Genomic DNA, 55,854 nt, shown 5'->3' on the forward strand with positions numbered 1-55,854 from the left:
AGCGTGGGCGGCGTCCATCGGCGTGTAAAGCAGGGTGACCCGCTTGCGGTCGACGTCCGGGTGCGGCGCCAGCAGGTCGGCCAGCACGGAGGAGTACACCTCGCCGCGGGGTGCGGCCGTCATCGACCACGTCACCGACACCGCACCGTCGTGGCGGTACCAGCCCCACCCGGCCTCGGCGGCGACCGGACCGACGTCGGACCAGCGCAGCTCGGGGATGTCGCCGACGGCGTGCGCCTCGTCGAGGTGCGGAGCCGCCGACGGGTCGTAGGCCACCCGGACGATCTCGCACAGCTCTTCGGCGGTCACCGGCCGGACCGCGCCGGCCCCGGTGGCGCCGAGCCCGGCGACGAGGGAGGGCAGCCGCGACCCGATGTCCCGCGCGACGTCCGCCGGCTCACGGTTCCGGCCGCGGGCACGACCGGCCGTCGAGAAGGTGAGGCTGACGAAGGCGGTGACCGTGGCCGACCCCGCCGGGTGGTCGCGGACCACCTCCTCCAGCATCGCGAGGGCGACCGCCGGCGCGTCCGGGTCGAGGTGGGTGCCGATCTCCCGGCGCAGCCGGTGCCCGTAGTCCGGAGCGGTCTCCACGGTCACCGCGGCGGCCACCAGCCCCGGTTCGTGCCCGAGGGCCGCCAGCCACGCGCCCCAGTGGGCGACCCACACGTCGACCTGCTCCTGGTCCACCAGCGAGGCGCCGTCCGGCTCGGCAGCAACGACGACGGTGACGTGGCGGGTGGCGGGGTGCTCGACCAGGGCGAAGGCCCGCCCGGTCGGGTCCTGCCACTCCGAGAGCCGGGTGCCTGCGGCCAGGCCCGGGAGCTGGCACGTCCGGCCCGGCGTCCGCCCGAGCACCCCGGACCGGTAGAGGTGGGACCCGGAGCGCCGCGCGCGCGCCCAGCCGAGACGGCTCGACAGCCGCTCGACGCCGGACCTGTGGTGCCGGTCCCGGACGACGAGGAGCGCCATCAGGAGGGCGAGGACCGCCGCGACCGCGAGGGCCCACAGCAGTCCACCGACGGCCACGGCCACGATCGTCGCCACCAGCCCGACCAGCAGCACCCCCGTGCCGAGGAGACCGAGGCCGCCCAGACCGGGGCTGGACGGGCGCCGCCAGTTGCCGTACGTCCGCGGCGCGGGGAGGGGGCCGGTCGTCGTCACGGCAGGTCCTCCCCGTCGGGCCGCGACCGGGGCAGCGGACGGGCCTCGTCGGCCGGTGCGTCGACCGACCGGCCGGGCGAGGTCTCGCCCTGGATCTCGAGCACCCGCCGACCGCGGGCGCCCTGCCCGAGCCGGCCGGCGCCCTCGATGGCCACGCGGTCGCCGGTCCTGCGGGGTGGGGCCTGCAGCGCCGAGCGACCGGCGGGGCGCACCGGGGTGGCGACGGCGTGGGCCGGTCCCCCGGCGCGGAGCACCTGCGAGCTGACCGCCAGCGTCGCCGGGGCCACCGCCACGGCACCCGACGGCAGCCGGCCGGCCGCGTGCGCTCCTCCCCGGTCCACCGACGTCGCCGCGGTGACGACCGGGCGCAGCACCCGGAGCAGAGCCGGCAGTGCCGCGAGGGCGAGCACCAGGAAGGTCGTACCGGTGAGCGCCGCGACCAGCGGGGAGGCGTCGGGATCGGGCGCCACGAGGAAGGACGTCGCGTAGATCATCGCGGCCACGGGCTGGTAGAGGACGAAGGCGGCGACCCACGTCAGCGTCCGGACGAACACCGCCCGCCCGGTCTCGGTGCTCGTGGCCGAGGCCGACAGCGGCAGCAGCCCGGTCAGCACCACGAGGACGGCGCCGCGGGCGATGATCACCACGATCTGGAGGACGGCGCCCAGCATCACGGCGCTGCCCAGCAGGATGGTGAGGACGACGGGCATGCCGCCGGACTCGGGTAGCGCGAGCAGGCCGACGAAGCTGGCCTCGACGTCGTCGGTCGCCCGGTGCAGCACCCAGACGGAGAGGGCGTCGGCCGCCCCGACGACGAGCGTGACCGCGGTGACCCCGGCCGCGGTGACCAGCACCAGCGTGCCCAGACCACGCAGCAGATCGGCGATCGGCCGGGCGCGGCGGTGCCAGGCCATGCGCCCGGCCGCGAGCAGGACCGCGAGCACGGCGATCGCCGTCGTGTACCAGGACAGCGACGACTGCAGCACGCCGACCGCCGCGGACGGTTCCACGGCGCCGTCCGCGGCCCGCGTCCCGATCCCGGGCGAAGGAGGTGCGGCCCACAACCGCGCGACGGCCGCGAGCGCGTCCTGCGCGGCCTCGATCACCGCGGCCGCCAGGTCCTGGAGCGGATCACCGCCCACGTCGGCGGCGGTGGAGCTGGCGACAGGGATGGTGGGATCGCTGAACGCGGTCAGCCCCGAGGCACCCGTCCGGGACGCGCGCACCGGCACGTCGACCTCCGCCGCGACGCCCACGAAGGCGGCCGGGTCCAGCGCCGCCGACGGGACGTCCGCGAGTTCGGGCCCGGGCACGGGTGCGGCCGCGGCGGCGTCCGGCGGGAGCACGGTCACGTCCGGCGGTGCTGCGGGAACGTCCGGCGGGAGCCCAGCGACCCCGTCGGGCGCTGGGGGCAGCGGCTGGTCCACCGGCGGCGGAGCGGGGTCCACGGCCGGCGGCGGGACCGGCTCCGCGGCGGGCGGGGTCGCGGGCGGCTGCGCCGCGGGAGGAGGTGGAGGCGGCTCCGCCGCAGGTGGGGGCGGCTCCACGACGGGCGGCGGCGGTTCGACAGCGGGCGGAGGCGGCTCCACGGCGGGCGGGGGTGGCTCCGCGGCGGGCGGGGGCGGCTCCACAGCGGGCGGGAGCGGCTCCACGGGAGGTGGCGCCGGCGTGGGGACCGGCTCCGCCGACGGCGTCACCGGTGCCGGGGTGGGCACCGGCACCGGGCTCGGGAGAGCCGGGTCGACGGGCTCGCTCACAGGAGCGCCGCGATCAGCGCGGAGGCGGAGCTCACGAGGACCGCTCCCCCGAGCACGAGGACGAGCTCACCGGCGAACCCGGCGCCCTCACCGCGACGGTGCGCCAGCGCCATGCGCCCGCCGACCAGGATGACGCCCACGACGCACAGGGCCAGGACGGTCCAGGCGACCCACTCGACGATGGTCACGATGCCCTCGGCACCCGGCGGGGGCGTGCCCTCGCCGGGGTCCACCACGGCCAGCACTGTGGGAGCGGCGGCGAGCAGCGAGGTCATGGCTTCCTCCTCCTCCAGCGGATCCGCGCCGGCGGACGGCGCGGTGGACGAGGTCGGCACCCGCGCCGGTCTCCGGCTCGTGTCCACGCTCCGTCGGACGCGGACGCCGGGCAATGCCCGACATTGGGGGGTGTGCGCCGCCGGTGCCCCTGGCTGTACTCGAGCCGGTGCTCGGACCGACGGACGAGGGTGGGCGATGGACGGCGCGATGCGTCCGCGGGGAGGCCGCCGGTGGCGGGCCGCCCTCGCGGCGGTCGCCCTGGCCCTCGCCGCCGGCGGGTGCACGGGCGCCGACGACGTCGCCGGCTCCCGCACCCCCTCGCCGACCGCGGCGCCGCCCTCGGACGACGGCCACCGGACCGGGAGCTTCCCCGCGCCGCTCCCCCACCCCACGGACGACGCCGCGTCCGCCGCCTCCGCCCTGGCCCTCGGCACCGCCGCCGTCACCGCGTTCGCCCGACCCGACGTCGCACCGGCCCGGTGGTGGGCGGAGCTCGCCCCGCTGCTGAGCCCGGCCGCGACCCTGGCGTACGAGGGCACCGACCCCGTCGAGGTCCCGGCCCACCGGGTCACCGGGCCGGCGTGGTCCGGCGTCAGCCCCAGCAGCTTCCTCGCGACGGTCTTCGTGCCGACCGACGCCGGGGACTACGCGGTGCTGCTGGTCCGCGAGGGTGGCGGTGCGCCGTGGCTGGTGGAGCGCATCACCCTGGTGCCCGCGGACTACGTGCCGCCGGCCCCGGCGACCCCCTCCCCGCCGGCGGGTTCGTGATGCGCCGGGCCCTGGCCCTCCTCCTGGCGCCCGTCGCGGTGGCCGGGGGTCTGGTGGCCGGGGTCCTGGTCATGAGCGAGCCCGAGGCCCGGGTGCAGGCCGCCGCCTGCGCCGGGGGGCCCGGATCGCTGACCGTGACCGGCGTGCCCGGCGGGACCGTCGCCGGGTACACCGGCGAGCAGCTGGCCAACGCGGCCGCGATCGTCCGGACCGGCCAGGCCCTCGGTGTCGACGCCCGCGGCCAGGCCATCGGCGTGATGACGGCGATGGGCGAGTCCTCGCTGGTGGCCGTCGACCACGGCGACGCCGCCGGGCCCGACAGCCGCGGGCTGTTCCAGCAGCGCGCCAACGGCCTGTGGGGCAGCTACGCCGACCGGATGGACGCCGTCGCGTCCGCCACCAGCTTCTTCCACGCCCTGCTCGCGGTGCCGGGCTGGGAGACGCTGCCGCCCACGATCGCCGCGCACCGCGTGCAGCACAACGCCGACCCCTACCACTACGCCCGCTGGTGGGATCCCGCGCTCGAGGTCCTCGCCGCGCTCGCCGGGGCGCCCGTCGCCGGGCTCGCCCCCGGCACGGGGTCCCTGCCCTGCACCGGGGTGTCCCCGCTCGGACCGGTCGTCGGGGGGTGGACGCTCCCGGCCGACGGTCGCCTCAGCAGCGGCTTCGGACGCCGCGGCAACCCGACCGGCGAGGGCGAGCAGCTGCACGCCGGTCTCGATCTGGCCGCCGCGTGCGACACGGCGATCGTGGCCGCGGGGGCAGGGATCGTGGTGCAGGCCGGCGCCGCGTCGGGCTACGGCAACCTGGTGGCCGTCGACCACGGCTCGGGCGTGGTCACGCGGTACGCGCACATGGAGGCCGAGGACCTCACGGTGGTCGTCGGTCAGAGCGTCGCCACGGGGCAGCAGCTCGCGCGGGTGGGCTCCGCCGGCGACTCGACCGGCTGCCACCTGCACTTCGAGGTGCTGCTCGACGGCGTCGCCAGTGATCCCCTGCCGTTCCTCGCCGAGCGGGGCATCGACCCCCGATAGCGGTTCCGCCCGCCGGGAGCGGCGGCGTCAGGCACCGGCCGGCCACTCCGGGTGACGCAACACCACGCGGCGTCGACGGACCCCCCACATTGTGGGGACGACGGTCCCCCCTGTGACGGCTGGGACGGGAGGGACCGACGGCCCACGCTTTCGGTGTTCCGCTCGAACCTCTGGTGCCAACGGGAGCCTGACCATGGAACTACCGTCCCTCGACCGTCGGGACATGCTGAAGGTGTGGCTGCTGGGCGCGGCCGCGGTGGCCCTCCCCTTCCAGGCATCGCTCACGGCGAAGAGCGCCTCCCGCATCTCCAGCCGCAAGCTGCCCAAGCCGTACACGCTGCCGTTCGCGGTCCCGCCCGTCCTCCCGAAGGCGTACGAGGACGCGACGACGGACTACTACGTCGTGCGGCAGCAGGCGTTCGTGGGCCGGATCCTGCCCGGCGTCGACACGCCGCTGTTCGGCTACAACGGCACGGTCCCGGGGCCCACGATCAAGGCCACCCACGGCCGCCGCACGGTGGTCCGGCAGATCAACGAGCTGCCCGACCAGCACCCGAGCCTCGGCTACGTGCCCTGGACCTCCACCCACCTGCACGGCATGCCGTCCGAGCCGCAGTACGACGGCTACGCCGGGGACAACTCCCAGCCGGGGCAGTGGAAGGACTACCACTACCCGAACAACTGCGAGGCGCGCACGCTCTGGTACCACGACCACGGCGTCCACCACACCGCCGAGAACGTGTACATGGGCCTGGCGGCCCAGTACCACCTCACGGACGCCGTCGAGCAGGCCCTGCCCATCCCGAAGGGCCAGTACGACGTCCCGCTCATGCTCGGTGACGCCAGCTTCGCCGAGAGCGGCGCGCTGCTGTGGGACGACCACAGCCACTCGGGGCACTACGGCGACGTCATCCTGGTCAACGGCGTGCCGTGGCCCACCATGAAGGTCACCCAGCGCAAGTACCGCTTCCGCGTCCTCAACGCGTCGGTGGCCCGCGGCTACAAGCTCAAGCTGAGCAACGGCCAGCCCTTCCAGGTGATCGCCACCGACGGGGGGCTCATGTCCGCACCCCAGAGCGTCACCCAGATCACCGTGGGCATGGCCGAGCGCTACGAGATCGTCATCGACTTCGCGGCGATCAAGCCGGGCCAGAAGATCCAGCTGGTCAACCTCGGCGTCAAGAACGCGATCGACTACGACCACACCGGCAAGATCATGCAGTTCGAGGTCACCGCCGACCCGTTCGACCCGGACAACAACCTCGTCCCGGCCGCCCTCGCGCCCGCCCACTCCGCGATGCTGCTCACGCCCGCCCAGGCGAAGGTCAAGCGCTACATGCGCGTGGAGCGCACGAACGGCCTCTGGACGATCAACGGGCAGACGTGGGACGACGTCGAGAAGGGCGACTTCAACCCGATCTTCGCCAATCCGCAGCCCGGCGACGTGGAGATGTGGGAGATCGAGAACAAGTCCGGTGGCTGGTTCCACCCGGTGCACATCCACTTCGTCGACTTCCAGGTCGTCAGTCGCAACGGCAAGCCGCCGCGTCCCGAGGAGAAGGGCCCGAAGGACGTCGTCTACGTGGGCGAGGGCGAGAAGGTCCGCGTGCTCATGCGGTTCTCCAAGCCGGGCGGCTACCACGGCCGCTACATGATCCACTGCCACAACCTGTCGCACGAGGACCACGACATGATGACGCAGTTTCAGATCGGCGCGCACGACGTCGACTGCGACCCGGTCAAGACGGCACCGCCGAAGTACGGCAACCCGCCGGTGTGGTCCTGAGCCATGACCGCGACCGACACCACGCCCTCGGCCGGCTCGGCACTCCCGGACAGCCCGTCGCGGGGACGCCGCGCCTGGCCCTGGGCCGCAGCCGTCTCCGCCGCGGCGGCCGGCGGGCTGCACATGCGCGCGGCGTTCGACCACGTGGGCGCCCACGACGTCGTCGTCGGCTTCTTCCTGGTCGTGGCCTTCGCCCAGCTCGCCCTGGGCGTCTGGCTCGCCATGGGCGTCGTGGCCGGCCTCCGGCCCGACGTCCGGCTGATCGGGCTCGCACTGCTCGCCACCGTGGCCCTCGTGGGCCTCTACGTGGTGGCGCACACGACGGACCTGCTGGCCGCGTTCCAGGTGCACGACACCGCGGCGCACCACGGAGCCGGCACGGTGGGCACCGAGGCGCACTCGACCGAGACGACGGGTCCCGTCGCCCTCGGCCTGGAGCCGGTCACCACGCGGGAGCCGGCAACGCTGCTGGGCGCCGGCACGGTGGCGCTCGAGATGGTGACCGTGCTGTCCCTCACCGCCCTGCTGCCGGCCCGGTGGCGCGGTGGTGCGGCGAACGCGCTGCTGCTCCTCGGCGCCGCCACCTGGCTGCTGTGGCTCACCGGCGTGCTTGCGTGACCCGTCCGGCCCCGGCGGCCGGCACCGCCCTCCCCGGCGCCGCCCGGACCACCGGGCGGCGCCGGCGGCGCCGCTGGCCGACCGTCCTGGCCGTCGCCGTCGCGCTCGCGCTCGTGTCGTCGGTGACCGGCATCCTGCCCGTCCGCGTCATGCGCGTCGGGTCGGACAGCATGTCCCCGACCATCGAGGCGGGCGACCTCGTGCTGGTCACGCGCAGCGGCGGTGCCGTCGAGCGGAGGGACGTCGTCGTCGTCGACCACCCGGACACCGGCGCCCTGCTCGTCAAGCGCGCGGTGGCACTGGGCGGCGACCGCCTCGGCATCGAGGACGGCGTGCTCGTGGTGAACGGCGAAGCCGTGTGCGAACCGGACATCGACCCGGCGCGACTGGACGGCGTCTGGTTCGGCCCGGTGACCGTGCCCGAGGGCGAGGTGTTCCTGCTCGGCGACGACCGGGCCTCCTCGATCGACTCCCGCGCCTTCGGGACCGTGCCGACCGGTGAGGTCACCGGTGTCGTGGACAGCCTCCTGTGGCCGTCACCGGGCGGACTTCCCGACGAGCTCTGCTGACCGCACACCCAAGCATTGGGGGTACGGCATCCCCCTCGTGGTGGCTGCCCACCCGCTCCGCCCGCGGGAACAGTCGGAGCCGGAAGTCCGGACACCCGCTCGGTGCCGGAAGACCCCGACAGCGGAGATCGTCATGCACCAATCCACCAGCCCGCCCGTGGGCCGCCCGGCAGGACGCCGCCCGGCCCATTCCTCCGACCCCGCACTGACGCGACGGCGATCCACGGCACGCACCCGGTGGGGGGCGCTGGCCTGCGCCCTCACCGTCGCGTCCACCGCGGGTTCCGTGGTCCTCGCCTCGCCGGCGAGCGCTGCCGTCCCCGTGTTCCCCGACAACATCGTGGTCTTCCCGAACCGCGACATGGTCTCCCTCGAGGGGTTCGAGGCGGCCTCGGGCAAGCAGGTCACGATCGAGGTCCGCCGTGGCGGGAGCGTCATCGGAGCTGCGACCGGCACCGGCGCGAGCCCCGCCGCGATCGCGGCCGGCGAGCCCACCGTCGAGGTCAACCACCCCGGAGGCATCTGCTGGGGAGCCGGCGGCGGTCCGCAGGTCACCCCGAACATCCAGGCCGGCGACGTCATCGTCGTCCGGTACGACAACGTCTCGTACGACACGACCGTGCAGGACGTGGAGGTGACCGGCTCGCAGCTCGACGGCGGCAGGCTCGTCGTCTCCGGCCGGGCGGGCGCGGGTGTCGACACCGCGAAGATGGAGCAGCGGATCATCAACCCGTCGCTCAAGGACGACCCCGCGGTGGCCCGCCGGGACGTCCGCGCGGTCCCGCCGGCCGAGCTGCAGCAGTCCGCCAAGGGCGACTACCAGTCGGGGCTCGCCGTGACCGGCGGTCAGTTCACCGCCACCTACCAGTTCCCGACCGCCGCGACCGCCACGGCCGTCAGCGAGGGCCAGCTGCGCGTCATGGCCTGGCAGAACGAGGACGCCGACGGCAACCGCCAGGGCCTGACCATCAGCGAGTTCGGGGAGATCGACGGCCCGGGCTTCGGCGGCTGCCCCGCCGGTGCCGCCGGACAGGGCCCGAAGTCGCCGACCGGTGTGACCGCCACGCAGAGCGCGCCCGGCGAGATCACGGTCGGGTGGACGCCCGCGACCCAAAACCCGGGCACCGCGCCGGTGCAGGGCTTCACGGTGCGCGCGGTCTCGGTCGCCAGCACCGCCGGCGAGCAGACCGAGTTCGGCAAGCGCATCAGCAACCCGAACGCCACGTCGACCAAGCTGAGCGGCACGCTGGCCGGCAACCGCATCGAGGTGCGGACGGTCACCGACGCGGGTGAGTCCTGGCCGCCGGCCCTGGTCGGCAGCCCGGCGGACGGCGGAGCCGGAGGCAACACGGACACGACGGCGCCGACCGTGAGCGCAACGCCCGCGGGCGGCACGGTCACCGCCGACCCGACGATCACCCTCGCGACGTCGGCCGACGGTCAGATCTACTACACGCTCGACGGCACCAGCCCGCTGGACGGCGTGGACGCCGGGGCGGACGCCAACCTGTACACGGCTCCCTTCCCCCTCGGGCTGAGCGCGGCCAAGCCGTCGGTGACGCTCAAGTACGTCGCCTTCGACGCGGCCGGCAACACGTCGTTCGTCAAGACCGAGACGTACACGCTGGGCACCGCCGCCGCGCCGGGCGCCCCGGTGCTCGGAGCGGTCACGCCGGGGAACAACTCCGCCGTCGTCAACTGGACGGCGCCGACCCCGGGCTCGCAGCCGATCACCGGGTACACGGTCACGGCCACGCCGCCGACCGGCCCGGCCCGGACGGCGACCGCCCTGCCCGGCTCGACCCAGGCGACGGTGACCGGGCTGACCAACGGCACGGTCTACACGGTGACGGTGACGGCGACCAACGCGGTGGGCACCGGTGCTCCGTCCGCCGCGAAGACCGTCACCCCGGCCGCACCGGCCGCGGACACCATCACGGTCACCCGCGCCCAGTGGAAGACCGGTGACTTCCGCATTCAGGGCACGGGCAGCGAGGCCGGCGCGACCATCACGGTCACGGCACTCACCGCCCAGGGCGTCCCGGTCGTCGACCCCGCCACCGGGCTCCCGCGGACGATCACCACGACGGTCGCCGCACCGGTCGCGCCCGAGGTGACCGGCGCCTGGACGATCCGCGCGCGCACCGGCTGGTTCGCCACCAACCGGCCCGCGCTCGTGAGGGTCACCTCCAGCCGCGGCGGCAGCATCGCCACGACGACCGTCGCGAACGGCTGACCCCAGCGGCGCCCGGTCCCTGCGGACCGGGCGCCGCCGGACCGGCAGCAGAGGGCACGTCATCCCCCGCGGATGGCGTGCCCTCTGCGTGTGCCGGGGGTCAGCCGGCGGACGTGAACGCCGTGGGTGTGACGCCGGCCTGCTCCAGCGCCGTCCGCACCGCCCGGGCGAGCGCCACCGCGCCCGGGGTGTCGCCGTGCACGCAGATCGACGCGACGGCGGCCGGCACGGTGCTGCCGTCCACGGCCACCACGGTGCCCTCGACCGCCATGCGCACGGCCCGCGCCGCGACCTCGGCCGCGTCGTGCACGACCGCCCCCGGCTCGCGCCGCGGCACCAGGCCGCCCTCGGCGGTGTAGCCGCGGTCGGCGAACCCCTCCGGGACCGGTCGAAGGCCCGCCGCCTCCGCCGCCCGCAGCAGCGCCGAGCCGGGCAGCCCCAGCACCGCCAGCGCCGGGTCGTGGGCGACGACGGCGTCGACGACGGCCCGGGCCTGCGCCTCGTGCCCGACCACCGCGTTGTACAGGGCGCCGTGCGGTTTGACGTAGCGGACCCGGGTGCCCTCGGCCCGGGCGATGCCGTCGAGCGCGGCCAGCTGGTACAGGACGTCGGCGGCGAGCTCGACCGGCTCGACGTCGACGAACCGGCGGCCGAAGCCGGCCAGGTCGCGGTAGGAGACCTGCGCCCCGACGGCCACGCCCGCGGCGGCGGCGCCGGCGCAGACGCGGCGCATCGTCGTCGGGTCGCCGGCGTGGAAGCCGCAGGCGACGTTGGCGCTGGTGACGACGCCGAGCAGCGCGTCGTCGTCACCCAGCCGCCAGACGCCGAACCCCTCTCCGAGGTCGGCGTTGAGGTCGACGGAGGTGCTCACCGGCGCAGTCTCGCACTGCGCCGGTGAGCGGAGCGCTCAGAGCTCGGGCTTGAGCTGCACCTTCACGACGCCGTCTTCCTTCTTCTGGAACTTCCGGTACATCTCCGGCGCCTCCGACAGCGGCACCCGGTGCGTGGCGAAGTCGTCCACGCCGAGCGGATCGGCGTCGGTGAGCAGCGGCATGATCTCCGGGATCCAGCGCTTGATGTTGCACTGGCCCATGCGCAGCTGGATCTGCTTGTCGAACATCGTCATCAGCGGCATCGGGTCGGCGGCGCCGCCGTAGACACCGGACAGCGAGATCGTGCCGCCGCGGCGGACGATGTCGATCGCGGAGTACAGCGCGTTCAGCCGGTCGACGCCGGCGTGCTCCATGATCGGCGCGGAGACGGCCTTGGGCAGCAGGCCGGCCGCCTTCTGGACGAAGGTCGTGGCCGGGGAGCCGTGCGCCTCCATGCCGACGGCGTCCAGCACCGAGTCGGGACCGCGGCCGCCGGTCATGTCCCGGATGGCGTCGCCGATCTCGTCGACCTCGTTCAGGTCCACGACCTCGACGCCGCGGGCGCGCACCCGCGCCAGCCGCTCGGGCACCAGGTCCACGCCGATCACCCGGTAGCCCTTGTGCTGGGCGATCCGGCAGGCGAAGTCACCGATCGGACCCAGCCCCAGGACGACGAGCGTCCCGCCGTCCGGGACGGCTGCGTACTCCACGCCCTGCCATGCCGTGGGCAGGATGTCGGAGAGGTAGGCGAACCGGTCGTCGGGCGGGCCGTCCGGCAGCGGGATGTGGGTGAACTGCGCCTGCGGCACCCGCAGGTACTCGGCCTGGCCGCCGGCCACCTCGCCGTAGAGCTTGGAGAAGCCGAACAGCGCCGCGCCCGTGCCGTGCTCGCGCACCTGGGTGGTCTCGCACTGGGTGTACAGCTGCTGCTGGCACATCCAGCAGTGCCCGCAGGAGATCTGGAACGGGATGGAGACCCGGTCGCCGACCTTCAGGTTGCCGACGGCCGAACCCACCTCGACGACCTGGCCCATGTTCTCGTGGCCGAGGATGTCGCCCACGCCCATGAACGGCGACAGCGGCTCGTAGAGGTGCAGGTCCGAACCGCAGATGTTCGAGGTGGTGACCCGGATGACGGCGTCCGTGGGCTCCTGCACGAACGGGTCGGGCACCTCCTCCACCCGTACGTCGCGCTGTCCGTGCCAGGTCACTGCCTTCATGGATCCACCGTTCGTCTCGTCCTCGCGTCCCCGTCGGCACACGATCGTCATCGCTGGCTGTGCCCTTGGCCGCGAGCACGAAACCGAGGCCTCCGCCATGCCCGCGGGCGGAATGCCGGCCCCCGGCCGCACGCTGGACCTGGCATGGCACCGGCCGAGCTCACGCTCTTCGACCCCGAGCCGCCCCCGACCCCCGCGCCCCCGAACCGCCTCCTGCAGGTGCGCCGCATCTACGCCGAGCCCGCCGCCCTCGACAGCCCCCGCGGCCGCCAGGTGCTGGGTCGCTTCCCCGGGGCCGACGTCGTGGAGGTGCCCTCGCACTGGCAGATCCCCGACCTGCACGGCAACGCGGGCAACGTCGAGCGCTGGGTGCGGGTGAAGACCGAGACGCTGGTGCTCGGCGTCAAGAAGTCGCTCTCGGCCCGGCCCAACGGGCGGTCGGCGAACTGGATCGCGCCCTCGACCGCGAACGGCTGCGCCATGGCCTGCGCCTACTGCTACGTGCCCCGGCGCAAGGGCTACGCGAACCCGATCACCGTCTTCACCAACATCGAGCAGATCACCGGCTACCTCCGCCGACACGTCGCGCGGCAGGGTCCCAAGACCGAGCCCGACCAGGCCGACCCGGAGAGCTGGGTCTACGACCTCGGCGAGAACAGCGACTGCTCGGTCGACGCGCTCGTGAGCGACAACGTCGCCGACCTCGTCGCCACGTTCCGGGAGCTGCCCACCGCCAAGGCCTCCTTCGCCACGAAGTACGTGAACCGGCAGCTGCTCGACCTCGACCCCGCCGGGCGGACCCGCATCCGCTTCTCCGTCATGCCGGAGGACGACGCGCGCGTGCTCGACGTCCGCACCAGCCGGGTGGCCGAGCGGATCGCCGCAGTCGACGACTTCGTCGAGGCCGGCTACGAGGTGCACCTCAACCTCTCGCCGGTGGTGCTCCGCGACGGCTGGGAGGCCGCCTGGGCTGCGTTGTTGCAGCGACTGGACGACGAGCTCTCCCCCACCGCCAAGGCGCAGGCGGCCGCCGAGGTCATCCTGCTCACCCACAACCGCGACCTGCACGAGGTGAACCTCGGCTGGCACCCGCAGGCCGAGGACCTGCTCTGGCGTCCGGACCTGCAGCAGCCCAAGCGGAGCCAGAACGGGCAGGACAACGTCCGGTACCGCAACGAGGTCAAGCGCGACGGGGTACAGCGGCTGTACCGACTGGTGGAGCAGCACGCGCCCTGGCTGCGGATCCGATACGCGTTCTGACCCCCACGGGCAAGCGGGTGTCGACAAGGACACATGTCGACTCATCCCTTCAGGCGACCACGTCCGGTGTGACACAGTTCTACGCACAGTGATCGTTCCACCGCCGGGGGGCAGGGTGCCGCTGAACTCGGTTCGTCCGCCGACGGTCTCCCCGGAGACCCTGCTGGACGCGCTGCCCGACGCCGTCGTGGTGGCCGACGCCCGCGGCAGGGTGACCTTCGCGAACCCGGCGATCCACCGGCTGCTCGGCCACTCCCCTGGTGCCCTGCTGGGGCGGCCGCTCACGGGTATCATGCCCCAGCGCTTCCGGGCGGGGCACGGCGACCACATCACCCGGTTCCTGACCACGGGCGAGGGCGAACTGGTGGGGCAGACGACCCAGCTGCCCGCCCTGCACGCCGACGGCCACGAGGTCCTCATCGACGTCACGCTCGCCCGGGTGGAGCCCGCTCCGGGCGCGGCGCCGGAGGACTCGTCGATCGTCAGCGTGCTGAGGGACGCGAGCACCACGATCCTGCTCGAGCGCCAGCTGCAGGTGAGCCGCTACCTCGCCGCCACCCTCCGGGTGACCGCTGCGCTGACCGAGGCCGCGGACGCCGACGTCGCCTTCCAGCGCCTGCTGCCCACGCTCTGCACGGAGCTGGACTGGGACGCCGCGGCGCTGTGGCAGGCCGACGAGCACAGCGGCCGGCTGGTGCACGCCGCGACGTGGACCGCTCCCGGCGTCGAGGTGCCCGCCCTGCGCGCGGAGACCGGGCGCAGCTTCGGCCCGGGCGAGGGACTCCCCGGTCTCGTCCGCCAGTCGCGGGCGCCGGCGGTCCTCGAGGACCTGTGGAACGACGAGCGGTTCCTGCGCCGCGCGGCCGCCCGCGCCGACGACGTCCGCACCGGCGTGGCCTTCCCGGTCCTGCACGGCGAGTCGGTGCTCGGCGTCTGCGAGCTGTTCTCGCGCGCGCACCGCACCGTCCCCGAGGAGCTCACCGAGGTGCTCTCGCACACCGGCCGCCAGATCGGCCAGTTCCTCGGCCGGCTGCGGGCCGAGGCGGAGATGCGGTCGCTGGCCGAGACGCTCCAGCGCAGCCTGCTGCCCTCCCACCTGCCGACGGTGCCCGGCCTGGAACTGGCCTCGCGGTACCGGGCCGGCGGCGGGTCGGCGCTGGTCGGTGGCGACACCTACGACGTGCTGCCGCTCCCCGACGGCCGCTGGATGGCCCTCGTCGCCGACGTGTGCGGCACCGGCGCGGAGGCCGCCGCGCTGACGGCGCTGACCCGGCACACCGCCCGGGCCGCCTCGGCGGCCGGCTGCCCCGCGGCGGTGCTGGCCGCGGTCAACGCTGCGCTCCTGCGCGACCAGGGCGCCGGGCCGCTGCGGTTCGTCACCGCCGTCTGCCTGGTGCTGGAGGACGGCCCCGACGGGCGCCGGGCCGGCATCAGCATCGCCGGGCACCCGCCGCCCCTCCTGCGCACCGCCGACGGCGCCGTCGTGGCGCTGGGGCAGCCCTCCGCGCCGCTGGGCGTGGACGCCGCCACCACCTTCACCGACTCCACCGTCGACCTGCCGTGCGGCTCGACCCTGCTGCTCTACACCGACGGGGTCACCGAGGCCCGGGACGACGCGGGCGGGCAATTGGGCGAGGACACCCTCCAGCGGCTGCTCGCCGAGTCCGGCTGCACGACGGCCGAGGCGACGGTCGCCACGGTGGCGGCCGCGGTCGAGGCGCAGGTCACCGGGTCGCGCCACGAGGCCGACGACATGGCGCTGCTCGCCCTGACCGTGCCGGCCTGAGTCAGCCGGTCCGGCCGGTGTCGGCGTGCGCGACGCCCACGGGCTTGGACTCCGGCGAGCCGCGCTGGCGCAGGTAGACGGCGAAGATCGTCATCGAGCCGACGGCGAGCATCTCCGACTGCCAGTTCTGGAAGCTCCGGTTCCAGAAGTCGGCCTCGCCCAGATAACCCGCCAGCGTCACCGGGTCCTGCCGCTGCCCCAGCTGCTCGCCGTTGAACGCCACCCACCCCGTGACGGCCGAGGCGGTCCAGGTGAGCAGGAACAGCCCGCCCATCACCAAACCGAGCGACCGCGAGAGCAGCGCCGTCCGCCATCCCCCGGCCTGCGCCCAGCCGGGCGAGTCCGGGCCCGCGTGCTCGCCGACGCGCTGCTCCCGGTCGGTCTCCGTGCCCTCCTTGCCGGGTTCCTTCGACTCGCTGGACCCCTTCTGCACCAGCCACACGGTCGCGAAGACGTAGACGAAGAACTGCAGGTACTCCGACTGCCAGTTCTCCATCACGTCGACCCAGAACGAGGACGAGGTGACGTAGTCGAGCACCCCGAGCGGCTCGAGGCCGTTCGTGTGCTGCTGGGCGTTGACGTCCGCGGTGCCCGAGAGCGCCTGGCCGGCCAGCGTGGCGAGGAAGAGCCCGCCGAAGGTCAGGCTGAGCGCGTTGCTGCGCAGGAAGCCGTAGGTGGGTTCGTCGACGCTGCTCACCGCCCGGTCACCCCCAGCACGAACGCGTAGGCGATGCCGAGCAGGATCAGGAGCAGGTAGGCCAGGAAGACCGCCTTGACGCCGTTCACGGCCCGTCCACCTCGCAGTCGTAGGGCAGCTCGCCGCGGGGCTCGCACGCCGCCGCCGTCACCCGCCAGCCCGTGCCGGTCTCGGTCAGGAAGACGACGTCGCCGCCGAGGCGGACCTGCGCGTCACCGCCCCACACCTCGACCGCCGTCACGTCGCCCCCCGGCAGCTGCACGTCGCCGAGCACGTCGGCGCACGGCGCGGCGCCGTCCGCCTCGAGGGCGGCACGGGTCGCCGGTGCCAGCAGATCGCAGCGGTCCTGCGGATCCCCGCGGGGATCCTCGAAGGCGGTGGCGACCGCCCCGGCGTCCGCCTCGGACGCGGCGGCGCACCCGGTCAGCGCCAGGGCTCCGGCGGTCACCAGGCCGGCAGCTGTTCCGCGCACGACGTCTCCTCGCGACGGGGTGCCCGGTGCGCTGCTCGACCGGGCACCCGGGCCGCTACCCGCGAACCGGCACCGGACACACGCCCGACCGAGCGCCCACGCGGGGCCGGTTACCGTGGCCGACGTGGCGCGCGTGGCGGTGGTGGGCGCCGGCCTCGGGGGGTTGGCCGCGGCCGCCCGGCTCGCCGCGCAGGGCCACACCGTGACCGTGCTCGAGGCGGCGGAGCGGATCGGCGGCAAGCTCGGCCGGCTCTCCGTGGACGGGCACACCTTCGACACCGGTCCGAGCCTCGTCACGCTCCCGCAGGTCTACCGCGACCTGTTCGCCGCCACCGGGGCGCCGCTGGAGGAGTCGCTGGACCTCGTGCCGCTGGACCCGGCGGTGCACTACCGCTTCTCCGACGGCACCCACCTGACCGTCCCGGGCGAGCCCGGCGCGGTGCCCGGCGCCCTCGATGCCGCGCTCGGCGACGGCGCCGGCGCCCAGTGGTCGGCGCTCCTGACCCGGGCCGAGCAGATGTGGCGGATCAGCGAGCGGCCCTTCCTGCGGACCCCGCTCGCCGGGCCGGCCACGCTCGCGCGGCTGGCCCGCCGGCCGGCCGACGTCGCCACCATCGCGCCGTGGCAGTCGCTGCGCGGGCTCGGCGCCGCGTACCTGCGGCACCCCTCCCTGCGGACCCTGCTCGACCGGTACGCCACCTACTCCGGCTCCGATCCGCGCAGCGCCCCGGCGGTGCTCGCGACCGTGGCCTGGGCCGAGCATGCCTTCGGCTCCTGGTACGTGCGCGGTGGCCTGCACCGGCTCGCGCAGGCGGTGGCCGAGCGGGCGGTGGAGCGCGGGGCAGTGCTGCGCACCGGCTGCGCGGTGCGCCGGGTCGTCGTCGCCGGGGGCCGGGCGGCGGGCGTGGAGCTGGCTGACGGCGAGGTGATCGACGCCGACGTCGTCGTCTCGAACGTGGACGCCGCCGCGCTCTACGCCGACCTCGTGCCACCGCCCCTGGCCGCGGCGCCGCTGCGGTCGCTGGCGCGGGCGACGCCGTCCCTGTCCGGGTTCGCGCTGCTCCTGGGCCTGACCGGCCGGACGCCGGGCCTGGCGCACCACTCGGTCCTGTTCCCGGCCGACTACGACGACGAGTTCGACTCGGTGTTCGGTACCGGGCGGCACGCCGGCCGGCCCCGACCGGCCGTCGACCCCACCGTCTACGTGAGCGCCCCCGACGACTCGGCGCTGCGTCCCGACGACGACAGCGAGTCGTGGTTCGTGCTGGTCAACGCGCCCCGGCACGAGCCCGGCCGCGGGGTCGACTGGGACCGGCCCGGCCGGGCGGAGGAGTACGCCGACCAAGTGCTGCGGGTGATGGCCGACCGCGGGCTGGACGTGCGCGACCGGGTGCGCCGGCGAGTGGTGCGCACCCCCGCCGACCTCGCCCGCGACACCGGCAGCGTCGGCGGGTCGATCTACGGCACCTCGAGCAACGGGGCGCGGGCGGCCTTCCTCCGCCCGGCCAACGCCTCCCCCGTTCCCGGTCTGTTCCTCGTGGGCGGCTCGGCGCATCCCGGCGGCGGGCTGCCCCTGGTGACGCTGTCGGCGGAGATCGTCGCCGGGCTGGTCGGCCCGGCGTAGCTCCCGCGCGCCGGCTCAGCCGCGGGCGGCGCCGTAGCCCAGCAGCGCGGCCAGGCCCAGCGCACTGCGCGGCTGGTAGGCGGCCCGCCACAGGCCACCGTGCGCGGCCGCGTGCGCCTCGTCCTGCCACGGATGCTCGTGCCGCGGCCCGCCGCCGGTGTGCAGGTCGTGCACCAGCAGCGCGGCCATCAGGACGTTGGAGGTCGCCGGCTCGAAGATCTCCACGCCGAACCGGTGCGCACCCGCGTACGCGGCGGCCAGCGCGCGGTTCTTCACCACCGACCGGGTGCGGGTCGGCGGGGCCACGTTCATCGACACGGTGGTGCCGGCCGCCCGCGCCGTCGTCGCCCGCCACCGTTGGAGTCGCTTGGCCAGGGCGTAGTTCGGTCCCTGCTGGGCGACCAGGCTGTCGGCGATGCCGGGGTCGGTGCCCGGAACGTAGGCGCGCTGCAGCAACCGGCCGCCGGACACGGTGCGCAGCGGACGGCCGAGCAGCTTGGCCGCGCGGGAGCGGTCGGCGTAGGCGCGCACCGACTGGGCCACCGCGTCGGCCGGGACGGCGAAGACGTCGGTCGGGGTGGACAGGAAGGCCAGCGCCAGCTCGGGCCGGGCCGCGGTCAGGCGCACGGTCAGGGCGTCGACCGCCGTGGACACCCGCACGTTGGTGGCGCCGTCGGCGTAGACGTAGTTGCCCAGCACCGGCCGCCCGGCCAGGCTCGCGGCCCAGTCGGCCACCGCCGGCACCTCGCTGATCAGGTCGGCGCCCGCCCGGGCCGGTTCGGGGTCGGCCGCCGGGTCGTCGACGGGCATCAGCAGGGTGCCCGCGCTCCCGCGCGCGGTGTCGAGCACCCGCTCCCAGAGCGCGGCGCGGGGCAGGTCGACGCCGGCCACCCGGGCGCCCCAGCGCAGCAGCGCCGTCAGCGGGCCCATCTCGGCTCCGGCACCGAGGACGACGACCGTGCTGTCCGGCACCGCGAGCCACTCCGGATGGGCCGCCACGGTGCGCACCGCCTCGGCGCACGAGGGCTCGACCACCCCGGCGGTCACCCAGTCGTCCAGCTGACGCAGCAGCGCGTCGCCCCGCAGCCGCCGGCCGTGGAACGGCAGCGAGAGCTCCCCCTCCGGCTCCGCGGTGCCGCGGATCTCGACGGTGTGCAGCGTGCGGCCGGCGGGGGCCCCGGCCAGCCCGTCGAGGCCGGTCTCGCCGTCGGGGCCGGCGACCCGCATGCGCCGGTGCAGCGAGACCAGCCCCTCCTCGGCGATGGTGCGGGCGGCCGCGCCGGAGGGCAGCCCGGCCTCGACCAGGCGCCGGAAGTGGGTCAGGTATCCCCCGCGCCAGTTGGTCTCCCGCTCGGCGGCCAGCGCGCCGGCGGCGTCCACCGGCCGCAGCCCGTCCGCGGCCACCGCCCGGCCCAGCGCCGCGGTGCTGCGCCGTCCCTCGGCGTCCACCGGGAACACGACTCCGTGCTGGTCCTCGCTCATCGGTCCACCTTCTCGTGCGGCACGACGCTCCGCAGCGGACGGGTGCCCGAGCCGGGACACGACGCGGCCCCGGCACCGGCTGGTCGCCGGCGGCCGGGGCCGTGTCGTCCTGCGCTGGGCTGCTCAGGGCAGCTCGGCGGAGGTGGTCAGCTGGTCGCGCCCTTGAGTGCCTCCGACAGCGCCGCCGCCTCGTCGGGCGACAGCTCGACGACGAGACGACCGCCTCCCTCGAGCGGCACGCGCATGACCAGGCCGCGGCCCTCCTTGGTCACCTCGAGGGGACCTTCACCCGTGCGCGGCTTCATGGCCGCCATGCGTGCCTCCTTCGCCGGCCACACCGCTCCCCGCCCGGGGCGGGAGGTGGGGTGGCGTCCGTCGCTGCTGGAACTCCACCACCCATGATCCCGTATGCGGCTCCGTCGTCCAACACGAGGGCCCCATCAGGGGAACGCGCGGAAGCAGTCGGCGACGTGGTCGTCGACCATCCCGGTGGCCTGCATGAGCGCGTAGCCGGTCGTCGGGCCGACGAAGACGAACCCGCGGCGCTTCAGTTCCCTGGCCATCGCCACCGACTCGGGGCTGGTCGCGGGGACGTCGGCGAGCGTGGCCGGGCGGGTCCGCGGCCCGGTGGGCGCGAAGGACCACAGCAGCGCCGAGAGCCCCTCCGGCTGCTGCTGCGCGGTGCGGGCGTTGCGGACGGCGGCGGTGATCTTCGCGCGGTTGCGCACGATGCCCGCGTCGGCCATCAGCCGCGCCTCGTCGTCGGCGTCGAACTCCGCCACGGCGTCGATCGAGAAGCCCGCGAAGGCGGCGCGGAACGCGGGGCGCTTGCGCAGGATGGTGATCCAGGCCAGCCCGGACTGGAACGCCTCGAGGCACATCCGCTCGAACAGCGCGTCGTCCGCGTGCAGGGGCGTGCCCCACTCCTCGTCGTGGTACGCGACGTACTCGGGCGCGCTGTCGCCCCAGGCGCATCGGGTCGGCACGCCGGACACGCTAACGCGGCCCACCGACCGTCAGCCGACCACCGAGGAGACGTTCCCGCCCGCGAGGTCCTTGGCGTAGAGGTCCCGCCGGCCGTTCGCGTCGGTCGCCAGCAGCGCCTGCGACGTCGTGATCAGCACGCGGTCGGCCCCCACGGCGAACAGGCGGCCGTACTCGGCGGGAGCGATCGAGCCGGTCACCCCGCCGGTGGCCCGGCCGTCGGCGTCGGCGGTGACCAGGACCAGCGGGCCGCCGTCGAGGTCGCGGCGGTAGTGGTCGGTGTGCCCGTTGCCGTCCCCGGGCAGCGCGGCCGCGGTGGTGGAGAAGAACCCGTAGCGGCCGGTGGGGTCCAGCTCGACCTGGTGCTCCCAGGAGGTCGTCTGGCCGTCGCCCATGGCCACCGACGTGCCGGTGGTCGTGTCGATGCGGTGGGCGAGGCCGGTGGTCCAGTTCGCGGCGGGGGTCGGCGTGCCCAGCTTCGCGCTGGTCACCAGGGCCACGTACTGGCCGTCGTCGCTGATCGCGACGTCCCCGGCGTCCCGGTGGACGGCGAACTCGGTCCGGCGGCCGGCGACCACCACCGCCGAGACGACGACGGCCTCGCCGGCGCCGGCTCCGGACAGCGTCTTGCGGTAGAGGACCGTCGGCCCGTTCGACGAGGTCGCGGGGAACAGCGCGTACCGGCCGTCGGGGGTGAGGGCGAGGGCCGGCCCGAGCGCGGTGCGGGGCAGGTTGGCACCGGACGCCGTCGCCGACACCCGGGTGACCGCTCCGGTGGTCATGTTCTTCGCGAAGACGTCGACCGCGCCGTTGGTGTCGCCGGGCACCAGGTCCGGCCGCGGCGAGTAGAAGAGCACCAGGTTGCCGTCGGCGGACACGGCCACGCTCGGGCTGGTCGAGTACACCGACGCACCGGTCTGCAACTGGGTCCCGGCGGTCCCGGCGCTGACCGCCCCACCGGACGGCACGCTCACCAGCGCCCACGTCCCGGCGACCAGGTCGCGCCGGTAGACGTCGGCCAGCCGGTTGGTGTCGGTGGGCAGGAGGGCCGCGGTGGTCGCCAGGACGACGTAGCGGCCGTCGTCGCTGATCGCCGGGGCGGCGGTGTTCGTGAGGTCGGTGGCACCGGTCGCGGCGGCGCCGAGCGGCGCGATCCGGGTCCGCGTGCCCGCCGTCCGGTCGAACAGGTAGAGCTCGTAGGCGGAGTTGGTGTCCGACGGCTCCAGCCGCGCCCGGGTGCCGACGACGACGTACCGGCCGGTGCTGCTCACCGCCAGGCCGCCGGACTCCCCCGCCCCCTCGGCGGGCACCGTGGCGAGCACCGGCGTCGCACTCGCGGGCGCCGATGCCCCCGACCGGTTGTCGCTGGTGTCCACCGCGACCAGCGTGTAGGTGTACGAGCTGCCGTTGACCAGGCCGGTGTCGGTGTACCCGGTGCCGGTGACCGTGGCGATCGGCACGCCGTCGCGCGACAGCTCGTAGTGCCTCAGGTCGGCCTCGGCGTTCGTCGCCCAGGACAGCGCCACCTGGCCGTCGCCCGGGGTCGCGGCCAGCCCGGTGGGCGCGGCCGGGACGTCCGTGTCCCGCGGCACCGCGGTCGTGGTGGTCGCCGACGAGCGGTTGCCGCTGGTGTCGACGACGACCAGCGACCAGCCGTACGAGGTGCCGTTGACCAGGCCGGTGTCGGTGTACCCGGTCCCGGTGACCGTGGCGATCACCGTGCCGTTGCGGGATAGCTCGTATCGCGCCACGTCGTACTCGCCGCTGGCCGGCCAGGACAGCACGACCTGCCGGTCCCCCGGCACCGCGCCCAGCGAGGCGGGAGCCGCCGCCGGGACCGAGTCCCGCGGCACGGCGGACGTCGTGGTCGGCGTCGACCGGTTGCCGCTGGTGTCCACGACGACCAGCGAGTAGCCGTACGAGGTGCCGTTCACGAGGCCGGTGTCGGTCCAGCCGGTGCCGGTGACCGTGGCGATCAGCGTGCCGTCGCGGGACAGCTCGTATCGCGCCACGTCGTACTCGCCGCTGGCCGGCCAGGACAGCACGACCTGCCGGTCCCCCGGCACCGCGCCCAGCGAGGCGGGAGCCGCCGCCGGGACCGAGTCCCGCGGCACGGCGGACGTCGTGGTCGGCGTCGACCGGTTGCCGCTGGTGTCCACGACGACCAGCGAGTACGTGTACGTCGTGCCGTTGACCAGGCCGGTGTCGGTGTACCCGGTGCCGGTGACCGTGGCGATCACCGTGCCGTCGCGGGACAGCTCGTATCGCGCCACGTCGTACTCGCCACTGGCCGGCCAGGACAGCGCAACCTGCCGGTCCCCCGGCGCCGCGCCCAGCGAGGCGGGAGCCGCTGCCGGCACCGAGTCGCGCGGCACCGCGGTCGTGGTGGTCGGCGTCGAGCGGTTGCCGCTGGTGTCGATGACGACCAGCGAGTACGCGTAAGTCCTGCCGTTGACCAGACCGGTGTCCGTGTACCCGGTGCCGGTGACCGTGGCGATCACCGTGCCGTCGCGGGACAGCTCGTATCGCGCCACGTCGTACTCGCCGCTGGCCGGCCAGGACAGCGCGACCTGCCGGTCCCCCGGCGCCGCGGTCACGGCCGCTGGCGCGGCGGGGGCCAGGGTGTCGCCCGGGGTGCCGGTGGCCGGGGTGCTCGCCGTCGTCCCCGTGTACGTGGCGCCCAGGAACGTCGTGTGCGTGCGCACCGTGACGACGTAGCTCCGGCCGTTCGTCAGCCCGGTGACGGTGACGCTCGTGGTGGTGGGGCTCGCCGCGAGGACGCCGTCGAGGAAGACGTCGTAGCCGCTGACGGAGATCTCTCCCGGCGCGGTCCACGAGAGGGCGAGCGCGCGGTCGGCCCGTGCGGCGACGACGTTGGTCGGCGGCGCGGGGTCGGTCACGCTGGCCGTCCGCAGCCCGGGGACGGGCGCCGGCCCCCGGTCGGTCACCGGTCCCCCAACCGCCAGGAGCGCCAGGACGAGGGCGAGGACGACGCTGGGGAGCAGCCGCGGCCGGCGACGGCTCCTGGAAACGGCCTGCCTGTCCACCGTGTGCCTCCCGACCAGGGCGGGACGGCGCTTCCGTCCGGCCCACTCAGTCTTCGGCAGCTCCTGCCCCCTGTTGAGCCGTGCCGGGTCGACGGCAGCCGGAGGTCAGGCGGCCCGGGCGGCGACGGCGGCGAAGCGGCGCAGCGAGCGGCGCACGCCCCACCGCACGAACGGCTGGACGGCGTACCAGCCGGGCGTGAGGACGACGCCGATCCAGCCCCAGGGCAGGTAGAAGCGCTCGGTCCAGACGAAGGTGGCGTGCTCGCCCCGCGGCTCGATCTCGAAGATGCCCGGGCCCCGGATGACCCGGCCGGTGTGCTGCACCTCGACCAGCCGCGGCGGGTCCCACTTCGTGATGACCATGGTGTCCAACAGCCCGAGGTGCCGGCCGCCGGGCAGGGGCAGCCCGGTGCGTGCCGCGAGCCGTCCGCCCACTCCCTGCGCCGGACCGCCGACGGTCTCGACGTCGGTCGCGACCATCCACTCGCCCTGCCCCACCCAGTCGGTGAGCACCTGCCAGACCCGCTCGGGCGACGCGTCGACGTCGATCCGCTCGACCAGCTCAGGCATCGGGGTGCTCCTCGTCGTCGTCCGTGGGTGGCGTCGGCCCGCTCGTGGGGTCGTCGGTGGGGGTCGGATGCAGCCGCGCGGTGAGCGTGGCGATCTCGGCGTCGCGCTCGTCCAGCGTCCGGGCGAACTGGTCGAGCAGCCAGTCCACCTCGGTCATCCGGTAGCCCCGCAGGGTCACCGTCATCCGCAGCGCCCGCACGTCGTCCCCGGTGACCGGCCGCTCGACGGGCAGCTCCACCGGGGAGCGGTCCAGGTCGGCGGGCAGCTGGGTCTCGCCGCGGCCCAGCAGCAGCGAGGCGCCGAGGAAGAGCAGGGCGGCGACCACCAGGACGCCGAGGAGGAAGAGGACCAGGTCCAGCACGTCAGGCGTCGGACGGGCCGGACGGGGGACGTCCACCGTTCTCGCCACGCGCCCTGGCGGCGTCGGCCGCCTGGATCGCCGCGACCACCTCGGCGACGTCGTCGGTGACGGTCAGCAGCTCGAGGTCGGCGGGGCTGATCGTGCCGGTGGCCGCCATGGTCGAGCGGATCCAGTCGAGCAGCCCGGACCAGTACCCGGTGCCGAACAGGATGACGGGGAACCGGGTGACCTTGCGGGTCTGCACGAGGGTGAGCGCCTCGAACAGCTCGTCGAGGGTGCCGAACCCGCCGGGGAGGATGACGAAGGCCTGCGCGTACTTCACGAACATCGTCTTGCGGACGAAGAAGTAGCGGAAGGTGATGCCGAGGTCGACCCACTCGTTGAGCTCCTGCTCGAACGGCAGCTCGATGCCGAGGCCGACCGAGAGCCCGCCGGCCTCGCAGGCCCCCCGGTTGGCCGCCTCCATCGCGCCCGGGCCGCCGCCGGTGACGACGGCGTACCCCGCCTGCGCCAGCGCGGCGCCGATGGCCACCCCCGCCGCGTAGTGCGGGTGGTCGGCCGGCGTGCGGGCGCTGCCGAACACGCTGACGGCCCGCGGCAGCTCGGCGAGCAGCCCGAAGCCCTCGACGAACTCGCTCTGGATGCGCAGCACCCGCCACGGATCGGTGTGCAGCCAGTCGGTCTGGCCCCGGCGGTCGAGCAGCCGCTGGTCGGTCGTCGTCCCCGCCGCCTGCGGGTCGGGCTCGTTCCCGCGCAGCATGACCGGCCCGCGGTGCCGGGCGGGCCGCCGCGGCCGGGCACCCGGTTGCGGCGCGGGCCGGCCGGCCCCGCCCTCCGGTGCGGCGTCCTGCGGGCCGGGCGGAACGGTCATGCGGTGCTCCCGGACAGGTAGGCGACCAGCGCGTCCTCGGCCGGCTGCAGCCGGTCGATGCGGACGTGCTCCTCGCGGGTGTGGGCGAGCTGCGGGTCACCCGGCCCGTAGTTCACGGCCGGGATGCCGAAGGCGGCGAACCGGGCGACGTCGGTCCAGCCGAGCTTGGCCCGCGCCGGGCGGCCGACGGCGGCGACGAACGCGGCCGCGGCCGGCTCCGACAGCCCCGGCAGCGCCCCGCCGGAGTGGTCGACGATCTCCAGCGTCGCGCCGTCGGCGACGGCCTGCGCGAACACCTCCCGGACGTGCGCCTCGGCGGCGTCCTCGTCCCGGTCGGGTGCGTAGCGGAAGTTCACCAGCAGTCCGGCCTCGTCGGGGATCACGTTGCCCGCGACCCCGCCGGAGATGCCGACGGCGTTGAGGCCCTCGCGGTAGGTGCAGCCGTCGATCTCGACCTCGCGCGCCTGGTAGGCGGCCAGCGTGGCGAGCGGTCCGGCCAGCCCGTGGATCGCGTTGCGCCCGAGCCAGCTGCGCGCGCTGTGCGCCCGGTGCCCCGGCGTCGTCAGCCGCACCCGCAGCGTGCCCTGGCAGCCGCCCTCGATCTCGCCGTCGGTCGGCTCGAGCAGGATGGCGAGGTCCCCGTACAGCCAGCCGCGGCGTTCCCGCGCCACCCGGCCGAGGCCGTTCTTGACCGCCTCGACCTCCTCGTTGTCGTAGAAGGCGAAGGTGAGGTCGTGGGCGGGCTCCGCACCGGGGACGCCGAAGCGCCCGGCCACCCGCAGCATCACCGCGTCCCCGGACTTCATGTCGCTGGTGCCGCAGCCGTAGAGCCGGTCGCCCTCGATGCGGCTCGGCACGTTGTCGGCGATCGGCACGGTGTCCAGGTGACCGGCGAGCACCACCCGCGTCGGCCGGCCGAGGTTGGTGCGGGCCAGCACGTTGTTCCCGATCCGTTCGACCTCCAGCCCGCCGAGGCCGCGCAGGGCGGCCTCGACGAGGTCGGCCAACGGCTTCTCGGTCCCCGACACCGAGGGGACGTCGACCAGCGCACGGGTCAGCGTGAGGACGTCGGCGGAGAGGTCCAGCGGAGGGAGGTCGCTCACACCGCCGAGCCTACGGCCCCGGTCAGGGGCTCGGCCGGAGCCTGCGAGGGGTGGCTGGAGCGGGGTCCGGCACCGGTAGCGTCGTACCCGTGACTGCCGCGACCGTCTCCGCTTCCGCCGCCGGCCTCGCCACCGTGACGCCCTCGGGCACGGTGCTCGACACCTGGTTCCCGGAACCCCGGCTGGGTGCGCCCGAGAACGCGAAGGCCGGCACCACGCGGCTCGGCGCCCTGGAGCTCTCCGGCGAGCTCGGTCCCGACTACGGCGGCCTGGTGCGCACCGACGAGGCCCGTGGCGTGGAGATCATCGCCGTCCGCACCGTCATCCCCGACCTGTCCGCCCCGCCGGTGGACACCTACGACGTGTGGCTGCGGCTGCACCTGCTCTCGCACCGGCTGATCAAGCCCAACAGCGCGAACATGACCGGCATCTTCGGGCTGCTCACCAACGTGGCGTGGACCAGCGCCGGCCCGGTCGAGGCGGCGACGTTCAACGCGCACCGGCTGCGGGCCGCGGTCGGCCACGTGACCGTGTTCGGCGTCGACAAGTTCCCGCGGATGGTCGACTACGTCATCCCCACCGGCGTGCGCATCGCCGACGCCGACCGGGTCCGCATGGGCGCCCACCTCGCCGAGGGCACCACGGTCATGCACGAGGGCTTCGTCAACTTCAACGCCGGGACCCTGGGCCCCTCCATGGTGGAGGGCCGGATCAGCCAGGGCGTCGTCGTGGGCGCCGACAGCGACATCGGCGGTGGCGCCTCGATCATGGGCACGCTGTCCGGTGGCGGCACCGAGGTCGTCTCCATCGGCACCGGCTGCCTGCTCGGGGCCAACGCCGGCATCGGCATCTCGCTGGGGAACGACTGCATCGTCGAGGCCGGCTGCTACGTCACCGGCGGCTCGCGGATCACGCTGCCCGACGGCTCGGTGGTCAAGGCGCGCGAGCTCTCCGGACGCGACGGCCTGCTGTTCCGGCGCAACAGCGTCAGCGGTGCCCTCGAGGCCGTCGACCGCACGGGGCGCGCCTGGGGAGCCCTCAACGCGGAGCTGCACGCGAACTGACGGCCAGCCTTCAGGGGCCCGCAGCGAGCGTGCGAGGTGCGGGGGGAAGGCTGGTCCTCTTACTAGGCTCGGTGGCGATGGCCTCCTCCACGTCGACCGCGATGCGCGCGGCCTCGCCCGCCCGCCGCCGCCCCGCCCGACGGCCGTCGACGCGGCGCGGTACCGGTGGCCGCCGGGGCAAGAAGGACAACTGGTGGCCGCTGGTGATCGTCGCGGCCGTCGTCCTGCTCGGCGTCGCCTGGGCGCGAGCGGCGGACGACGTCCCGGCGGTCGTCTGCACCGTCGAGGGTCCCGTCGGAACCGGCAGCGTCCGGCTCACCCCTGACCAGGCGCAGAACGCGGCGACGATTGCGCGCGTGGGCCGGGAGCGCGGCCTGCCGGACCGGGCGATCGTGATCGCTCTGGCGACGGCGATGCAGGAGTCCACGCTGCGCAACCTCGACCACGGCGACCGCGACTCGCTCGGGCTCTTCCAGCAGCGGCCCTCGCAGGGCTGGGGCACGCCGGCGCAGGTGCAGGACCCGGTCCACGCGGCGGGCATCTTCTACGACCGGCTGGTGCAGGTACCGAACTGGGAGACTCGATCGGTGGTCGACGCCTCTGATCGGGTGCAGCGCTCCGCGTATCCCGAACGGGTCGGCCAGTGGGAGCCGATGGCCAAGGAGCTGACCGCGGCACTGAGCGCGAACGCCCTCGGCTGCGCCTGAGACTCGTCAGCCCCGAGAACTGTCGGCGCCCTCCGCCAGGGTCACATCATGGGCAAGCGCGCTGAACCACCGCTGCACTGGAGGGATGTCGGTCGCGCCGACCTCATCGAGCTGTTCTCGACCGGTCTCACGCCCGAGCAGGTGGGCGCACGGTACGAGCGCAGCGCAGAGATGGTCCGCCTCAAGGCGCGTGCGTGGAACCTGGACCCCCGCGCGCTGCGCGCACGAGTCACCGGACTCGCCGCGCAGCACCCGGACGTCGCCGCCCAGTTCGTGTGCGTGGTCGACGGCGCACCGCTGACGCGCGAGGCGAAGGATCTGTCCCCGGGCAGCGGCGCCCGGTGTCGTTGGCGCTGCCCGACGTGCGCGCACGAGTGGATCACATCGGTGGCCAACCGGACGCGGCGGCGGTCGGGGTGCCCGAGATGCGCGGTGAGGCGAGGGAAGGAACTCGCTCGGGCTCGCGCCCCCAAGACCGAACCGCTGTCGCACGTCGCACCAGACCTGGCAGCGCAGTTCGTGAGGAACGTGAGCCGCCCGGATCGAGACGCCACCACAACACCCAGCGGGTCGCACGACCGTATCCAGTGGCGCTGCACGGCTGGGCACGAATGGGAGACCGCCGCCCGCCAACGGGTTAAGTACGCAAACCAGTGCCCCACCTGTCTGAGTGGTCTGTGGACCAGCCGGCACGAGTTCGAGGTCGCCGCACTCGTCGAAGCCAGCACCGGCTTGGCCGTGACGGTAGGGGCCCGCGTCCCTTGGCCGGGCACCTCGAAGGACGAGCTCATCGACCTCTACGTCGAGGGGGCGGACCTACTCGTGGACCTGGACCCCACGCGCTGGCACGGCTCGCCCAACGCGGCGGCCCGTGACGCTCGCAAGCTGAGTCGGCTCGCTGGCGAAAGGTATGTCCGCGTCCGACCACACCCCCTCGGGCTCTTGACGGTGCCCGCAGCAGAGTCGAGACAACAGGTGCTGCTCACCGAGGCAGCTGGCAGGGACCCCTGGCTGTGGGCCACAGCCGTCGTCGGGGCCTTGCACGACTTTGCACCCCATCTGCCGACACGCGTCCCCTCGGCCGCTGAGCGCAGCGTCGCCCTCATCCAGGCGGACGTGCGCTGGCGACGCTTGCGGTCCGGCGCACGCCGTCGAAGTTTGCTGTCCGAGCATCCGCGTGTCGCTGCCCAATTCGTCGCCGTGGTCGGCCGACCCGAGCTCAGTGCGGCTGACCTGGCTCCTGCGGGGAACGACCGTGTCCACTGGCGCTGCGCCGACTGCGGACATCAGTGGGAAGCGCGCGTGGCCAACCGGACGCTCCTGGGCACCGGGTGCCCGCCCTGTTCCTACCGTCGCGGTGCCGCGCGCGCGGCCGCGCCGCGTACCGGCCAGAGCTTCGCCGACCGACACCCCGAGCTGGTCTCGGCCTTCGTCGAGAACCTCACCCATCCGGCAAGAGCCCGTTCGACCTGAAGCCAAACAGCACGGACAGGTGCCGATGGACCTGCCGCTACTGCAGTCGCCCCTGGGTGGCCTCTCCTCAGACCCTGAACCGCCACCCCTCCTCGGCAGGTTGCCGCCCTTGTGGCTGGAGCCGAGGTGCTCGGAAGCGCCGCCTTTTGCGCTGAGGTCGCAGCATGGCTCACGGCAGCCGTACTCCGCCGACAGCGTCGGCACGGGCCCTCGGCTGCGCCTGAGTCCCGGTCGTCAGTCGTCGGCGATCGGCCGCCCGACCACCAGGGCCTCCCGCAGCTCCGGGTCCCGCGACCGGTAGGCGGCATCGGGCTCGGTGCCCGTGGCGTCCAGCACGGTGCTGAAGAAGCACCGGGCCGCCGCCGCGAGGACGACGTCGAGGATCTCGTCGTCGGACAGGCCGAGGGCCCGCACCTCGCCCAGGTCCTGCTCGGTGAGGTCCGCCGCTCCCCCGGCGACCTGGGCGGCCAGCCGGACGACGGCGGCGTCCACCGGGTCGAGCTCGCCCGGGACGCCGCCGGCGACCGCCCGCACCTCCGGCGCGGCGTCGAACTGGTCCACCAGCACCGCGCCGTGCGCCAGCGAGCAGTAGCTGGACCGCAGCCGCAGGGCGGCGGACACGGTGGCCAGCTCGTAGCGGCGCGGATCCATCGACGCCTTGACCGCCGCATTCAGCCCGCGCCAGGCCTCGAGGACGGCGGGGCGGCGGGCGAAGACCTTCGTGTAGTTCGCGACGTACCCGAGTGCCAGCCGATCGCGGTCGAAGGCTGCGGCCGCCTCCGGGGAGGTGCTCTCGTCGGCGTCGGCGATCCAGCTCATGGGCGCCGACGCTAGGGCCGCACGCCTCCCGGCGGAAGAGCGCGGCCGCCGGTCACCGGCCGACGTAGGACGCCAGGTGCTGCCCGGTCAGCGTGGACCGGTCGGCCACGAGGTCGGCCGGCGTCCCCTCGAACACCACCTGCCCGCCGTCGCGGCCCGCGCCCGGCCCCAGGTCGATGATCCAGTCGGCGTGCGCCATCACCGCCTGGTGGTGCTCGATGACGACGACCGAGCGACCGGAGTCGACGAGCCGGTCGAGCAGGCCCAGCAGGTTCTCGACATCGGCCAGGTGCAGGCCCGTGGTCGGCTCGTCCAGGACGTAGACGCTGCCCTTCTCCGCCATCTGGGTGGCCAGCTTCAGCCGCTGCCGCTCGCCACCGGACAGCGTCGTCAGCGGCTGGCCCAGGCTCAGGTAACCGAGCCCCACGTCGACCAGCCGGTCGAGGATCGTGTGCGCGGCGGGCACCCTGGCCTCGCCGGAGCCGAAGAACGTCTCGGCCTCGGCGACCGACGTCGCGAGCACCTCGGCGATGTTCCTGCCCCCGAACGTGTACTCCAGCACCGATGCCTGGAACCGCCGGCCCTCGCACTCCTCGCACGGGGACTCGACGGTGGCCATGACGCCCAGGTCGGTGAAGATGACGCCCGCGCCGTTGCAGGTCGGGCAGGCGCCCTCGGAGTTCGAGCTGAACAGCGCCGGCTTCACCCCGTTGGCCTTCGCGAACGCCTTGCGGATCGGCTCCAGCAGCCCGGTGTAGGTGGCCGGGTTGCTGCGCCGCGAGCCCTTGATGGCGCCCTGGTCGACGACGACCACGCCCTCCCGTCCGGCGATCGAGCCGGTGACCAGCGAGCTCTTGCCCGAGCCCGCCACGCCGGTGAGCACGCACAGCACGCCGAGCGGGACGTCGACGTCGACGTCGCGCAGGTTGTGCGCCGACGCGCCGCGCACCTCGAGCACCCCGGACGCGGAGCGCACCGAATCCTTCACCGATGCCCGGTACCCGAAGTGCTGCCCGGTGCTGGTGCTGCTGGTCCGAAGCTCCGCCACGGTGCCCTCGAAGCAGACGACGCCACCGGCCGTGCCCGCTCCGGGCCCCAGGTCGACGACGTGGTCGGCGATGGCGATGGTCTCGGGCTTGTGCCCGACGACCAGCACGGTGTTGCCCTTGTCGCGCAGCTGCAACAGCAGGCCGTTCATCCGCTCGATGTCGTGCGGGTGCAGGCCGACGGTCGGCTCGTCGAAGACGTAGGTGACGTCGGTGAGCGAGGACCCGAGGTGCCGGATCATCTTCGTCCGCTGCGCCTCGCCACCGGACAGGGTGCCCGCGGGCCGGTCGAGGGAGAGGTAGCCCAGCCCGATCTCGGTGAACGAGTCGAGCAGGTGCTGCAGCCCGGCCAGGAGCGGCGCCACGGACGGCTCGTCCAGGTCCCGGACCCACTCGGCGAGGTCGCTGATCTGCATCGCGCAGAGGTCGGCGATGTTCCTGCCGTTGATCCGGGACGAGCGGGCCTCCGCGGTGAGCCTCGTGCCCTCGCACTCCGGGCAGGTCTGGAAGGTGATGACGCGCTCGACGAAGCGCCGCACGTGCGGCTGCAGCGACTCGACGTCCTTGGAGAGCATCGACTTCTGGATCTTGGGGATGACGCCCTCGAAGGTCAGGTTGATGCCCTCGACCTTGATCTTGGTCGGCTCCTTGTAGAGGAGGTCGTCGAGCTCCTTCTTCGTGAACGCCCCGAGCGGCTTGTCCATGTCGAACCCGGCGCCGGCGAAGATCCGCCCGTACCACCCGTCCATGCTGTAACCGGGCACCGTCAGCGCGCCCTCGGCCAGCGACTTCTCCGCGTCGAACAGCGCCGTCAGGTCGAAGTCCGACACCGAGCCCATGCCCTCGCACCGCGGGCACATGCCGCCGAGGTAGACCTGGTCGCGCACCACGGCCTTCTCGACCCGGCCGCCGGCCTTCTCGGTGCTCATCACGCCGGAGGCCTTGCGAGTCGGCACGTTGAACGAGAAGGCGGTGGGCGGGCCGATGTGCGGCATCCCCAGCCGGCTGAACAGGATCCGCAGCATCGCGTTGGCGTCGGTGGCGGTGCCGACCGTGGACCGCGGGTTGGCCCCCATCCGCTCCTGGTCGACGATGATCGCCGTCGTCAGGCCCTCGAGCAGGTCGACCTCGGGCCGGGCCAAAGACGGCATGAAGCCCTGCAGAAAGGCGCTGTAGGTCTCGTTGATCAGCCGCTGGGACTCCGCGGCGATGGTCGCGAAGACCAACGAGCTCTTGCCCGAGCCGGAGACGCCGGTGAACACGGTGAGCCGGCGCTTGGGCAGCTCGACGCTGACGTCCTTGAGGTTGTTCACCCGCGCGCCCAGCACCCGGATGACGTCGTGGCTGTCGGCGGCGTGCCGTCCGGTGGCGTCGGTCGTCGCGCTCATGCGTCGGTGCCTCCATCGTCGGGACCGGCCGCGCGGCAGCGACCGTCCGGATTTCTACCAGGGGTGTCCGACAGGGATGACCGGTCGAGGGCCCGGTTCTCAGCTGCGCTGCTGGATCCGGACCGTGTTGCCGGCCGGGTCGCGGAAGGCGCAGTCGCGGACGCCGTAGGGCTGGTCGGCCGGCTCCTGCATGACCTCGGCTCCGCTGGCCTGGACCTGCTCGAAGGCCGCGTCCAGGTCGTCGCTGTCCAGCATGATCCAGCCGTACGTGCCCTTGGCCATCATCTCCGCGATGGTGCGACGCTCGTCCTCGGTGATGCCGGGGTCGACGGCCGGCGGGGCCAGGAGGATGGATGTGCCGGGCTGTCCGGAGGGACCGACGGTGATCCACCGCATCGCGCCGGTCCCGACGTCCTGGCGGACCTCGAAGCCGAGAGCGTCGCGGTAGAAGGCCAGCGAGGCGTCCGGGTCGGTGTGCGGGAGCGAGGCGGTGTGGATGGTGAGGTCCATGGCGCTCACGCTAGGGACGGCGTCCCGACCTGTGCTTCTCGATTCCTGACCGATTCCCGTACCGGCCGGATGACCTGCTTGGCCACGCACGCGGGCATCCCCGTCGTCGTTCCGGCGGCCTCCCGCCGGTAGACGCTGGGCGGCATGCCCACCAGCTCGGTGAAACGCGTGCTGAACGTCCCGAGCGAGGAGCAGCCGACGGCGAAGCAGACCTCGGTCACGGTCATCTCCCCGCGCCGCAGCAGCGTCATGGCCCGCTCGATGCGCCGGGTCATCAGGTAGGCGTAGGGCGACTCCCCGTACGCCGCCCGGAACTCCCGGCTGAGGTGCCCGGCGGACATGTGCGCACCCCGGGCCAGCGCCTCGACGTCCAGCGGCCGGGCGTACTCCCGGTCGATACGGTCCTTCACCCGGCGCAGGCGGGCGAGGTCGCGCAGCCGCTGCTCCGGGACCGGTCCGCTGCCCACCCACCGGATGCTGCCACGCCGGCCACACCCGGTGGACCGCTCCGCTCCCCCGACGGAGGGAGGAGGGCTCAACCCGGGATGCGGGCGAGCCGACTCCGTGGCATGACGATCGCCTCCTCCCCTTCCGGTCCGGCGGTCACCGCGGGTCCCGACGACACCGCGGTCGCCGACGTGACCGTCCTGCTGCCGACCCGCGAGGACCTGCTGGCCCGGCTCGACGAGACCCTCCCCTCGGTCCGCCGCTGGCCGACGACGCTGCTGATCGTGGGGCTGCTGCGCCGCGACGACGGCTGGCCGACCCCCGCCCCGACGCTGTCCGCCGTCACGATGTTGCTCGCCCGCTCGCTGCGCGGCGACGACTGGCTCGGTGGCGCCGGCGCGGCGGAGTTCGCCATCGTGCTCGCCGGCGACGAGACGGCCGCCGAGGTCGCCGCCCGGCGGCTCACCGCCGGCGTCGACGCGCTCGGGATCCCCGGCCTGTCCGCGGCTGCGGGCATCGCCGCGCTGCGCTCGGACCTGACGCCGCACGAGGTCTTCCGGCGCGCCACGCTCAGCCTCACCGCCGCCCGGCGGACCGGTCCGGCGACGGTGATCCGCCACCGCGAGCCGGCCTGAAGAAGGACCCCTCTGCCCCCCACCGCTCGCACGCTCGCGGCGGGCCCCTGCAGAGGGGCCATCAGTGGGCCAGGCGCTCCACGGCGGCGTCGATCCGCTCGTCGGTGGCGGTGAGCGCCATGCGGACGTGCCGCGACCCGGCGGGCCCGTAGAAGCTGCCCGGGGCGGCCACGATCCCCAGACCCGCGAGCCAGTCGATCGTCGCCCAGCAGTCCTCGTCGCGGGTGACCCACAGGTAGAGGCCGGCCTCGGAGTGGTCGATCCGCAGTCCGGCCGCGCGCACCGCCGCGGCCAGCCGGTCGCGGCGGGCGCCGTAGCGCTCGCGCTGGGCGTCGACGTGCGCGTCGTCGTCCAGGGCCGCGGCGATCGCGGCCTGCACCGGCGTGGGCACCAGCAGCCCGAGGTGCCGGCGGACCTCCCACGCGCGGCGCACGAGCGCCGGGTCGCCGGACAGCAGGCCGCCGCGGTACCCCGCCGCGCTGGACTGCTTGGACAGCGAGTGGACCGCGAGCAGCCCGGTGTGGTCGTCCCCGGCGACGGCGGGGTGCAGGATCGACCGCGGCTGGACGTCCCAGCCCAGCGTCACGTAGCACTCGTCGGCGGCGACGGGGACGCCGTGTGCCCGGCCCCACTCGACCCAGGCGCGCAGCTCGTCGTCGGCCAGGACGCGGCCGTGCGGGTTGCCCGGGGAGTTCAGCCAGACCAGCACCACGCCGTCGGCGTCGTCCGGCGGGACGTCGGTGCGTTGGACGGCGAGCCCGGCGACCACGGCCCCCACCTCGTAGGTCGGGTAGGCGACCGACGGGATCAGCACCGTGCCGCCGGCGGGCAGCCCCAGCAGCGTCGGCAGCAGGGCGACCAGCTCCTTGGAGCCGACCGTCGGGATGACCGAGGGGACGGCCCCGAGCGGATCGGCGACCGTCACGCCCAGGCGCCGCTGCAGCCAGCCGGCGGCCGCCGTCCGCAGCGCGGCGGTGCCGAGCGCGGTCGGGTAGCCCGGCGCGTTGCCGGCCGCGGACAGCGCCGCACCGAGCAGTGCCGGGGTGTCTTCGACCGGCGTCCCGATCGAGAGGTCGACGACGCCGTCAGGGTGCTGCGCGGCGCGCAGCCGCGCCGGTTCCAGCGAGTCCCACGGGAAGTCCGGCAGGACCCGGCCGGGGACCTGGGCGGTCAGTGCCCTTCGCCCTGGGGCGGGAGCGCCGCGACCAGCGGGTGGTCCTTGTTGATCTTCCCGGTCTTGGCGGCGCCGCCGGGGCTGCCCAGGTCGGAGAAGAACTCCACGTTGGCGTTGTAGAAGTCCTTCCACTTGTCCGGGACGTCGTCCTCGTAGTAGATCGCCTCGACCGGGCAGACCGGCTCGCACGCACCGCAGTCGACGCACTCGTCGGGGTGGATGTAGAGCATCCGGTCGCCCTCGTAGATGCAGTCCACCGGGCACTCGTCGATGCACGCCTTGTCGAGGACGTCGACGCAGGCCTGTGTGATGACGTAGGTCACGGTGGTTCCTCCCGGAAGGACGGTGCGGGCGACGACCGCGGGGACGGTCGATCGGCTGCATTAGTATCACCCTCCCGCGGCCGCGCGGCCGGGAAGGGTGCCCTTCCTCGCGGGCTCACCCGGTGGAGGGAGCCGCGGGACGGGACCGGACCGGCGCGGCCAGGACGCGCCCGACGGCGAACGCGGCCGCGAGCACGCCGCACACCAGGAACGCCAGCCCGACCGCGCCAGTCGCTCCCCCGCCGGTCAGCACGAGGTCCCCCTCGGGGCGCTGCACGGTGGCGCCGAGGGCGACGACCAGCCACACCACCCCCGGCAGGACGGCTACCGCGCGCGAGCCCGACAGCCGGTGCGCCAGGGGCACGAGCAGCAGGTTGCCGGCCACCGCGGCGACCACCGACAGCGGGACGGGCACGGCGCCGGCCCGCAGCGGCAGCCAGAACGCCTCGGCGAGCGCCAGCCAGGCGGCGACGGCGACGGCGGCCAGCGCCCAGCCGGTGCGCGCGGCGAGCCGGCCGATCACGCGTCCAGGCCGGCGAACAGGTCGTCCTCCCAGCCGTACGGGCCGCTGCCCGGGCCGCGCTCCCCCCGCACCAGGCGGTAGTGCTCGACGGCCATGACCTCGAGGCCCAGGTTGTTCGACAGCGCGAAGAACGGGCCGTCCACGGTGATCTGGGTGGGGTGCGAGCGCATGGCGGCGTCCTTGCGTCCGGCCTGGTCCGGCGCGTCGACGACGGTGGTGATCACGTCGTCGTCGACCACGAACGGCACTTCGTCCAGGTCGCCCAGCCCCTCGAAGGGCGAGGCCTCCCCCAGTGCCTCCATCGCCTCGATCCCGGCCTTGACGACCGAGCGCGGCATCGCGTTCCAGTAGATCTTGGCGATCGTCCACGCCGGGCCGAGGTCGGGCCGGAAGGCGGGGTCCGCAGCCAGGTCGGCGGCGCGCATGGCCACCCGGTGGGCCTGGATGTGGTCGGGGTGGCCGTAGCCCCCGACCTCGTCGTAGGTCACCAGCACCTGCGGCCGCACCTCGCGGATCACGGCGACCGCGTGCGCCGCAGCCTCGTCGACGTCGGCGTTCCAGAACGCGCGGGGGTGCTCGTTGGCCGGCGTCCCCATCATCCCGGAGTCCCGGTAGCGACCCGCCCCGCCGAGGAAGCGGAAGTCGGTGACGCCGAGGGCGGCCATGGCCGCCCGGAGCTCGGAGATGCGGTAGCCGCCGAGCTGGTCGGCCTGGTCGGCCGCCAGCTGGGCGAGCTCGGGGACGAGGATCTCGCCTTCCTCACCCAGCGTGCAGGTGAGCAGGGTGACCCCGGCCCCCTCCGCGACGTACCGCGCCATTGTGGCGCCGTTGTTGATCGTCTCGTCGTCGGGGTGGGCGTGCACGAGCAGGACGCGCCGGTCGGGAGCCATCACACCGCGATCCTGCCGGACCACCGCTCAGTCGATCTCGACCGGTACGACCGTCCGGGCCTCGGCGAAGTGGCACGCCGCCGGGTGACCCTGGCCGCGGTCGACCAGCGCCGGCGCCTCGGTGGCGCAGATGTCCTGGGCCTTCCAGCAACGCGTCCGGAACCGGCAACCCGAGGGCGGGTCGGCCGGGCTGGGCACGTCGCCCTGCAGCAGGATGCGGTCCTTCTGCCCCCGCAGGTGCGGCTCGTGCAGCGGGACCGAGGACAGCAGCGCCTGCGTGTAGGGGTGCGACGGCGTCGTGTAGACCTGCTCGTCGGTGCCCTCCTCGACGATCGAGCCCAGGTACATGACCGACACCCGGTCGGAGATGTGCCGGACCACCGAGAGGTCGTGGGCGATGAAGAGGTAGGACAGGCCGAAGTCGTCCTGCAGGTCCTCGAGCAGGTTGACCACCTGGGCCTGCACCGACACGTCGAGCGCGGACACCGGCTCGTCGCACACGATGACCTCCGGCCGCAGCGCCAGTGCGCGGGCGATGCCGATGCGCTGCCGCTGACCGCCGGAGAACTGGTGCGGGTAGCGGTTGACGTAGTCCGGGTTCAGCCCGACCCGGTCCAGCAGCTCCTGGGTGCGCTTGAGCCGGTCCTTGCGCGGGGCGATGTCCGAGTGGACCGACCATCCCTCGGCCACGATGTCACCGACGGTCATGCGCGGGTTCAGCGACGAGTACGGGTCCTGGAAGATGATCTGGACCTCGCGCCGGTACTGCTTGAGCGCCCGGCCGGACATCGACGCGACGTCGGTGCCCTTGTAGCGGATCGTCCCGCCGGTCGGCTTCTCCAGCGCGACCAGCAGCTTGGACACCGTCGACTTGCCGCAGCCGGACTCGCCGACCAGGCCGACGGTCTCCCCGCGGCGCAGCGTCATGTTCACGCCGTCGACCGCGCGGACGTGGCCGATCGTGCGCTTGAAGACGATGCCCTGCGTCAGCGGGAAGTGCTTCTGCAGGTCGCGCATCTCCAGGAGCGTCTCGCCCAGAGGGCCGCGCGCGGAGGCGCCGTTGGACCCGGACACGGCGGTCGCGCCGGTGGACTCAGACGGCTCGGACACCGAGGACCTCCTCGCTGTAGTGGCACGCTGCCTCGCGGCCGGGAACGACCTGGCGCAGCGGCGGGACGTCGATCGAGCACTCCCGGCCGGGCGCCGCGTCGGCGCCCAGGCGCCGGTGCGCGCAGCGCGGGTGGAAGGGGCAGCCGCTGGGGATGGCGGCCAGGTTCGGCGGCTGCCCGACGATCGGCTGCAGCCGGCCGCCCTTGGCCTCCACCTGGGGCACCGAGGCCATCAGGCCCTCGGTGTAGGGGTGGCCGGCGTCGGTGAAGACGTCATCGACGGTGCCCCGCTCGACGATCCGGCCGGCGTACATGACCGCCACGTTGTCGGCGACCTCGTTCACGACGCCGAGGTCGTGGGTGATGAGGATCAGCCCCATGCCGGTCTCCCGCTGCAGGTCCTTGAGCAGGTCCATGACCTGCGCCTGCACGGTGACGTCGAGCGCGGTCGTCGGCTCGTCGGCGATGAGGATGCGCGGGTCCAGCGCGATGGTCATGGCGATCATGACGCGCTGGCGCATGCCGCCGGAGAACTGGTGCGGGTAGTCGTCGACCCGCTTGGCCGCCGCCGGGATGCGCACGCGGTCCATGAGCTCGACGGCCTTGCGCTTGGCCTCCTTGCGCGAGGCCCCCTGGTGCACGCGGAACATCTCGCCGATCTGCCAGCCAACGCTGTAGACCGGGTTCAGGGACGACAGCGCGTCCTGGAAGATCATCGAGATGCCGGGGCCGCGCACCTGGCGCTGCTCCTCCGCGCTCATGGCGAGCAGGTCGCGGCCCTCGAACCGGATGGCGCCCTGGATGACCGCCGGCGGGACGTCGAGGATGCCCATGATCGCCTGGGCGGAGACGGACTTGCCCGACCCGGACTCGCCCAGGATCGCCAGCGTCTCGCCCTCGGCGAGCGAGTAGCTGATGCCGTTGACGGCGTTGACCACGCCGGACCGCTGACGGAACTCGACGTGCAGGTCCTCGACCTCGAGCAGCTGACCGCCTGCGGTGGCCCGCCGGGTCGTGGGATCGGTCTGGGACTGGCTCATGCGCGCTGCCTCGGGTCGAGGGCGTCGCGCAGGGCGTCGCCCATCAGGATGAAGGCCATCACCGTCAGGGTCAGGACGATGCTGGGGAACAGGACGAGGTGCGGGGCGCTGCGGATGGCGTCCTGGCCGGCCTCGATCTGCAGGCCCCAGGAGAACGCCGGGCGCTGCAGCCCCACACCCAGGTAGGTGAGGGTCGCCTCGGCCGCGATGATCACGCCGATGGTGATGGTCGTGTAGACCAGCACCGGCGCGACGGCGTTCGGGAGGATGTGCCGCACCAGGATGCGGGTGTTGCCCGCACCCATGGCCCGGGCGGCGGCCACGTAGTCGGAGTTCCGGACCGCGATGACCTGCGAGCGGACCAGCCGCATGGCGGTCATCCAGCCGAACAGCGCCAGCGCCAGCGCGACCGCGCCCGGACCGCGGGAGTTGATGATCGGGATGCTCGTCTCGGGCCCCACGCGGAGCAGCACCAGCGCGCCGAGGATCAGCGGCAGCGCGTAGAAGATGTCCGCGATCCGGGACAGGACGCCGTCGGTGACGCCACCGAAGTATCCGGCGATCGCGCCCACGGCGACGCCCAGCACCAGGATGACGACGACGGCGAAGATGCCGATGATCAGCGAGTTCCGGGCCCCGTAGACGACGGTGGCCAGGTAGTCGCAACCCTGCACGTCGTAGCCGAACCAGTGCTCGGCCGAGGGCAGCCCCCGGGAGTTGGCCAGGTCGCAGGCTCGCGGGTCCTGCCCCCGGGCGAACAGCTGCGGCACGATCGCCATCACCGTGAACACCACGGTCAGGACGGCGCCGATCCAGAAGAACGGGTTGCGCTTGAGCGCCACCCACGCGTCGGACCAGAGGCTGTTCTGCCGGTCGCTGGTCACGTCGACCGAGGGACTGGCCAGGCCGGTCGTCGTCCCGGCCTCGATCTCGTCCTTGCGCAGGTCGGCCTGCTGCTGGTCAGTCATAGCGGATCCTCGGGTCCAGGACGGCGTAGAGCACGTCGACCACCAGGTTGAAGAAGATGAAGAAGAAGACCATCAGCGTCACGATGCCGACCACGACGGCACCCTCCTGGGCGCGGATGGCGTCGAAGACCTCGCGGCCGATGCCGGGCAGGTTGAAGACGGTCTCGGTGACGATGGCGCCGCCGAGGAGGGCGCCGATGTCGGCGCCGATGAAGGTGACGACCGGGATCAGGCTGTTGCGCAGCGTGTGCTGGACGATGATGCGCCGCGGGGGGAGCCCCTTGGCCTTCGCCGTCCGCACGAAGTCGGCGCGCAGGTTCTCGGCGATGCTCGTCCGGGTCAGCCGGGCCACGTAGGCCAGCGAGCCCGAGGCGAGCACCAGGCCCGGCAGGACGTAGCTGTACCAGCCCTCGCGCGTGCCGGCGATGGGGAACCAGCCGAGCTTGAGCCCGAACAGCAGCTGGGCGATGAAGGCCAGCACCAGGATCGGGATCGCGACGATGACGGTGGTCGAGACGAGGACCAGGTTGTCGAAGAAGCTGTTCCGGCGGATGCCGGCGAGCACGCCCGCCGCCAGGCCGATGATGATCTCGAAGATGACCGCGACGATGGTCAGCCGGATGGTCACCGGCAGCGTCCGCTCGATGGTGTCCAGCACGGGGCGGCCGCGGAAGTCGGTGCCCAGGTCGCCCTGGAAGAGCCCCTTGAGGTACTCCCAGTACTGGACCCAGAGCGGGTCGTCGAGGTGGAAGCGCTCGGTGAGCACCTGGACGACGGCCGGCGACACCGGGCGGTCGCCGGCGAGCGCGCGGATCGGATCGCCAGGCAGGGCGTAGACCATCGCGAAGATCAGGATGGATGCGCCGAGCATCACGGGGATGGTGAGCAAGAGTCGGCGCGCGACGTAGCGGCCCATGGTCCCCCTCCGGGGTGTGTGCACCCCTGCTCAGAGCGGGGTGCCGGTGTCCATCGTGCCGGTCAGGCGGCACTCGCGCCGCCGGGGGCCCCGTCCTCAGCGGACGGGCGCCCCCGGCGGGTGGTGCGGGTGGCTGGGTCGATCAGCCGTTGACGGTGACCTCGGACCAGACGGGACGCTGGAACAGGTCGATCCGGACGTTGTCCACGTTGTCGGTGTGGACGCTCTGGATCTGGGTGAAGAACAGCGGCGCGTTCGGCATGTCCTGGGCGATGAGGTCCTCGGCCTGCTGGTACAGCTCGATCGCCTCCTCCTCCGTGGCAGCCTGGTCACCCTCGCTGATCAGCTCGTTGACCTGCGGGTTGTCGTAGAAGGAGTAGTTCGAGCCGATGGGCGGGAAGGCCTGCGGCGTGAAGAGCGGCGTCAGGTAGCTCTCCGCGGCCGGGTAGTCGAAGCTCCAGCCGTAGCGGAACGGGCCGGTGAAGCCCTTCTCCTCGCCGAGGGGCAGGTACTGGGCGAAGTCCAGGTTGCCCTGCAGGGTGAACTCCAGGCCCAGGTTGGTGCGCAGCTGGTTGCCGACGGCCTCGATCCACGCGTCGTGGCCGGCACCGGCGTTGAACCACAGGTCGACCGGCTGGCTCTTGTCGAAGCCGGCCTCCTCCAGCAGCGTGTTCGCGGCGTCGGGGTCGAAGGTGCAGAACTCGCAGGCACCCTCGCGGTAGCCGTCGACGACCGGCGAGATGAAGGAGTCAGCCGCGGTGCGGGTGCCCGAGAAGATCGCCTCGGAGATCGCGTCGCGGTCGATGGCCATCGAGAACGCCTGGCGGACCCGCGGGTCGGCGAACCGGGCGTCGTAGGTCGGGAAGCCCAGGTAGGTGATCTGGGAGACCTCGGTGTTGATGAAGTTGTCGCCGAACTCGCTCTCGGCGGACTCGATCACGTCCGGCGGGATGACGTCGACGATGTCGACGTTGCCGTCCTGGGCGTCGGTGTAGGCCGTGGCCTGGTCGGCGTAGACGACGAACTCCATGCCCTCGGCCTGGGCGGCGTCCTCACCGGCGTAGTCCTCGTAGCGGGTGAGCGTGATGCCCTGACCCGGCACGTACTCGCTGTCGGCCATGAACGGGCCGTTGCCGATCGGGTTGGTGCCGAAGGCCTCCGGGTCATCGAAGAAGGCCTCGGGGAGCGGGTTGAAGGCGTCGTAGCCGACGACCGCGGGGAACAGCGCGAACGGGGCGGCGAGCTCCACGGTGAAGGTCAGGTCGTCCTCGACCGCGAGACCGCTGAGCTCGGTAGCGGTGCCCGCCTCGAGCTCGTCGAACCCGGCGATGCGGGAGAGGTACGAGCCGCCGTCCTGCGCGTTCTGCGGGTTGGCGGTGTAGTTCCACGCGTCGACGAAGGACTGCGCGTTCACCGGCGTCCCGTCGTGGAACGTCCACCCGTCCTTGAGGGTAATCGTCCAGTTCTGGTTGTCCTCGGACTCGATGGACTCGGCGACGCCGGAGTACTCGACCTCGCCCTCCTCGGAGTAGCCCACCAGGCCGGTCCACAGGGCGGCGATGACCTTCGCGCCCTCGCTCTCGGTGGTGTTGCCCGGGACGAGCGGGCTCTTGGGCTCACCGATGTAGGCGGTGAAGGTGCCGCCACCCTCGCCGCCGGTGGAGCCGGATCCGTTGTCATCGCCGCCGCCACAGGCGGACAGCAGCATCGCGCCGGCCAGGGCCGTGGCGACGAGCGCACCAGGGCGCTTGTTGAGCTTCACGTGGAGGCCTCTCTCGTTCCGCGAGCGCGGAGTCTCGGACTGGTCGGCCAGGCTCCCGCACGAGGCATGGGGCCTGGCGATCGTGTGTCGGACTGCACGCGTACGGGTGGGAACCCGGCGTGCACGGGGAGCACGCTAGGCATACGCCGGGGGCGGTGCCACCAGCGTTGTCCATTTGTGACCTGCGTCCACGATGTCACAGCGGTGACCGGAAGGGCTCCTGGGGTCCTGGCCTGCGGCGGGACGGAGTGAGCCGCAGTCGCCGGTTTTCTGGACGCCTTGCGGCGGGCCTCGGTGGCGCCGACGCGCCGAGGTGTGGTCCGGCCGGGCCATGGGTAGGTGGGCCCCGAACCCCGACGAGAGGACATGCTCATGAGTGGCGAGGACAAGGCCAACAACAAGCTCGAGGAGCTCGGCGGCAAGGCCAAGGAGGCGCTGGGCAACGCGACCGGCGACAAGGACCTCCAGGCAGCCGGCCAGAAGGACCAGACGAAGAGCAACCTGAAGCAGGCCGGCGAGAAGGTCAAGGACGCCTTCAAGTAAGCCCGCAACACGCGCGGCGGAGGCCGCACCCAATCCCCGGGTGCGGCCTCCGCCGCGTCTCTGCGCTTTTCCGCGGAAAGGCGGCCCGCTTTTCCGCGGAAAAGCAGGCCGGTGGGATCAGCCGGCGGCGGGAGCGCGGAGAGCAGCGGCGATCCGTACGACGACGTCGTCCATGTGCCGCAGGTCGGCTGCCGAGAGCCGGATGACGCGCCAGCCGGCCGCGATCAGCGCCGTCAACCGGACGTCGTCCTTCGCGATCTGCAGCCCGTCGAAGTGGTACTCGCCGTCGTACTCCACGATCAGCCGTCGCTCGGGCCAGGCCAGGTCGACGCGCGCCAGCCACACGCCGCCGTCGATCACCTCGTACTGCGGGACCGGTGCCGGCAGACCGGCGAGAGCGCACGCGACGCGCACCCAGGACTCGGGAGGCGACTCGCTCCGCCCGTCGACCAGCCCGAACGCCCGCCGAGCCCGCCGCGACCGCCACACACCGGGCGGTCGCTCCTGCATCTGCTGCAGGGCGCCCACGTCGAGCACGCCGGCCCGCACCATCGCATCGAGCACTCCGACCGCTGTGCCGATCGGCTCCAGGGTCGCGACCTCCCACGCCGTCCGCACCGGGCTCGTGTGGCGGATGCCCTCCTCGTCGACCAGCACGTCGGACGCCGGCACGTCAGCGGTATGGACCCGCACCCCGCCCGGTCCACGCCACTTGGTCCCCGGTGGGACGACCACGGTGACGGGGTCGGCGTAGGCGGGCGCCGGGGCACCCAGCAGCGCGGCGGCCGACCGTCCACCCAGCACGGCCGACGGCGGCATCAGCAGCGCGGCGGCACGACAGCGCAGCAGGTGGTCCCGGACCAGCGACGGATCGGCGTACACCCCGTGCAGCACCCGTACGTACGGACCGTTCTGCACCTGGTGCCGGGTGAGCACCCCTTCGGACACCGCGTGCGCCCCGACGAAGACGCCGTGCAGCCCTGACGAGCGGAGAAGCATCCCGGCATCGTCGCCGTCCCGGCCGTTCCCGCGCTCCCGCCGTCCACAGCCCTGCTTTTCCGCGGAAAAGCAGCCGGAGTTTCCGCGGAAAAGCGGGCCGCTTTTCCGCGACAAGCGGGTCAGGGGTGGGTGAGGAGGGCGCGGACGGCGGGGATGAGGGGGCGGTCGGCGGCGATCCAGTCGACATCGTCCAGCTCGTCGGCCGTCACCCAGCGCAGCGCGGCGTGCTCGTGGGCCACCGGCTCGCCCGACGCGATCCGCGCCGCCCACACCCGCATCGTCGAGGCCCCCCGCGGCCCACCGCCGACGACGCCGTCCAGCGGCACCTCGCCGAGGAAGGCGCCCGCCTCGACGACCACGCCCAGCTCCTCGGCGCACTCCCGGACGAGGGCAGCCAGCTGCGACTCGCCCGGCTCGACCTTGCCGCCGGGGAACTCCCAGAGGCCCGCGTACGGCCCGCCCGACCGCTGCGCCACCAGCACGCGGTCGCCGTCGACGAGGGCCGCGCCCACCACCTGGACCACGTCGCGCGCCCGGGCCTCCGCCGCCGCGACGTAGCCGGCGAGGTCCGCCCGCACGGACCGCTCCAGGCGGCGCCGCAGCACCCGGTCGGCCACCAGCCCCAGGGGTCCCGGCAGCCCGCTCGCGCCGTCGATCCGCTCGTCGACGACGGTGCCCTCCGCGGTGGGGGTGAACCGGCGCGTGGAGGTCAGCCGGCCGCGTCCGGTCCTCGGCCTGGAGACGTGGACGTCGGAGTGCGGGCGGACCGATTCGACCTCGTGCAACGGCGTCGTCGAGGAGCGGCCGCAGGCACGGGCCACGTCGAAGGCCACGGTCAGCGGCGCCTCCACCAACGTGGTGAAACGCAGCCGGAACACGCGGCCACTGTCCCAGAACCGGCAGGATGGCCTCCGTGCGCATCAATGCCCGGGTCGACTACGCCATCCGAGCCGTCGTCGAACTCGCCGCGGCGGCGCCCGAGTCGATGACCGCCGACGCCATCGCCACCGCCCAGGGCATCCCCAGCCGGTTCCTCCAGGCGATCCTCACCGACCTGCAGCGGGCCCGGCTGGTCACCAGCCAGCGGGGCCGGGACGGCGGCTACCGGCTCGCGCTCCCCGCGTCGGAGATCTCCATCGCACGGATCATGCGGATCGAGCAGGGTTTCCTCGCCGAGGTGCACGGCCAGCGCCCCGAGGACGTGCGGTACCCGGGGGCGGCGGCCGGTCTCGCCCCGGTGTGGGTCGCCGCCCGCGAGGCCTACCGCCGGGTGCTCGAGGGCGTCACCGTGGCCGACGTCGTCGCCGGGCACCTCCCCGAGCACGCCGCCGAGCTGGTCGCCATGGACGAGGCGTGGCGCTCGTTCGGCAGCTGACGGGCGCCGGCCCGAGCCGCTCCCCCGCACCGGCGAAGTCGGCTGTGGAACAATCGGCGCCGTGACCGTTGGCGGCGTTCTCCTCGTCGCGCGCCTGCACATCGATCTCGCGCGCGTCTCCAGCGCCGCCTGTCGCGCCTCGCGCTGACCCAGGTCCCCCCGCGCAGACATCCCCTGCGAAACGAACCGGCAGCGCCCACCCGAACACCCGCGGCGGCCGCCGCGACGGGGTCAGGCGCAGGAAGAAGTACCGAACGTGACGACTCCCACCCGCACGAGCAACCGCCCCAAGCGCGGCGAGGGCCAGTGGGCTCTGGGCTACCGGGAGCCGCTGAACCCGAACGAGCGGATGAAGAAGGACTCCGACGGCCTCGAGGTCCGTCAGCGGATCCTGGACATCTACTCGAAGAACGGGTTCGACAGCATCGACCCCGGTGACCTCCGCGGCCGGATGCGGTGGATGGGTCTCTACACCCAGCGGGCGCAGGGCATCCCCGGCGGCAAGACCGCCGTGCTGGAGCCCGAGGAGCTCGAGGACAAGTACTTCATGATGCGGGCCCGCATCGACAGCGGGCAGCTCACCAGCGACGCCCTGCGGGTCATCGGCGGCATCAGCACCGAGTTCGGCCGGGACGTCGCCGACGTCACCGACCGGCAGAACGTCCAGTACCACTGGATCCGCATCGAGGACGTCCCCGAGATCTGGCGCCGGCTGGAGTCGGTGGGCCTGTCCACGATGGAGGCGTGCGGCGACGTGCCGCGCGTCATGCTCGGGTGCCCGCTGGCCGGCATCCTCGATGACGAGGTCATCGACGCCACCGACGTCATCGCGCAGACGGTGGAGAAGTACGTCGGCAACCCCGAGTTCAGCAACCTGCCGCGGAAGTGGAAGACGTCGATGTCCGGCTGCGTCGACCACTGCACCGAGCCCGAGATCGACGACGTCGCGTTCGTCGGCGTCCGCAACGAGGCCGGCGAGGCCGGCTACGACCTGTGGGTCGGCGGCGGGCTGTCGACCAACCCGATGTTCGGCAAGCGGATCGGCGTCTTCGTCCGCCCCGACGAGGTGACCGAGGTCTGGGCCGGCGTCACGTCGGTCTTCCGCGACTACGGCTACCGGCGGCAGCGCAACCGCGCCCGGATCAAGTTCCTGATGGCCGACTGGGGTCCGGAGAAGTTCCGCCAGGTGCTCCAGGAGGAGTACCTGCACCGCGCCCTGCCCGACGGCCCCGCGCCCGCCCCGGCCAAGCACGACCAGCGCGACCACGTCGGCGTCAGCAAGCAGAAGGACGGCCGCAACGCCGTCGGCTTCGCGCTGCGCACCGGGCGGATCACCGGCTCGCTGCTCACGACGATCGCGAACCTGGCCGACGAGTACGGCCAGGGCCGGATCCGGACGACGACGCAGCAGAAGCTGGTCATCCTCGACGTCCCGGACGAGCGGGTCGAGGACCTCGTCGCGGCGCTGGCCGAGCACGACCTGCAGGTGCGCCCGAGCGCCTTCCGCCGCGGGACGATGGCCTGCACCGGCCTGGAGTTCTGCAAGCTGGCGATCGTCGAGACCAAGCAGCACGCGCAGGACCTCTACGCGGAGCTGGAGAAGCGGCTGCCGGACTTCGACGTGCCCATCGGGATCAACGTCAACGGCTGCCCGAACAGCTGCGCGCGCTTCCAGACCGCGGACATCGGCTTCAAGGGCTCGATGGTCAAGGACGACTCGGGCGAGATGGTCGAGGGCTTCCAGGTGCACCTGGGTGGGCACCTCGGCGTCGAAGCGACCTTCGGCCGCAAGTTCCGCGGCCACAAGGTGACCAAGGCCGAGACGGCCGACTACTGCGAGCGGGTGCTCCGCGGCTTCCTCGACCGCCGCACGGACGGCGAGTCCTTCGCCCACTACGTGTCGCGCGCCGAGGAGGACTGGCTGCTGTGAGCGAGGAGGACACCGGCGGGTCGGGAAGGGTCCGGCAGCTGCCGGTGTTCCACTGCCCGTACTGCGGGGACGAGGACCTCACCCCGCACGAGGGCGAATCGGCCGACGGCTGGCGCTGCAGCGCCTGCCTGCGGGCGTTCTCCGTCCGTCTGATCGCAACGGGAGTGCAGCACTGATGACGACCGCCATCGCAGCGACACCGGAGCTGGCCGCCGAGGCCGACGCCCGGTTCGGTGCCATCGCCGACCCGGTCGTGCAGGCGCTGGCCGCCCTCCAGTGGGCCGGCGAGACGTTCGGCGACCGGTTCGCGATCACCTCATCGATGGCCGACGGCCTGCTCGCGCACCTCGCGAGCCGGGCGATCCCCGGCGTACACGTCATCTTCCTCGACACCGGCTTCCACTTCGCCGAGACGATCGGCACCCGTGACTGGATCACCGGTGTGCTGCCGGTGACCCTGGTCAACGTCACCGCCCCGCAGACGCCCGCGGAGCAGGAGCTCGCCCACGGGCCGAAGCTCTTCGAGCGCGACCCCGACCTGTGCTGCTCGCTCCGCAAGGTGCAGCCGCTGGCCGAGACGCTGTCCGGCTACTCCGCCTGGGGTTCCGGTGTCCGCCGCGACGAGTCCGCGACCCGCGCCGGCACGAAGCTGGTCGACTGGGACGCCAAGCGCGGCATGGTGAAGGTCAACCCGATCGCCGCCTGGACCCAGGCCGACGTCGACGGCTACATCGCCGAGCACCAGGTGCCGGTCAACCCGCTGTTCGAGCTGGGCTACGGCTCGATCGGCTGCGCGCCGTGCACCCGCCCGGTGGCTCCGGGCGAGGACCCGCGCGCCGGGCGCTGGGCGGGCTCCACCAAGACCGAGTGCGGCCTGCACACCTGAGAGGGCCTCATGGCGCGCCCACCACGTCTGTCACCTGACGACGTCGCCGCCGCGCTGGCCGGGCTGCCGGCGTGGTCCGGCGACGCCGACGGGCTGCGGCGCACCGTGGAGCTGCCGAGCTTCCGTGACGCCGTCGCCGCGATCGTCGCCATCGCGGACGTCGCTGAGGAGATGGACCACCACCCCGACATCGACGTGCGGTGGCGCACGCTGCACCTCACGCTGGTCAGCCACTCCGCGGGCGGCGTGAGCGAGCTGGATCTCGAGCTCGCCCGCCGCATCGACGCCCTGCTCCCCTGACGGACGCCGCCGTCCACCAGGGTGCGAAGGTCTGGGCATGAGAGCGGACGACGCCGTGGTGGTGCCGGAGCAGCCGGACACGCGGGCCCGGGGGCCGATGACGGGGGCCGAGCGCGAGGTGCTCGACCACTGGGTCGACTTCTACCGCGACACGGTGCTGCTGAAGATCGCCGGACTCGACGCGGCCCAGCTCGCCGCCCGTCCGATCCCGCCGTCGTCCCTGAGCCTGATCGGCGTGGTGCGGCACCTCACCGAGGTCGAGGCCTACTGGCTCCGCGTCGTCCTGCTCGACGAGGCCGACGTCCCCGACTACTACTGCACCCCCGCCAGCCGGGACGGCGACTTCGACGACGTCGACCCCACCACCGCCGGCGCGGACGTCGCCGCCTACCGGGCGGAGCTCGAGCTGACCCGGGCCAACGCGGCGGCGTGGACCGACCTCGACACGCCGGTCCGCGGCCTGCGCCGCGGCGAGCCGGTCAACCTGCGCTGGATCCTCACCCACCTCGTCGAGGAGTACGCCCGATACCTCGGCCACATGGACCTGCTCCGCGAGGCGCTCGACGGCCGCACGGGTTACTGAGCGGACCCCGCCCCTACCTGCTTTTCCGCGGAAAAGCAGGCCGCTTTTCCGCGGAAGATCAGGCCGCTTTTCCGCGGAGAAGCGGGGTGGGGTCAGGCGCGGACGGGCAGCACCAGCAGGCCGAACAGCCGGTCGGCCTCGGCGTCGGGATCGGCGGTCAGCCCCGTGTGCACCGGACCGGTCTGGACGACGGTGCTGCGCGGGGCGGTGAGCCAGCGGAAGCGCGACCCGAGCGCCTCCCGGCCGGCCGCCCCCGCACCCGGGTCGGCGGCGCAGACGTCCGCCGCGGCCTGCAGCGCGCGGCCGATCGCCACCGCGTCGGCCGTGGGATCGAGCACGCGCAGCCGCTCCGGGTCGAGGTGCACCCGCGAGCCGAGGTAGTCCCGCTGACGGCAGTAGACGAGGACGCCGGCGTTGAGGAACTCACCGCGCTCGACGCGGGGCACCACGCGCAGCACCGCGTACTCGAACGTGTCGCGGCTCATCGCTGGGTGACCCCTTCCGGCGGCGGCGGGCCCAGCCACGCCGGGCGGTTCTCCCCCCGCGGCGCCCGGCGGCGGCCCGCTCCCCCGGCCTCGGCGGCCGCGACCAGCCCCGGCAGCCAGGCGTCGCGCGCGGCGAGCCGGGCGAGGAGCTGCCCGGAGTACCGGTCGCGCAGCTCCGCCGGGGGGTCGCCCTGCAGCCACTGGTCGGGCACCTGGGCCAGGACGCCGTCGAGCACCTCGCGCGTGACCCGCGGGGCCAGCGTGGCGTCGGCGGCGGCGACGTCGGGCGCGCACTCGATCAGCGCGTGCGCCGACGCGTCGTAGGGCCGGGCCACCGCGGCGGCCGCTCCCGGCCAGTGGTGGTGGAACGTGAGCGCGGCGCCGTGGTCGATGAGCTGGAGCCGGTCGTGCCAGAAGAGCATGTTCGGGTTGCGCCACGAGCGGTCGACGTTGCCGACGAGCGCGTCGAACCAGAGCACCCGGCCGGCGAGCTCGCCGTCCACGCCGTCGGCACCGGCCTCGAAATCGAGGGCGCCGGGCAGGTAGTCCAGACCCAGGTTGAGCCCGGCGGAGCGCTGCAGCAGCTCCTGCACCTCGACGTCGGGCTCCCCCACCGCGAGCTCCGGGGCGACGTCCACGGTCACCAGGGTGGGCACCGGCAGGTCCAGCGCGCGGGCCAGCTCGCCGCAGACCACCTCGGCGACCAGCACGTTCACGCCCTGCCCGGCGGCCTGCCACTTGACCACGTAGGTGCCGAGGTCGTCGGCCTCCATGAGCCCCGGCAGCGAGCCACCCTCGCGCAGCGGGGTGACGTAGCGGGTGGCGGTGACGGAGGCGAGCACAGTGCGGGCGACCCTACCGGGGAGCCGCCTGCCAGTAGCCGGCCATCAGCTCGTGGGACCAGGCGGGTTGCCGCACCTCGCCCCGCGGGGCGAACTCGGCGAGGTAGGGCTTCACGTCGAGCACCGGGCTCCCGTCGATGGCGTCCAGCGCGTGCACGGTGAGGGTCAGCCCGTCGACGGCGAGCAGCCGGCAGACGGTGACCCCGATGCGGTTGGGCCGGCCCTTGGCGCGCTGGGCGAAGATGCCGACCCGGGGCCAGGCGGGGTTGTTGCGCGGGTGCCGCGCGCCGGCCTGGACGCCGGCCGGGTCCACCCGGTCGAAGACGTAGACGACCTCCACGTGGGAGAACGCGTCCAGCCCGTCGAGCGCGTCGGGGGTGAACCGCTCGGCGTCGAGCGTGATGGTCGACGTGACGGTGTCCCAGTCGTCGTCCAGCGGCTCGGTGCGGGGTGAGTGGACCGAGCCGATCGGGGTCATCTCCATGCCCGCAGCCTGCCAGCCGGGCACCCGCCGCCCGATGCGGGAAACTGCAGGACATGGGCCTGTTCCGCGCGACCGACCCCGCGGGGCTGGCGGACGCGCCGTTCAGCTACGCCGAGGTGGGCGGCACGGGCGCGGCGGCGTTGCCCACGGGCTACCGCACCGCGACGTACTCGACCGTCGTCGGCTCCGGCCGGGCGGACTTCGAGCGGGCGGTGGCCGCGGTGTTCGACTGGCGGGCGCAGCGCAGCGTCGGCTTCCACGTGCGCGCCGACGGCCCGGCCGGCGTGCCCGGCACCGTCGTCGTCCTCACCTTCGGCCTGCCGCGGCTGGGCGTCGAGCTGCCCTGCCGGGTGGTCGAGGCGCGCACCACGGGGAACGAGCGCGGGTTCAGCTACGGCACGCTCGCCGGGCATCCGGAGAGCGGCGAAGAGCGGTTCACCGTCCGGCTCCTGCCCGGCGGCGACGTCGTCTACGAGATCCGGGTGTTCTTCCGGCTGGCCTCCCCCGCCGCCCGGCTGGCCGGGCCGTTGAGCCTGGTGCTGCAGCGCCTGGGCACCAGGCGGTACCTCGCCGCGATCGGCCGGGCCGCCGCGGGCTGACCGCCCGCCGATGAGTCCCCGGCCACCGGCGGGTCGGTACTGCACATCCACGGACGAGGAGCAGACGCATGGGGCTGGCAGCGGACGTCGAGGCGGTGGTCGCCGCCGCGGTGGCCGAGGGGCAGGTGCCCGGCGCGGCCTGGCGCGTCGACCGCGGCGGCGAGGTGGCCGTCGGCGCGGCGGGCACGCACACCCCCGGCGGGGACGACGCGGTGCACGCCGACGACGTCTTCCGGCTCTCCTCCGTGACCAAGCCGGTGGTCGCCGTCGCCGCTCTGACCCTGGTCGACGCCGGCCTGCTCGACCTGGACGGGCCGGTGGAGGCGCACCTGCCCGAGCTGGCCGACCGGGTGGTGCTCACCGATGCCACCGACGCCTCCGCGGGCACCGTGCCGGCCCGGCGGGCGATCACCGTGCGCGACGTGCTGACCTTCCGGCTGGGGCTGGGGATGGACTTCACCGCCCCGTGGCCGTCGCCCACCATGGCCGCGCTCGCCGCCACCGGTCTGCCGGCCGGGCCGCCGCAGCCGCAGGCCGCGCCCCCGCCGGACGAGTGGCTGCGACGGGTGGCCACGGTGCCCCTGGCCCACCAGCCCGGGGAGCGCTGGCTCTACCACGTCGGCGCCTCGGTGCTCGGCGTCCTGGTCGCCCGGGCCGCCGGCCGGCCCTTGCCGGACGTGCTCACCGAGCGGGTGCTGGAGCCCCTGGGCATGTCCGACACCGGGTTCGGCGTCCCCGCCGCCGCGCTGCCCCGGCTCGGCCCGCACTGGACGCCGCCGGACACCGAGGGGCGGCACGAGTGCTACGACCCGCCGGACGGGCAGTGGAGCCGGCCGCCCGCGTTCCCCGACGCCGGTGACGGGCTGGTCTCGACCGTCGACGACCTCGCAGCCGTCGCCGCCATGCTGTGCCGCGGCGGCCGGGCCCCGGACGGTCGGCCCGTCCTCCGGGAGGCCACGGTCCGGGAGATGCTCACCGAGCAGGCCGGCCCGGTCGACGACGAGGGCGGTGGCTGGGGGCTGGGGCTGGGCGTGCGCCGGACCGACGAACCCGGCGGCCGCTCGGCAGGCTCCTTCGGCTGGGACGGCGGGCTGGGCAGCTCGTGGTGGACCGATCCGCGCACCGGGGTGTCGGCGGTGCTGCTGACCAACCAGATGTGGAGCTCCCCCACCCCGCCGCCGCTGTTCGACGCGTTCCGGGCGGTCGCCTTCGGCCCGCGCTAGCTACGGGCTCCTAACCCTCGGCGCGGGCGTCCTGCCGCTCGCGCTCGATCAGGTCCTTGCTGCGCACCAGCCGCAGGGCGGTGACCACCAGCAGGCCGCCGGCCATGTTGAGCAGCGTCGTGTACCAGAACCAGGCGAGCCAGTCGGCGTAGCCGAACGGCCCGCCGGCGTGGATGCCGGCGAAGACGATCAGCGAGTCCAGGATCGAGTGGAAGAGCACGAGGCCCGCCAGGACGAAGGCGCCCGCGATGGCGGCGACGATCCTCCCGGTCTCGGACTCCGCCCCCTGCTGCATGCGGGTCATCAGCGTGATGCAGCTGCCGGCGAGGAAGGCCAGGCACGCCGACTGCAGGTCCAGCGGCGCGTCGACGAAGGTGGTGGCCGACTCGATCGCCGTCGCACCCAGCTCCGGCAGCGCGTGGACGACGATCCACATCGCCAGCCAGCCGCCGACCAGGTTGGCCACCAGCGTCCCGGCCCACAGCCTGGCCAGCTGACCGGCCCTCGCACGCCCGGCGACGACGGCGGTGACCGGCACCAGGAAGCCCTCGGTGAACAGCTCGCTCCGGGCCAGCAGGAGGGCGACGAAGCCGATGCCGAAGGCGAGACCGGCCAGCAGGTGGCTGCCGGTCTCGGCGTAGACGGCGAGCAGGGCGACCACGCCCACGCCCACCTCCAGCCCTCCGGCGAGACCGGTGGTGAGCACCTCGCGCCAGGTCCGGTGCAGCCGCTGGGCGCCCTGGGTGACGATCCGGTCGAAGGCCCGGGCGAGCTCGTCCTCCTCCGGGGCGTCGGTCTCGCCGAGCCGGCTGCGTACCTCGTCGGTGGCCACGGGTCCCACTTCCCGCCGCGCTCTCGGGCGGCCGCGGCGCAGAGGCGCTACCCCCGGCCGGCCCGGGCACACGTCGGCGCGCCCGGTCGGGTCGCCCCGCGGCGCCGCGACCAGCAGGATCGGGAGCCGTGGACCGCGACCTGCTCGAGTACGCCGTGGAGCTGGTCGAGGAGGCCGGCGGGCTGGCCGCCCGGTGGTTCACCGTGGCAAGCCCGCGGTCCGGCGCCGGCGGGGCGAGCCCGGTCGAGGTGGAGGTCGAGCGGCTGCTGCGGACCCGCATCGCCGCCCGGTACCCCGACGACGCCGTGCTCGGCAAGGAGTCGGACATCTCTCCCGGCACCGACCGCCGCCGGTGGGTGCTCGACCCGATCAACGGCACCAGCCTCTTCGCCCAGCGGGTGCCCACGTTCAACGTGCTGCTGGCGGTCGAGGACGCCGAGGGCCCGCTCGCGGCGGTGGCCGGCTACCCGATGAGCGACGAGCTGCTCTACGCCGGGCGGGGGCTGGGCTGCTGGCACTCGCTGGCGGGGCGGCCGGTCCGCCAGGTGCGGGTCAACGACCACGAACGGCTGCGCGGTGCCCTGGTCGAGATGCTCAACCCGCTGGCGTGGTCGGAGGAGCTGCTGCTCACCCTGCACCGCGAGCTCTACCTGCAGCCGTGGACCAAGGGCGACGTCGACCTGGCCACCGGGCTGGCCGACGCGCTGGTGATCGCCGGTGCGCCCATCGGCTACGAGGACCTCGCCGTCCTCCCGCTGCTGGTGGGCGAGGCCGGCGGGCGGGTCACCGACCTGTCGGGGCGCGACGTCCTCCGCGGCGACGGGTCGGTGCTGGCGAGCAACGGCCGGCTGCACGACGCCCTGCTGGAGCTCGTCGCCGGACTGCCGCACGGGCGGGACTTCGCCGCCCTCCGCGAGCGCGCCGACCGCTGACCCGCGGACCGCCACGTGCCGTTTGTGCGGGAAGGCGCTCCGGGTAGCGCGCACTGGTCCACGCCCGCTCAGTCAGGAGCCCCATGCCCCCCGCACGCAAGCCAGACCAGTCCGCACCGAAGACGGTGAGCCCGACCGGCGTCGGTCACGACGGCCCGGAGGAGGGCCGCGATCCCCGCGCCCAGGCCGGCGACCGGCTGACCACGCCGAACGGCGTGCGCCTGCCCGACACCGACCACTCGCTCAAGGCTGGTCCGCGCGGTCCGGTCCTCCTCGAGGACTTCCACCTGCGCGAGAAGATCATGCACTTCGACCACGAGCGCATCCCGGAGCGCGTGGTCCACGCCCGCGGCGCGGGCGCGCACGGCGTCTTCACCGCCAACGGCGCGGCGGCGTCGGTGACGCGGGCCGCCGTCCTGGCGGAGGAGGGGCTGGAGACGCCGGTGTTCGTCCGGTTCTCCACGGTGCTGGGTTCGCGCGGCTCGGCCGACAC

The 55,854-nt window shown here is 73.9% G+C and carries 58 protein-coding genes (2 of these 58 running past the window's edge); 24 read left to right on the forward strand and 34 right to left on the reverse strand.

Features of this window, described 5'->3' with window-relative positions; genetic code table 11:
* The 3 genes from DQ239_RS12335 to DQ239_RS12345 all read right to left on the reverse strand — a co-directional run.
* Positions 1-1,161 carry the 5' portion of an SCO6880 family protein gene (locus tag DQ239_RS12335; protein ID WP_113834715.1) on the reverse strand. 369 nt of this gene lie to the left of the window's left edge, so the window shows 1,161 of its 1,530 coding nt (coding positions 1-1,161); its start codon is at positions 1,159-1,161; its stop codon lies off the left edge, out of view.
* Entirely contained in the window at positions 1,158-2,513 is a 1,356-nt protein-coding gene (locus DQ239_RS12340; RefSeq protein WP_158544828.1) for a hypothetical protein, read from the reverse strand. Before DQ239_RS12340 ends, DQ239_RS12335 begins: the two co-directional genes overlap by 4 nt.
* 401 nt (positions 2,514-2,914) lie before the next feature.
* A complete protein-coding gene (locus tag DQ239_RS12345; protein WP_147252106.1) occupies positions 2,915-3,193 on the reverse strand; it encodes a hypothetical protein in 279 nt (92 codons plus the stop codon).
* Positions 3,194-3,401: 208 nt separating this feature from the next.
* Here DQ239_RS12345 and DQ239_RS12350 point away from each other — a divergent pair, with 208 nt between their 5' ends.
* The 6 genes from DQ239_RS12350 (at position 3,402) to DQ239_RS12375 (ending at position 10,205) form a co-directional block, all read left to right on the forward strand.
* A complete protein-coding gene (locus DQ239_RS12350; RefSeq protein ID WP_147252108.1) occupies positions 3,402-3,962 on the forward strand; it encodes a hypothetical protein in 561 nt (186 codons plus the stop codon).
* The gene (locus DQ239_RS12355) at positions 3,962-4,996 is read left to right on the forward strand and encodes a M23 family metallopeptidase (protein WP_113834719.1); all 1,035 of its coding nucleotides are present in this window, start codon (positions 3,962-3,964) and stop codon (positions 4,994-4,996) included. The genes DQ239_RS12350 and DQ239_RS12355 overlap by 1 nt, the downstream gene beginning before the upstream one ends.
* 223 nt (positions 4,997-5,219) lie before the next feature.
* Entirely contained in the window at positions 5,220-6,782 is a 1,563-nt protein-coding gene (locus DQ239_RS12360) for a multicopper oxidase domain-containing protein (RefSeq protein WP_233489134.1), read from the forward strand.
* Positions 6,783-6,785: 3 nt separating this feature from the next.
* On the forward strand, positions 6,786-7,400 hold the full coding sequence (locus DQ239_RS12365; protein WP_113834721.1) for a hypothetical protein: 615 nt from the start codon (positions 6,786-6,788) through the stop codon (positions 7,398-7,400).
* Complete coding sequence (lepB, locus tag DQ239_RS12370; protein ID WP_199582951.1) at positions 7,397-7,969, forward strand: signal peptidase I; 573 nt, start codon at positions 7,397-7,399, stop codon at positions 7,967-7,969. Before DQ239_RS12365 ends, lepB begins: the two co-directional genes overlap by 4 nt.
* Before the next feature lie 133 nt (positions 7,970-8,102).
* Complete coding sequence (locus DQ239_RS12375; protein ID WP_113834722.1) at positions 8,103-10,205, forward strand: fibronectin type III domain-containing protein; 2,103 nt, start codon at positions 8,103-8,105, stop codon at positions 10,203-10,205.
* A gap of 100 nt (positions 10,206-10,305) precedes the next feature.
* On the opposite strand, the gene DQ239_RS12380 is transcribed toward DQ239_RS12375, so the two are convergent.
* Together DQ239_RS12380 and DQ239_RS12385 are read right to left on the reverse strand one after the other, a co-directional pair.
* A complete protein-coding gene (locus DQ239_RS12380; RefSeq protein ID WP_113834723.1) occupies positions 10,306-11,076 on the reverse strand; it encodes a 5-oxoprolinase subunit PxpA in 771 nt (256 codons plus the stop codon).
* Between the two features lie 36 nt (positions 11,077-11,112).
* Positions 11,113-12,297 carry a zinc-dependent alcohol dehydrogenase gene (locus tag DQ239_RS12385; protein ID WP_113834724.1) on the reverse strand — a complete coding sequence of 395 codons (1,185 nt, stop codon included), beginning with the start codon at positions 12,295-12,297 and terminating at the stop codon, positions 11,113-11,115.
* Positions 12,298-12,441: 144 nt separating this feature from the next.
* Between DQ239_RS12385 and DQ239_RS12390 the strand changes: the two genes are divergently transcribed.
* Both DQ239_RS12390 and DQ239_RS12395 read left to right on the forward strand, forming a co-directional pair.
* Positions 12,442-13,557: a spore photoproduct lyase family protein gene (locus DQ239_RS12390; RefSeq protein WP_113834725.1), complete on the forward strand. Its 1,116-nt coding sequence runs from the start codon at positions 12,442-12,444 to the stop codon at positions 13,555-13,557.
* A gap of 115 nt (positions 13,558-13,672) precedes the next feature.
* On the forward strand, positions 13,673-15,343 hold the full coding sequence (locus DQ239_RS12395; RefSeq protein ID WP_233489135.1) for a SpoIIE family protein phosphatase: 1,671 nt from the start codon (positions 13,673-13,675) through the stop codon (positions 15,341-15,343).
* A gap of 1 nt (position 15,344) precedes the next feature.
* Here DQ239_RS12395 and DQ239_RS12400 read toward each other — a convergent pair whose 3' ends face one another.
* A complete protein-coding gene (locus DQ239_RS12400; protein WP_113834726.1) occupies positions 15,345-16,040 on the reverse strand; it encodes a DUF6766 family protein in 696 nt (231 codons plus the stop codon).
* A gap of 85 nt (positions 16,041-16,125) precedes the next feature.
* The gene (locus tag DQ239_RS12405) at positions 16,126-16,512 is read right to left on the reverse strand and encodes a hypothetical protein (protein WP_147252109.1); all 387 of its coding nucleotides are present in this window, start codon (positions 16,510-16,512) and stop codon (positions 16,126-16,128) included.
* Between the two features lie 124 nt (positions 16,513-16,636).
* Here DQ239_RS12405 and crtI point away from each other — a divergent pair, with 124 nt between their 5' ends.
* Positions 16,637-18,136 carry a phytoene desaturase family protein gene (gene crtI / locus DQ239_RS12410; RefSeq protein ID WP_113834826.1) on the forward strand — a complete coding sequence of 500 codons (1,500 nt, stop codon included), beginning with the start codon at positions 16,637-16,639 and terminating at the stop codon, positions 18,134-18,136.
* Between the two features lie 15 nt (positions 18,137-18,151).
* On the opposite strand, the gene DQ239_RS12415 is transcribed toward crtI, so the two are convergent.
* From DQ239_RS12415 to dapE, 8 genes are all read right to left on the reverse strand, one after another.
* Positions 18,152-19,618: a hypothetical protein gene (locus DQ239_RS12415; protein ID WP_113834728.1), complete on the reverse strand. Its 1,467-nt coding sequence runs from the start codon at positions 19,616-19,618 to the stop codon at positions 18,152-18,154.
* Positions 19,619-19,764: 146 nt separating this feature from the next.
* Positions 19,765-19,932 (reverse strand): DUF3117 domain-containing protein, encoded by a 168-nt coding sequence (locus tag DQ239_RS12420; protein WP_012947303.1) that lies wholly within the window; start codon positions 19,930-19,932, stop codon positions 19,765-19,767.
* A 126-nt stretch (positions 19,933-20,058) separates the two neighbouring features.
* Complete coding sequence (locus DQ239_RS12425; protein ID WP_233489136.1) at positions 20,059-20,604, reverse strand: DNA-3-methyladenine glycosylase I; 546 nt, start codon at positions 20,602-20,604, stop codon at positions 20,059-20,061.
* Between the two features lie 30 nt (positions 20,605-20,634).
* On the reverse strand, positions 20,635-23,502 hold the full coding sequence (locus DQ239_RS12430) for a fibronectin type III domain-containing protein (protein ID WP_147252111.1): 2,868 nt from the start codon (positions 23,500-23,502) through the stop codon (positions 20,635-20,637).
* Positions 23,503-23,754: 252 nt separating this feature from the next.
* Positions 23,755-24,219, reverse strand: a complete 465-nt coding sequence (locus tag DQ239_RS12435; protein ID WP_113834731.1) for an SRPBCC family protein — start codon at positions 24,217-24,219, stop codon at positions 23,755-23,757.
* Positions 24,212-24,580: a DivIVA domain-containing protein gene (locus DQ239_RS12440; RefSeq protein ID WP_233489137.1), complete on the reverse strand. Its 369-nt coding sequence runs from the start codon at positions 24,578-24,580 to the stop codon at positions 24,212-24,214. The genes DQ239_RS12435 and DQ239_RS12440 overlap by 8 nt, the downstream gene beginning before the upstream one ends.
* Position 24,581: 1 nt before the next feature.
* Entirely contained in the window at positions 24,582-25,340 is a 759-nt protein-coding gene (locus DQ239_RS12445; RefSeq protein ID WP_199582961.1) for a TIGR00730 family Rossman fold protein, read from the reverse strand.
* A 107-nt stretch (positions 25,341-25,447) separates the two neighbouring features.
* Positions 25,448-26,554, reverse strand: coding sequence for a succinyl-diaminopimelate desuccinylase (gene dapE / locus DQ239_RS12450; RefSeq protein WP_113834733.1), 1,107 nt, complete (start codon positions 26,552-26,554; stop codon positions 25,448-25,450).
* An 89-nt stretch (positions 26,555-26,643) separates the two neighbouring features.
* Here dapE and dapD point away from each other — a divergent pair, with 89 nt between their 5' ends.
* From dapD to DQ239_RS12465, 3 genes are all read left to right on the forward strand, one after another.
* Complete coding sequence (gene dapD, locus DQ239_RS12455; protein ID WP_113834734.1) at positions 26,644-27,618, forward strand: 2,3,4,5-tetrahydropyridine-2,6-dicarboxylate N-succinyltransferase; 975 nt, start codon at positions 26,644-26,646, stop codon at positions 27,616-27,618.
* Positions 27,619-27,695: 77 nt separating this feature from the next.
* Positions 27,696-28,325 (forward strand): hypothetical protein, encoded by a 630-nt coding sequence (locus tag DQ239_RS12460; protein ID WP_147252113.1) that lies wholly within the window; start codon positions 27,696-27,698, stop codon positions 28,323-28,325.
* Positions 28,326-28,373: 48 nt separating this feature from the next.
* Complete coding sequence (locus DQ239_RS12465; RefSeq protein ID WP_113834736.1) at positions 28,374-29,798, forward strand: zinc-ribbon domain-containing protein; 1,425 nt, start codon at positions 28,374-28,376, stop codon at positions 29,796-29,798.
* A 234-nt stretch (positions 29,799-30,032) separates the two neighbouring features.
* Here DQ239_RS12465 and DQ239_RS12470 read toward each other — a convergent pair whose 3' ends face one another.
* The 4 genes from DQ239_RS12470 to DQ239_RS12485 all read right to left on the reverse strand — a co-directional run bounded on the left by DQ239_RS12470 (position 30,033) and on the right by DQ239_RS12485 (position 34,028).
* The gene (locus DQ239_RS12470) at positions 30,033-30,617 is read right to left on the reverse strand and encodes a hypothetical protein (RefSeq protein WP_199582953.1); all 585 of its coding nucleotides are present in this window, start codon (positions 30,615-30,617) and stop codon (positions 30,033-30,035) included.
* Between the two features lie 52 nt (positions 30,618-30,669).
* Positions 30,670-33,051 (reverse strand): excinuclease ABC subunit UvrA, encoded by a 2,382-nt coding sequence (locus DQ239_RS12475; protein ID WP_113834737.1) that lies wholly within the window; start codon positions 33,049-33,051, stop codon positions 30,670-30,672.
* 99 nt (positions 33,052-33,150) lie between these two features.
* On the reverse strand, positions 33,151-33,561 hold the full coding sequence (locus tag DQ239_RS12480; RefSeq protein WP_113834829.1) for a VOC family protein: 411 nt from the start codon (positions 33,559-33,561) through the stop codon (positions 33,151-33,153).
* Between the two features lie 5 nt (positions 33,562-33,566).
* On the reverse strand, positions 33,567-34,028 hold the full coding sequence (locus DQ239_RS12485) for a helix-turn-helix transcriptional regulator (protein WP_113834738.1): 462 nt from the start codon (positions 34,026-34,028) through the stop codon (positions 33,567-33,569).
* Positions 34,029-34,130: 102 nt separating this feature from the next.
* Between DQ239_RS12485 and DQ239_RS12490 the strand changes: the two genes are divergently transcribed.
* A complete protein-coding gene (locus DQ239_RS12490; protein WP_113834739.1) occupies positions 34,131-34,643 on the forward strand; it encodes a hypothetical protein in 513 nt (170 codons plus the stop codon).
* Between the two features lie 61 nt (positions 34,644-34,704).
* Here the strand turns inward: DQ239_RS12490 and dapC are convergent, their stop codons facing one another.
* The 9 genes from dapC to DQ239_RS12535 form a co-directional block, all read right to left on the reverse strand.
* On the reverse strand, positions 34,705-35,817 hold the full coding sequence (gene dapC / locus DQ239_RS12495; RefSeq protein ID WP_147252119.1) for a succinyldiaminopimelate transaminase: 1,113 nt from the start codon (positions 35,815-35,817) through the stop codon (positions 34,705-34,707).
* Complete coding sequence (fdxA, locus tag DQ239_RS12500; RefSeq protein WP_091764542.1) at positions 35,814-36,140, reverse strand: ferredoxin; 327 nt, start codon at positions 36,138-36,140, stop codon at positions 35,814-35,816. The genes dapC and fdxA overlap by 4 nt, the downstream gene beginning before the upstream one ends.
* Before the next feature lie 115 nt (positions 36,141-36,255).
* Positions 36,256-36,663 (reverse strand): hypothetical protein, encoded by a 408-nt coding sequence (locus tag DQ239_RS12505; protein ID WP_233489138.1) that lies wholly within the window; start codon positions 36,661-36,663, stop codon positions 36,256-36,258.
* Positions 36,660-37,553, reverse strand: coding sequence for an N-acetyl-1-D-myo-inositol-2-amino-2-deoxy-alpha-D-glucopyranoside deacetylase (gene mshB, locus DQ239_RS12510; protein WP_113834831.1), 894 nt, complete (start codon positions 37,551-37,553; stop codon positions 36,660-36,662). The genes DQ239_RS12505 and mshB overlap by 4 nt, the downstream gene beginning before the upstream one ends.
* A 27-nt stretch (positions 37,554-37,580) precedes the next feature.
* A complete protein-coding gene (locus DQ239_RS12515; RefSeq protein WP_348519330.1) occupies positions 37,581-38,591 on the reverse strand; it encodes a dipeptide ABC transporter ATP-binding protein in 1,011 nt (336 codons plus the stop codon).
* A gap of 55 nt (positions 38,592-38,646) precedes the next feature.
* A complete protein-coding gene (locus DQ239_RS12520; RefSeq protein WP_113834741.1) occupies positions 38,647-39,702 on the reverse strand; it encodes an ABC transporter ATP-binding protein in 1,056 nt (351 codons plus the stop codon).
* Positions 39,699-40,670, reverse strand: coding sequence for an ABC transporter permease (locus tag DQ239_RS12525; RefSeq protein ID WP_113834742.1), 972 nt, complete (start codon positions 40,668-40,670; stop codon positions 39,699-39,701). The genes DQ239_RS12520 and DQ239_RS12525 overlap by 4 nt, the downstream gene beginning before the upstream one ends.
* Positions 40,663-41,586: an ABC transporter permease gene (locus DQ239_RS12530; protein ID WP_113834743.1), complete on the reverse strand. Its 924-nt coding sequence runs from the start codon at positions 41,584-41,586 to the stop codon at positions 40,663-40,665. Before DQ239_RS12530 ends, DQ239_RS12525 begins: the two co-directional genes overlap by 8 nt.
* 142 nt (positions 41,587-41,728) lie before the next feature.
* Complete coding sequence (locus DQ239_RS12535; protein WP_199582954.1) at positions 41,729-43,348, reverse strand: ABC transporter substrate-binding protein; 1,620 nt, start codon at positions 43,346-43,348, stop codon at positions 41,729-41,731.
* A 372-nt stretch (positions 43,349-43,720) separates the two neighbouring features.
* Between DQ239_RS12535 and DQ239_RS12540 the strand changes: the two genes are divergently transcribed.
* Entirely contained in the window at positions 43,721-43,891 is a 171-nt protein-coding gene (locus tag DQ239_RS12540; RefSeq protein ID WP_113834834.1) for a CsbD family protein, read from the forward strand.
* Positions 43,892-44,008: 117 nt separating this feature from the next.
* Here DQ239_RS12540 and DQ239_RS12545 read toward each other — a convergent pair whose 3' ends face one another.
* Together DQ239_RS12545 and DQ239_RS12550 are read right to left on the reverse strand one after the other, a co-directional pair.
* Positions 44,009-44,890, reverse strand: a complete 882-nt coding sequence (locus DQ239_RS12545; protein WP_113834744.1) for a DUF559 domain-containing protein — start codon at positions 44,888-44,890, stop codon at positions 44,009-44,011.
* Between the two features lie 119 nt (positions 44,891-45,009).
* Positions 45,010-45,768: a (deoxy)nucleoside triphosphate pyrophosphohydrolase gene (locus DQ239_RS12550; protein ID WP_113834745.1), complete on the reverse strand. Its 759-nt coding sequence runs from the start codon at positions 45,766-45,768 to the stop codon at positions 45,010-45,012.
* A gap of 26 nt (positions 45,769-45,794) precedes the next feature.
* Here DQ239_RS12550 and DQ239_RS12555 point away from each other — a divergent pair, with 26 nt between their 5' ends.
* From DQ239_RS12555 to DQ239_RS12580, 6 genes are all read left to right on the forward strand, one after another.
* The gene (locus DQ239_RS12555) at positions 45,795-46,265 is read left to right on the forward strand and encodes an Rrf2 family transcriptional regulator (protein WP_233489143.1); all 471 of its coding nucleotides are present in this window, start codon (positions 45,795-45,797) and stop codon (positions 46,263-46,265) included.
* 256 nt (positions 46,266-46,521) lie between these two features.
* Positions 46,522-48,195 carry a nitrite/sulfite reductase gene (locus DQ239_RS12560; RefSeq protein ID WP_113834747.1) on the forward strand — a complete coding sequence of 558 codons (1,674 nt, stop codon included), beginning with the start codon at positions 46,522-46,524 and terminating at the stop codon, positions 48,193-48,195.
* Positions 48,192-48,371 (forward strand): hypothetical protein, encoded by a 180-nt coding sequence (locus DQ239_RS12565; protein WP_199582969.1) that lies wholly within the window; start codon positions 48,192-48,194, stop codon positions 48,369-48,371. Before DQ239_RS12560 ends, DQ239_RS12565 begins: the two co-directional genes overlap by 4 nt.
* Positions 48,371-49,081: a phosphoadenylyl-sulfate reductase gene (locus DQ239_RS12570; RefSeq protein ID WP_113834748.1), complete on the forward strand. Its 711-nt coding sequence runs from the start codon at positions 48,371-48,373 to the stop codon at positions 49,079-49,081. Before DQ239_RS12565 ends, DQ239_RS12570 begins: the two co-directional genes overlap by 1 nt.
* 9 nt (positions 49,082-49,090) lie before the next feature.
* Positions 49,091-49,381: a 4a-hydroxytetrahydrobiopterin dehydratase gene (locus DQ239_RS12575; RefSeq protein ID WP_113834749.1), complete on the forward strand. Its 291-nt coding sequence runs from the start codon at positions 49,091-49,093 to the stop codon at positions 49,379-49,381.
* A gap of 37 nt (positions 49,382-49,418) precedes the next feature.
* A complete protein-coding gene (locus DQ239_RS12580) occupies positions 49,419-49,964 on the forward strand; it encodes a DinB family protein (protein ID WP_113834750.1) in 546 nt (181 codons plus the stop codon).
* 92 nt (positions 49,965-50,056) lie between these two features.
* Here DQ239_RS12580 and DQ239_RS12585 read toward each other — a convergent pair whose 3' ends face one another.
* Genes DQ239_RS12585 through DQ239_RS12595 form a run of 3 tightly spaced genes read right to left on the reverse strand, consistent with a single transcriptional unit; the run spans position 50,057 to position 51,775 of the window.
* A complete protein-coding gene (locus DQ239_RS12585) occupies positions 50,057-50,449 on the reverse strand; it encodes a DUF3037 domain-containing protein (protein ID WP_113834751.1) in 393 nt (130 codons plus the stop codon).
* Complete coding sequence (locus DQ239_RS12590; protein ID WP_113834752.1) at positions 50,446-51,291, reverse strand: HipA family kinase; 846 nt, start codon at positions 51,289-51,291, stop codon at positions 50,446-50,448. Before DQ239_RS12590 ends, DQ239_RS12585 begins: the two co-directional genes overlap by 4 nt.
* A gap of 13 nt (positions 51,292-51,304) precedes the next feature.
* Positions 51,305-51,775, reverse strand: coding sequence for an SAM-dependent methyltransferase (locus tag DQ239_RS12595; RefSeq protein WP_113834753.1), 471 nt, complete (start codon positions 51,773-51,775; stop codon positions 51,305-51,307).
* A gap of 53 nt (positions 51,776-51,828) precedes the next feature.
* On the opposite strand from DQ239_RS12595, the gene DQ239_RS12600 reads away from it, so the two are divergent.
* Together DQ239_RS12600 and DQ239_RS12605 are read left to right on the forward strand one after the other, a co-directional pair.
* A complete protein-coding gene (locus tag DQ239_RS12600; protein ID WP_199582955.1) occupies positions 51,829-52,374 on the forward strand; it encodes a DUF1990 domain-containing protein in 546 nt (181 codons plus the stop codon).
* 68 nt (positions 52,375-52,442) lie between these two features.
* Entirely contained in the window at positions 52,443-53,597 is a 1,155-nt protein-coding gene (locus DQ239_RS12605) for a serine hydrolase domain-containing protein (protein ID WP_113834755.1), read from the forward strand.
* Positions 53,598-53,607: 10 nt separating this feature from the next.
* On the opposite strand, the gene DQ239_RS12610 is transcribed toward DQ239_RS12605, so the two are convergent.
* Positions 53,608-54,429 carry a formate/nitrite transporter family protein gene (locus tag DQ239_RS12610; protein WP_113834756.1) on the reverse strand — a complete coding sequence of 274 codons (822 nt, stop codon included), beginning with the start codon at positions 54,427-54,429 and terminating at the stop codon, positions 53,608-53,610.
* Between the two features lie 128 nt (positions 54,430-54,557).
* Between DQ239_RS12610 and DQ239_RS12615 the strand changes: the two genes are divergently transcribed.
* On the forward strand, positions 54,558-55,361 hold the full coding sequence (locus DQ239_RS12615) for an inositol monophosphatase family protein (protein WP_113834757.1): 804 nt from the start codon (positions 54,558-54,560) through the stop codon (positions 55,359-55,361).
* An 83-nt stretch (positions 55,362-55,444) separates the two neighbouring features.
* A protein-coding gene (locus DQ239_RS12620; protein ID WP_113834758.1) for a catalase crosses the window boundary here: on the forward strand, positions 55,445-55,854 show its beginning. The gene runs 1,708 nt beyond the window's last position; the window shows 410 of its 2,118 coding nt (coding positions 1-410); its start codon is at positions 55,445-55,447; its stop codon lies beyond the right edge, outside the window.

The organism is Blastococcus sp. TF02-09 (genome assembly GCF_003319105.1).
Lineage (GTDB): Bacteria > Actinomycetota > Actinomycetes > Mycobacteriales > Geodermatophilaceae > Blastococcus.

What these genes read in the sequence shown, in the direction of transcription:
- DQ239_RS12345 (WP_147252106.1), bottom strand. Translation starts at nt 3,193, where the DNA reads ATGACCTCGCTGCTCGCCGCCGCTCCCACAGTGCTGGCCGTGGTGGAC.
- DQ239_RS12350 (WP_147252108.1), top strand. Translation starts at nt 3,402, where the DNA reads ATGCGTCCGCGGGGAGGCCGCCGGTGGCGGGCCGCCCTCGCGGCGGTC.
- DQ239_RS12355 (WP_113834719.1), top strand. Translation starts at nt 3,962, where the DNA reads ATGCGCCGGGCCCTGGCCCTCCTCCTGGCGCCCGTCGCGGTGGCCGGG.
- DQ239_RS12360 (WP_233489134.1), top strand. Translation starts at nt 5,220, where the DNA reads ATGCTGAAGGTGTGGCTGCTGGGCGCGGCCGCGGTGGCCCTCCCCTTC.
- DQ239_RS12365 (WP_113834721.1), top strand. Translation starts at nt 6,786, where the DNA reads ATGACCGCGACCGACACCACGCCCTCGGCCGGCTCGGCACTCCCGGAC.
- DQ239_RS12375 (WP_113834722.1), top strand. Translation starts at nt 8,103, where the DNA reads ATGCACCAATCCACCAGCCCGCCCGTGGGCCGCCCGGCAGGACGCCGC.
- DQ239_RS12385 (WP_113834724.1), bottom strand. Translation starts at nt 12,297, where the DNA reads ATGAAGGCAGTGACCTGGCACGGACAGCGCGACGTACGGGTGGAGGAG.
- DQ239_RS12390 (WP_113834725.1), top strand. Translation starts at nt 12,442, where the DNA reads ATGGCACCGGCCGAGCTCACGCTCTTCGACCCCGAGCCGCCCCCGACC.
- DQ239_RS12415 (WP_113834728.1), bottom strand. Translation starts at nt 19,618, where the DNA reads ATGAGCGAGGACCAGCACGGAGTCGTGTTCCCGGTGGACGCCGAGGGA.
- DQ239_RS12420 (WP_012947303.1), bottom strand. Translation starts at nt 19,932, where the DNA reads ATGGCGGCCATGAAGCCGCGCACGGGTGAAGGTCCCCTCGAGGTGACC.
- DQ239_RS12435 (WP_113834731.1), bottom strand. Translation starts at nt 24,219, where the DNA reads ATGCCTGAGCTGGTCGAGCGGATCGACGTCGACGCGTCGCCCGAGCGG.
- DQ239_RS12445 (WP_199582961.1), bottom strand. Translation starts at nt 25,340, where the DNA reads ATGCTGCGCGGGAACGAGCCCGACCCGCAGGCGGCGGGGACGACGACC.
- DQ239_RS12460 (WP_147252113.1), top strand. Translation starts at nt 27,696, where the DNA reads ATGGCCTCCTCCACGTCGACCGCGATGCGCGCGGCCTCGCCCGCCCGC.
- DQ239_RS12465 (WP_113834736.1), top strand. Translation starts at nt 28,374, where the DNA reads ATGGGCAAGCGCGCTGAACCACCGCTGCACTGGAGGGATGTCGGTCGC.
- DQ239_RS12470 (WP_199582953.1), bottom strand. Translation starts at nt 30,617, where the DNA reads ATGAGCTGGATCGCCGACGCCGACGAGAGCACCTCCCCGGAGGCGGCC.
- DQ239_RS12475 (WP_113834737.1), bottom strand. Translation starts at nt 33,051, where the DNA reads ATGAGCGCGACGACCGACGCCACCGGACGGCACGCCGCCGACAGCCAC.
- DQ239_RS12480 (WP_113834829.1), bottom strand. Translation starts at nt 33,561, where the DNA reads ATGGACCTCACCATCCACACCGCCTCGCTCCCGCACACCGACCCGGAC.
- DQ239_RS12490 (WP_113834739.1), top strand. Translation starts at nt 34,131, where the DNA reads ATGACGATCGCCTCCTCCCCTTCCGGTCCGGCGGTCACCGCGGGTCCC.
- mshB (WP_113834831.1), bottom strand. Translation starts at nt 37,553, where the DNA reads ATGGCTCCCGACCGGCGCGTCCTGCTCGTGCACGCCCACCCCGACGAC.
- DQ239_RS12520 (WP_113834741.1), bottom strand. Translation starts at nt 39,702, where the DNA reads ATGAGCCAGTCCCAGACCGATCCCACGACCCGGCGGGCCACCGCAGGC.
- DQ239_RS12525 (WP_113834742.1), bottom strand. Translation starts at nt 40,670, where the DNA reads ATGACTGACCAGCAGCAGGCCGACCTGCGCAAGGACGAGATCGAGGCC.
- DQ239_RS12530 (WP_113834743.1), bottom strand. Translation starts at nt 41,586, where the DNA reads ATGGGCCGCTACGTCGCGCGCCGACTCTTGCTCACCATCCCCGTGATG.
- DQ239_RS12540 (WP_113834834.1), top strand. Translation starts at nt 43,721, where the DNA reads ATGAGTGGCGAGGACAAGGCCAACAACAAGCTCGAGGAGCTCGGCGGC.
- DQ239_RS12545 (WP_113834744.1), bottom strand. Translation starts at nt 44,890, where the DNA reads ATGCTTCTCCGCTCGTCAGGGCTGCACGGCGTCTTCGTCGGGGCGCAC.
- DQ239_RS12555 (WP_233489143.1), top strand. Translation starts at nt 45,795, where the DNA reads ATGGCCTCCGTGCGCATCAATGCCCGGGTCGACTACGCCATCCGAGCC.
- DQ239_RS12570 (WP_113834748.1), top strand. Translation starts at nt 48,371, where the DNA reads ATGACGACCGCCATCGCAGCGACACCGGAGCTGGCCGCCGAGGCCGAC.
- DQ239_RS12575 (WP_113834749.1), top strand. Translation starts at nt 49,091, where the DNA reads ATGGCGCGCCCACCACGTCTGTCACCTGACGACGTCGCCGCCGCGCTG.
- DQ239_RS12580 (WP_113834750.1), top strand. Translation starts at nt 49,419, where the DNA reads ATGAGAGCGGACGACGCCGTGGTGGTGCCGGAGCAGCCGGACACGCGG.
- DQ239_RS12585 (WP_113834751.1), bottom strand. Translation starts at nt 50,449, where the DNA reads ATGAGCCGCGACACGTTCGAGTACGCGGTGCTGCGCGTGGTGCCCCGC.
- DQ239_RS12595 (WP_113834753.1), bottom strand. Translation starts at nt 51,775, where the DNA reads ATGGAGATGACCCCGATCGGCTCGGTCCACTCACCCCGCACCGAGCCG.
- DQ239_RS12600 (WP_199582955.1), top strand. Translation starts at nt 51,829, where the DNA reads ATGGGCCTGTTCCGCGCGACCGACCCCGCGGGGCTGGCGGACGCGCCG.
- DQ239_RS12605 (WP_113834755.1), top strand. Translation starts at nt 52,443, where the DNA reads ATGGGGCTGGCAGCGGACGTCGAGGCGGTGGTCGCCGCCGCGGTGGCC.